Below are 57,671 nucleotides of genomic sequence, written 5' to 3'. Positions count from 1 at the left end.
ATTCCACAAAAAATTGACGAATCTCCTTCTCATTTCCATGGAACTGCATACTATCTGGTCGTAACTCAATGTCATACGAGATAAGAAGCGAATTGATTTTATGAATGGTGTTATACAATGTGGATCTACTGATATTCAGTATGTCCATCCATTCATAGAAAGACCTGTTTTGTTCAAAGAAAACGCCATCAATCAATCGAATTTCAATCGTATCTTTTAGAATTTCTTTGATATAGTAGTCGACTCGTATCGTCTGTGTATAACAAATGGATATGCCTTGTCTTGGCTTTATGTGGATTAACGGCTCTCCGTTCTCTGTTTGGAACGACTTCATTTGTTCTAAATCGCTTTGAATGGCACGAACCGAACCGATTTGTTCATTCGATATTTCTTGAAGGCTCCACCACTTATCTTTTGATACAAGCAGTTTTAAAATTTTTATCCATCTCTTTGATTTATTATCAATGAGCTCCATTAAACAACTAACTCCTTCCCTTGGCTTGCCTCTATATTATGAAGTTCACTTAAAGAACATTTGATTTTCTAAATAGGCATAAAATGATTTTAATGTTTAGGCTAAATCGTTTTGTCTTCACTTTTCATGATAAAAGAGAAAAAAATTAGACGAAAACAAATATTATTCGTTAATTCTCCATATTTTTCTTTTAAAAGGTGATAATTATGCCATGAATCCTATAAAAATGGATCATTTTAGATATTTTGTTTATTTTTTTGCTGTTGAAACGGTAAATGAAAGAATAAAATGCAGCAGATTTTTGATTACCATATGAAAGGGAGTAGAAAGGAATGCGGTCTATATGATGCTGAACTGTCTAACCATACATACCATATGATACATGCTTGTTTCATATGAACGAACTATATGTGAATACATGCTTATATATGCATGTACACATCGTTTATTGTTCATTCAAGTATCAATAGAAAAATTCATATTTATTCTTTCATGATCCCTCTCACTATTCCCCATTTCTATGGACCCCAATCCAGTTATTGAATCCACTATCATGATTGATCAACTCATTTTATTCATAGGGTCGTAAGGTGCAATTTTTTAGAAAATATTTGATCAGAAGAGGAGTGATTGATCTGACAGTATACAACTGATTTTTTTATCATTGCTGAAAATTAATTTTAGAAAAGGGTGGATGTATTGAAAAGAATATTGTCGCTGGCACTCATTACAGTGCTAGTCATACAGTCTAGTATATTAGGAGTCTTGCCTTTAGCAGGGGCACAAGCAAAAGAAATTCAAGAAAATATTTATGGGGATATTGAGTTTGCTGATAGCGAAGGCAATAAGTTATCAAGCATGGAAGACCAGCAAGTAAGAAAGGCCACTGTGCATTGGTCAATAAAAGGAATTGATCTAAAAAAACAATATCCGTATGTTTTCACTCTTCCTTCAGCCATCCAGGTAGAGAAGGAGCAGAAGGAACCCATTACTGTAGGTGACATACCTGTTGGCGAGTATACCGTTTCAAAACAAAATGAAGTGACGGTAAAATTTAAAGAAGATGTTGAGATCGATCCAAATTTAGAAGGATCAATTGACATCGATGTCACCAGTATAACTCAGCAAGAAGAGAAAACAAAGCAAAATGAGGGTGAAGAAAGCCTTCCAAAAGATGACTCAACCTCATCTGAGAAAGATAAAGCTTCTAACAATCAAGAAGCCGCTCAAACGAAACAAAACGAAGAAGATGAATTACTAAAAAACAAAGTGAGCGTGTCTAAGCGTGCAGGGCTGCAAAGTGTTACAAAACAAACGCTGATACAAGAAAATCTCCTCACTGATGCGAAATTAATATTTGAAGATCCGGAAGGAAATTCAATTGAGAAACCTGATATCAACTCGCTGATTTCCATTAACTATGAGTGGGCCATCCCGAATGGGCATAGCTATAATGGCGGAGATGAATTCCATTTCAAGGTTCCAGAGGAATTAGTGATTTACGAAAAAATCGATCGTCTTGAGATGAAATTTAATCAGGCAACCGTTGGTTATTTCTCTGTAGATGAGAGCGGAAATGCCTCCATCGAGTTCACCGATTTTATTAAACAATATTCAAATATCCATGGAACACTTCAAGTTTGGACGCAATTAGATCAACAAACAGTCATCACTGAAGAAAAAGAAGTCATCATTACCCCGATTGAAGGCAAGGATACGGTATCTATTCCGATTCAATACATTCCAAATGGTCCAAACGTCTCTAAAAAGGGAAAACCAAATCGATCTTACAATGCTGAAACCATTCAATGGACAGTAGATTTTAATATGGACTTAGACGATGTGAAACAAGCGAAGCTATTAGATCCGATTCAAGAAGGTCAGGCATTGAAAAAAGATTCAATCAAGCTTTATCGTATTGATACAAAGCTAAATGGAGAAACATCGATTGGACAGCTGCTTGACGAAAACCACTACACAATCGGTCAAACAGCAGATGGTCAAGATTTCACGATTGAATTTAAAGATGACGTGCATCTAGCTTACCGTTTAATGTATGAAACGGACATTACAAATCAAGATCAGTCTGCATTTCGTAATAAAGCGTCCCTAGTTTCCGGTGATAAAGTGATCAGTTCAGCAGAAGGCACAGTGAATGTGACAAGAGGCAGTCCTTTAAATAAAAAAGCCGCTCACTACGATCCAGTCACACAAACGATTACTTGGGAAATTCGATATAACTATAACGAAAAAAAGCTGGCTCAAAAGGATGCTTTGTTAGAAGACTACTTTAATGGCACACAGGCGCTGATTTCTGATTCATTTCAAGTCAAAGAAGTCACAATTGATCAAAATGGCAACGAAGCAGGGACAAAAGCGTTTGAAAATTATGTAGTTCAACCTCAAAAAAAGGATGAACAAAACGGGTTTACCTTGCAATTCAATCAAGATATTCAATCAGCTTATCTCATCACCTATCAAACAAAAGCAACCGAGCGGGTTTTTGAAGCTGAAGAGATCATCAATACGGTAACAGCTGGCAAAGAGAGCAAACAAGTGAAGCAAAGAATTGACCAGCAAATCCTAACGAAAAATCATGGAACACCGAATTACAAGACCAAGACTATTCCATGGCGTATCACCTTCAACAAAGATCAACAAACGATGAACAATTTGATATTAAAAGATACGTTTACAAACGAAGGATTGACGTTGCAAAAAGATAGTTTAAAAGTGACGACAGGCAATTCAGTGCTTGAAGAAGGCACAGATTACCTAATAATTGAACATGAAAATGGATTTGATATTCAATTTACGAAAGAGATTAAGACAGAACATATAATCACATATACAACGTCTTTTGATTATGAAAAAAGAGCAGATAAAGACCAAAAGAATCTGCGTAATCATGTAAAGCTTGAATGGATAAATGAAGATGGCAAGGATTTGACGAAGGAAAATCAATCTGTCTTCACGCCTGACACATACACGCAGTCAAATGGTTTTAAGAACGGAACTTATGATGCAAAGAAAAAAGAGATCACATGGAATATCGGTGTGAACTATAATTTGAAACATCTAGAAGAGGCGAGAATCGAGGATTTCATTCAAGGAAATCAGCGTTTGCTTAAAGATTCAATCACCGTCTATTCGCTTGATTTACAAGGCGGGGAAAATGGGGCAGAAGAAAAAGAGGTATTAGCGAAAGAACATTATGACATCAAATTCCTTGAAAATGAAAAGGGAGAAACAGGCTTCGAAGTCATCTTCAAAAAAGCCATTGATTCCCCATACAAAATCACGTATCAAACAAGTGTTGAAGGAATGGATTTAGTACAGAAAACCTACGAAAATAAAGCGACCCTTTATGATGGACAGACAAAAGAATCAGATGTGAATGCTGTGGTGTCCATCCCAAATGGAGGAAAATACACGAGCAAATCAGGAAATCAACAAGGGAAAGTTATTGATTGGAAAGTGAATATCAATTTTGGTCAATCAACAGTCCAAGATGCGACGATTATAGACCATCCAAGCAGTAACCAAGCCATAATAGAAAACTCATTTCATCTCTATTCGACGACAATAGATGAAAAGGGGCAAGTGACAAAAGCAGAAGAGCTGGAAAAAGGGAAGGATTATGAACTAGACCTTGAATTCGACCCAGATTCTTTTCAAATCAAATTTAAAGAAGAAATCACGAGACCATATATTTTGGAATACCAATCTCTCATTTTAGATAAGGTGGGAAGTACACTTCAAAACGAAGTAACGTTTAGAGGTGAAAATGTAAAAGAAATCAAAAAGGAATCCGAAGCCTCAATTGTGGTCAAACGCACCGCTGGCATGGGGGACGGCACAGGAGCGATTGGTGCTTTAACCGTTAAAAAGGTAGATGCGAGTACTGGAAAAGCGCTAAAAGGAGCAACCTTCTCACTTACAGATGCTGCGAGTGGCATCGTCATTGGTACAAAGACAACAGATGAAGAAGGATCTCTTCGATTTGATCGTCTTCTGTATGGTGACTATATCGTGACAGAAGAGAAAGCACCTGATGGTTATATTAAAACCAAGGATCCGATCCATGTAACGATTGATCAGCCTTACGAATCTGGAGATCAAGCGAAATCAGGAAATAGCATGACGGTGCAAAACCAAGAAATCCGCCAGCATGTCAAGTTAACGAAAAAAGACAAAGAGACGGGTGCAGCATTAGAGAATGCAGAATTTGAACTGAAAAATGAATCTGGAGATACCGTCCAAACCGATTTGAAAACGGACGAAAAAGGAGAAATCCTTTTCAAACATCTTGAGCCAGGTTCTTATTATTTTGTTGAGACAAACGCACCGAAAGGCTATCAATTAAATCAGCAAAAATGGCCGTTCACCATTAAAGAAAATCAAACAGAAACAACAATTGTAACTGCAGTAAATGACATTATCAAAGGCTCTGCAGAATTGAGCAAAATAGGTGAAGGCGGAGAGCGACTAGAAGGTGCACAGTTCAAGCTTTTAGATCAAGATGGGCATGAGCTAAAAGGTTCGCTTGTCACAGGAGAAAATGGCAAGATCACGATAAACGAACTAAGGCCGGGCACGTATCAGCTCATTGAAACAAAAGCACCCGATGGTTATGTATTAGATGAAACGCCAATCAAATTTGAAGTACCACTTGATCCAAAGGAACCAATCGTCATTTCGCAAAAGAACTTCTATGAAACAAGTGCATTACAAGTGATAAAAGAAGGGGAAGATGGCAAGAAGCTTCAAGGTGTTCGATTTGAAGTCTTGGATCAAAATGAGAAAGTCGTGCGTAAAGATTTGACAACAGATGAAGATGGGAAGCTTTTGGTTGATAACCTCAAACCGGGCAAATATCAGCTCGTGGAGACAGAGAGTATTGATGGTTACCAAAAGAAAAATAAATCTTATCCTTTTACCATCGAAATCGCACAAAAAACACCGGCAGAAATCAAAGTGATCAATGATCTCAAAACTGGATCTGTCCAGCTCACGAAGCTCGGTGAAAAGGATGATGTGCTTGAAGGAGCAGAATTCAAGCTTATAGATGCAAATGGAAAAGAGATGAAAACAGGTCTTGTCACTGATCAGAACGGGAAGATCATCGTCAACGATCTGAAGCCTGGAACCTATCAGTTTGTTGAAACGAAGGCGCCATTCGGTCACGAGCTTGACGAAACACCTGTCACTTTTGCTATTCCATTTAACCCTGAGAAGCTGGTCAGTGTGACAAAAGAAAATAGCCGCAAAACAGGCGGAGTGCTGCTCCACAAAAAAGGCGAAGATGGGAAATCATTAGAAGGGGTTGTCTTTGATCTATCTGATGATAAAGGAAAGATAGTGGCAGGAGGAGAAGGAATTACAACCAATCAGGATGGAAAGATCACCTTCACAGGGCTAAAACCTGGAACCTATCAATTTGTTGAAAGAAAGAGTCTTGAAGGCTATGAATTGAGTACGAAACCACTTGTCTTTGAAGTTGAATTAGGTCAAAAAGAATTGATTCAAGTGGAGGCAATCAATCAGCTCAAGAAAGGTTCTGTAGAACTCACAAAAATAGGGGAAGAAAAAGAAAGATTGAAAGGCGCAGAATTTACACTTTTCAATGACGATGGCAAAGAAATGATGTCAGGTTTAACAACAAACGAGAAAGGCATCATCACTGTCAACGATTTGAAACCAGGCGCTTACCAATTGGTTGAAACGAAGGCTCCGTTTGGACATAAACTAGATGCAGAACCAGTAGAATTTAAAATTGATTTCAACCCAAATCAACTGGTGAAAGTGACCAAAGAAAATATTCGGACGACAAGTGCTGTGAAGCTTCAGAAAAAAGGAGAGGATGGTCAGTTGCTCGCTGGGGTGACCTTCGATCTGATGGATGAGCATGATCAGCGTATTCAGAAAGACTTAAAGACAGACAAAAACGGTCAACTGACAGTCGATCAACTGAAGCCAGGAACCTATCGATTTGTCGAAACAGCAAGCATTGCCGGCTATGAATTGGATCAGACACCTGTCTCATTTACGATTCGTTTAGGTCAAGACAAACCAGCAAAAGTAGAAATGATCAACAAACTGACGCCGGGAGCAGTGGAACTGACCAAAATCGATGATGAGGGACATCCGCTGGAAAATGCAGAGTTTGCTCTTCTGAGTAAAGAAGGAAAAACGTTGAAGAAATCACTTGTAACGGACCAAAAAGGAAAGCTTCACATCAACGATCTAAAACCGGGAGAATATCAATTCGTTGAAACGAAAGCACCTCATGGTTATGAATTGGATAATAAGCCGATCCTGTTCACAATTGAGAAAAATCAGCAGAAGCCGCTTCAATTAACAGCGAAGAATCACTTGATCTTAGGAAGTCTGCGTATCATAAAGGTAGACCAGCAGACAGATAGAACCTTAAAAGGGGCAGCCTTTGACATTCGTACAAAAGCTGGGAAAACCATAAAATCTGTGACAACAGGAAAAGACGGAGAAGCCATTGTCAAAGGGCTTAAACCTGGAGAGTATCTACTCACAGAGACGAAAGCACCAGATGGTTATGTAGCTTTAAAGAAACCGCTCGCTTTTACAATTCAAATGGGCGAAGTGGAGATCAAGACAATGATTGTGAAAAATGCACCAGTGAAGAATGAAGAGGACCACACGAATCCTCCAGCTTCAGATAAAGGGGATCAACATCCGCCTCATGACTCAAACGGAGAGCTGCCAAAGACTGGAGAAGAATGGCTGCGTTACTTGATGTATGCAGGGATTTTACTAGTAGCTTCTGGAACTGTTCTTCTTGTTCTTAGAAGAAGAACCATTCAGTAAGAGGAAGGAACGAGTGTATTGATGAAAAAAAGAACCTTATTAGGCAGCTTTTTGGTGGTCACGGGGCTGATGCTCATCTCCGTTCCTTTTCTATATGAGTGGCGAACTTCTCAAGAGACAGCAGCAATGGAACAGGCATTAAAGATGATTGAAGAAAATGAAAGTGATGCCCTTTCTTCTATTCCACATTTAACTGTGTCAGAAGAAGACCTGCGAGATGTGATGGAGCTAGAGATCCCGTCAATTGATTTAAACGAAAAAGTGCTGCCTGTTACAACAAAAGAAAATTTAGGCATTGCATTGACTCAAATCAAATCTCATCAAATGCCAGGTGAAGGAAATTTCACGATTGCAGGCCATAGAGGGTATAGAGGCGACCGCCTTTTCCGGCAGCTGCCAGAGGTACCTAAAGGAGAAAAAGTCGTCTTACATCATCAAGCTGAAACATACGAATATAAAATTGTCAGCTCTGCTACGATAGAACCGACGGATGTGGATGTATTAAAGGATCGCGGGAAAAATGAACTGACATTGATCACTTGTACACTTGATGGTCAGAAACGCTTTGTCTTAAAAGGAATACGAATCAACGCTTCAAAGGGTGAACAGCTGTCGGATGTATAACACCAACATAATAAATGATGGATGCGATGGAAAAGCAGCGCTCACGACCGGCATGTTACACCAATTGTTATCAGAGCAATATCCAACTTTAAAAAACGAATGTTGGGATGTTGATGTAGATACAATTCGGGCTTCACCTATTCTTCACCCTTTATTAAAAAGAAAGCTGCCAGTTGGTATTGAAAAATTCACATGTGTTTTGTTCACGCAACAGACAGCAGCTTTTGGAGAACCTTTGATTGTGTACTTTCTGTTGGATGAGAAAGGCGAATCGATTTACGCAATGGATCTATTGCTTGAGCAGCAAGATACCCATTAAACGAGAAAGATTTTAAGGTAGAAAAATAAAATCAGTCATATCATGAGGACTCTAATTCGTATACGAATTAGAGTTCTTTTATTTGTTATATATAGGCGTTTTGCTAACTTTATTATCTACTAAAATTAGCATATCAATTGGTAGAAGTCCGCTGACTAGCAGATAGTCTCCAATGACTGCTTCATAAGAAATAGTAGAAAATGCTAAAGATCATAATGTGTTGACTCCTAAATACTGATAAAATTTATTTGGATATTCCTTGATTATAGGTGTGGAGGTAAAAGCATGCGAAAAGAAGACCCCCAATATATTTTTCATCATGACAAACGACCAGAAGTTGTTCATGATTTAGCCGATGTAGATGAAAATTCTACTGAGTTGTTAATTATAGGGAAAACAATAAACATTGAAAAATTGAAATCTTTTTCTAACCTGACGAAATTGTGGATTTACAAAGTGGACCAAAAGGAATTCAATACGATCTTGAGTTTAGTTAATCCAAAAATGCTCTTTGTGCATGAACTGAGAGTAGAAGATTTATCAATGATAAGTTCTCTTAAAGATGTAGAGGTATTGGCACTTGAATGGAATACAAAGGCACAAAATTTATGGGATTTATCAAAAAACACGTTTTTAAAATCTTTATCCATAAAAGATTTTTCAAAGTTGAATGACATAGCCCCTTTGCAAAAAAACACTGGTTTAGAATTGCTAGAATTGTCAGGCGGGGTTTGGAATTCATTAAATTTAAATACGCTTCAACCTTTAAGATACCTCAAGAATTTAAAATATCTGTGCTTATCAAATATAAAAGTGAAGGACGAGTCTTTAGAGCCAATATCGGAATTAGAGGGACTCAAGGAACTTGACATTTCGAACCAATTCCCGACAGAAGAATATGCCAGGTTATCCGTAACCCTCCCAAATACGAAGTGTGATCGTTTTGCACCATACATCTTTTTATCAAGTCCTATTGTAGATAAAGATGTGATGGTGATTGGAAAGCGAAAACCGAAATTAAATTCAAAAGTGGATGGGGCAAAGTTGCAAAAATACGAAAAACAATTTAAAGCGTACCAACAAAAGTATATAAATTAACTTAAAAAGCAATGGAAAATCAATTCCATTACTTTTTCTATTACGCAAACAACTTCAGCCCAACCACACCAATCACAATCAGCAGCAGGCTGAGTATACGAATCATGTTTTTCGGCTCTTTAAATAGAATCATATTAAACAAGACAGAGCCCGCCGTTCCAAGCCCGATCCAGACCGTATAAGCGACGGATACTTGAACGGACGAGAACGAGGCGTATAAAAACAAAAAGGATAACGCAAACCCGCCGACAAATAAAATGCCTGTCGTGATTTGCTTTTTCTTACTAAACATATTGAGGCCAATGGTCCCGCCGATTTCGCAGGCAGAGGCTAACAGTACAAAAAACCAGCCCATGTTATACCGCTTCTCCTTTCTGCTCATGTGCATCTCCATCAGACACTTTCAGTCCAATAATCCCGAGAATTAAAATGCCCATAAATAAGAGTTTTTCAAATGAAAACGAACCGCCAAACAGGGCATAATCCATCAAAGATGTCCCAATCGTTCCAACACCGGCAAACACGGCGTACACAGTCCCTGTCGGCAGCTTTTCGCAGGCCTTCATTAAAAAATAAAAATCAACCGGGATCAGGCAGATAATGATGGCCCACTCCCACAACGCATCTGCTCTATTTAAACCAAACACCCAAAGTAATTCGAATAAACAAGTGAGTGCAACATACATCCAGCTTTTTTTCATTGTATTTCCTCCTAAAACTCAAAACTGACGATTCGTCATTTTAAAGCCAAAAAAGAGCGTACAGCAAGTGCTGTACTAAGTTAAGGTGTCTCTATGCCAAGTGCGTAAAGAAGAAATTGCTTCACCTCTCGCTTTTGAATCAGAACCTCTTCTGTATCTGTTTCCGTAAATAAGTACATTTGCTCAGCAGACGATTCTAGTAAACCGATAATGAATTTCGCCGCGTATTGACAGTTCAAATTCGCACGGACTCGTTTGTCCTGCTTTGCTTTTTCTAGAAAAGCAGCGACCCATTTGTAAATCGGCTCATAAATATCTTCCCATTCCTTTAAATGCTCGGTGGCGGCTAAGCCTGAGTAGGTGAGGGCAAGGACATCACGGTATTGCCTTGTAAAAGCGAAAATGAATTCAACAAGCGCATCTGCTTGATCGAGGACATCTGCATGCTGAGTGAATTCCTTTTCGATCGCAGGCACCATCTGAGCGATCAGATGTTCAGCGATCGCAGGCATGACGGAAAGCTTTGAAGGAAAATATAAATAAAACGTTCCTTGCGCTACTCCTGCTGCTTTCACAATATCCGAAATGGTCGTCTTTTCAATGCCTTTTTCTTTAAACGCATCAATCGCAGCAAGCATAATCTTTTCTCGTTTCGACATATCATCACCGACCTTAAATGACTGAATGTCATTCAGTTTAGCGAGAAAATGACGATTTGTCAATATGGTTTTCTCTTCATTGAATGTGAGAATAAGTGATGAATAGATGCGGGCAACCCTGAATAAGCTGTAAATATGGTCAAGCATCATCATGTGAGAAAGGGGCAGCTTTCTGTATGACATCCAGTGCTATGTTTTCCATTGCTTATTTTCTCCTGCTCGTCCCGCTCTATTTACATATGAGATACAGACAGGCAAAGAAGCAACATCGTTTTATCTATTTACGAACAGAATTGGTCCTTGCCTGCCTGTTTATTTATACGAATGTTTTATTATATTTGACGGTCTTTCCAAATCGTTTTTCCGCCCCAAGGGATCAGGTGAGTGTGAATCTCATGCCTTTGCAGTCCATTTATCAAAATCTTCACGCCTACCATCACGGCTACCCAAATCTCGTCTTTTTAAATTTAGCAGGGAACATATTGTTATTTGTTCCACTCGGTTTTTTTCTTTATCAAGCCTTTCGAACGATGCGCTGGCAAAAGGCGGTTCTTGGCGGCTTTCTCCTGTCAACCATGATCGAAATGCTCCAATGGATGTTCTCGCAATCTGGTATCATTACAAGAAGCAGCGATATTGATGATATTCTTTTAAATACACTTGGCACAGCGCTAGGCTGTATCGTGTATCAGATCTATCGAATAAGGAAGGAGAAAACCTGAGTGAAGCGAGTTTGTATTATTCCATGTGGCGCGAAGAAAATTTGGGACGTTGATCCAGAGGCAGGGAGCCAGCCAGCGAACCTTGTTTATTTAAGTCCCCTGCATCAGCGTACGAAAAGCTATGCTCAAACGTTCTTTTCAGACTGGATGATCTTATCAGCGAAGCACGGATTCTTAAAGGCAGATGATATCATACATGAAAATTATGATGTGGCTTTTGGTATACCGCATGCTAAGCAGATCACACGAGAAGAACTGAGCCAGCAATTTCATCAAAAAAACCTTTTCGCATATGATGAACTGGTGGTACTAGGTGGGAAGAAATATCGAAAAGTGATCGACCCTTTAATACATCCTCATCAAAAAGCGAATTACCCGCTGGCTCCATATAAAGGAATTGGCTATATGCTTCAGGCGTTACATCAAGCAGTGGAATCAAAAATAGAACTTCCGCCGCATATTTAACACATTCACATCTACCGGTAAGCAGGGTTTTGATCATTAAAAAGAGAATAATTGAAATAGCGATGCTGATTGTTTCATATCTTTTCAGCAGCCACTAGGATGCCCGTATCGCTCGGGTGAAGTGGCTCAATGAAAAAGGGAGGCGTATGAACATGACAACCATCTATTTAGCTGGTGATTCGACCGTTTCATCTTATCCAGATCGTCCTGTTCAAGGAGGATGGGGAGAGTTTTTACACCGCTATACAGCGCACGGCGTTCACGTCGAGAATCGTGCCATTGGTGGAAGAAGCTCAAAAACATTCATTGAAGAAGGACGCCTTGATGACATATTGGCTGACATTCAGCCAGGAGACTGGCTTTTCACACAAATGGGGCACAATGATGCTTCCAAGGAGAAGCCTGAGCGCCATACAGATCCTTTCACGACGTATAAAAGCTACCTGTCTCAATATATTCATGGAGCAAGAGCAAAAGGGGCAACACCACTTTTACTCACCCCAGTCGGCCGTTTTCATGAAAAAGACGGAGAATATATCAATGATTTTCCTGATTACTGTGCCGCTATGAAAGAATTAGCCGATGAAGAAGAAGTTCTTCTCGTCGATTTAAATACCGCAAGTCTTCAGTTTTATCAAATTTCCGGCATAGAGAAAACGACCTCTTACTTTATGCTGTCAACAGGAATTGAGGATCGCACGCACTTTACAAAAGAAGGCGCAGATGCGATTGCAAGACTTGTTTCTCTTGAATTAAAAGACCTTGGTTTAACCATCGTGTGATGAATGACAGGACGAGTGAGCGCTCGTCCTGTTCTTTTTTGCAGAAAGCTATTGATTCCCTTCACTGGAGTAGACTACAATAGATACATATGATAATGAGAATCAATATCACTGATAAATAGATCATTCGATGGAAAACTGGAGGGACTCAAATGACAGATCAGCTTGAATTGTTTGACGTCACCATTATTGGCGGCGGGCCAGCAGGCATGTACACCGCCTTTTATAGTGGGATGCGGGACTTAAAGACGAAGGTACTTGAGTACAACGAAAGCCTTGGCGGGAAGATCCTTCTGTATCCTGAAAAGGTCATTTGGGATGTCGGCGGTTTGCCGCCAACAAGAGGAGAACAGCTGATACAGCAGCTAGAAACTCAGGCGAAAACATTTGAACCAGAGATTGCACTGAATCAAAAAATCACGTCATTCGAGCGAGATGAACATAATCATATCCTGCTGACGGCTGAAAATGGTGATCGTCATTTGACAAAGACCCTCATATTAGCGATGGGTCACGGCATTCCAGTTCAGCGGAAACTTGAAATCGAGCATGCGGACCGCTATGAAGTGACAAACCTTTATTACACTGTCCAGGAGCTCAAGACATTTGCAGGGAAGCGCGTTGTGATTTCTGGAGGCGGCGACTCAGCGGTTGACTGGGCCAATGCCCTTGCTCCAATTGCTGAAAGTGTCACCGTTGTGCATCGCCGTGACATGTTTGGCGGACATGAGAAAAACGTCGCCAATATGAAGGCAACTTGCAAACGAATTTTAACCCCGCATGAACTAACAGAGCTGCATGGTCAAGGTGACAAAATTGATGCCGTCACCATTCAAAACATAGAGACAGGTGAAAAAGAACGAATCGAAACAGATGCTGTGATCGTTAATCACGGGATGAAAGGCGATTTAAGCGTGCTATCAGAATGGGGTCTCAAGCAAGGTGAATGGGGACTGATCGAGGTTAATGAAAAAATGGAAACCAATTTACCGGGCGTCTATGCGGTAGGCGACTTGTGTACACATAAAAGCAAGGTCCGCTTAATTGCTGGTACGTTTGTTGATGGAGTCAATGCGCTGAATAGCGCAAAGCTTTACATCGAACCAGAAGCCGAAAAAGTGGCATACGTTTCCTCTCATAATGAACGCTTTAAGGAGAAAAACAAAGAATTACAAACAGCTGGAGCTCGCTGATGAATATCCAGTCAAACATTGAAGTGCTAAAATTTTAGCACTTTTTTTATATGGAAGGAGAAAGAGAAAATGACAACCCGTACTCATACCATTCTGCGCATGAAAGAAAGTAAAGAGCGATCTCTTTCTGTCAAACAAACAGTCTCCTGGCATACATCTTTCCCTATGTTCTTGACATGCGACGGATCTGTGAGAATTGAAATGGAAGGATTGCAATATCAGCTAAACGCAAAAGACAGTATGTTGATCCGCTCAGGTATCAACGTAATGCTCCAATCTTTATCCAACGAACAGGTGGCGATTTATACGATCACATTTGATCAGTTTATCCTGGCAAATGATGCGCAAAATGAATTGATTTTTAAGGTGAGTTATGATGATCTGCCGGATAATGGAGCAATGGTCAAAGGCTCTGCCGTGCTGTTTTCTTACATCAAACAAATGAAGGTGAGTCAGTGCATCCGAGAACAGGAGAAAAGGCTGGAGGACATCATGCACATTTTTCACCGTCAATCCAAGCCATACGCTGAGAAGGTGCATTATTCAATTGAAATGATTTTGCAGTATATGGCGCAGCATTATGAAAAAAAGCTTACGAGAAAAGACTTAGCCCATAAGATGGGTTTTCATGAGAGTTATTTTTCGACCTTTTTCAAACAAAGTATGGGACTGAGTGTGAGTGACTATATTGCACAAATTCGAATAGATGAAGCAAAAAAACGGCTTCTGCAAACAGATGATCAAATTCAAATGATTGCGCGGCAAGTGGGCTATACAGACAGTCTATATTTCAGCAGGAAATTCAGGCAGAAGACAGGAAGGTCCCCTAGTCAGTTCCGAAACAATCGAAGACCAGAGCGAATTGCTGCTTTTCAATTTGTCGGGTTATTGGGCGCGCTAGGCATTCGCCCTGTCTGCATTGACCAAGATACCTTTCTCCATTCAGATATACTCAAAGATCAGCTGGCCGGTACGCTGATCATAGATGAACATACGCCTGATGACGTATTCAAATCACTTCAACTAGATTTAATCATTATTCCTAACTATTTTTATTCGAAGCCTGCGTTGATCAAGCGGTTGGAGCGAATTGCCCCTGTCCTTGTTCTGCCATATGCCGGTGGTCATGTTGTAAAAGAGGTCTTATCTACAGGGCGCCTGTTGGGAAGAGAGAAAGAGGCAGTTGATTGGGTGAAACGCTTCGAACATCTGAGTCAAAAGGCAAGAAATGATCTATCTTCCTTTAGGGAAAAAGGAGAGACAGTCGCGATTTATGAAATGAGAGGACATGACAAAGTGTACATGTGGTCCTATGATGCTAGAGGTGCCTTCTACCTTTACGAAACGCTTGACTTAAAGCCTCCGAAGACGATTCTAGAAGAAGTTCTTCTCCCCAATCAACATACAGTCATTTCTTTAGAAAGGTTAAGAGAATACGAGGCGGATCACATGTTTTTTGTTGTAGGTGTTGAACATGGGTGGTATGAACAAATGGATCAGCGGATGGAGGAAAGCGATGTTCTTCGTCAATTGTCCGCTGTGAAAAATGGAAACTTCTACCCATTAAAACTAGAGGATTTTCGATTTGATGAAGGGGAGCGGGCTCTTCATTTGATTGACCGTTTTGTCTCCCGATTGACTGTGGCAGCCAATCCAACAATTGTCCATATGTAAGTTGCGAGAATCCTCCATAGACCACTTCGTATGATGTTGGTAGAATACATGAGACTAGTAATTGATAACTATTCTCATTTGTATCGGAGAAATGAAGGAGGAATACTCATATGAAAAAGACATATTGGATATGTGCTGTCATCTTCATGCTGGTATTGTCAGCCTGTGGAAAAAAAGAAGAAGCCAAAACGGCAGAAACAGAGCAGCAAACGAAAACCATTGAGACTGTTAAAGGAAAAATCGACATTCCAGCAAACCCAAAACGCGTTCTCATAGATGGATATTTAGGCAGTGCAATTGCATTGGATGTTCACCCTGTAGGTGCAACGACTCAAGATTTAAAGAATGTACACTTGAAGGACAAGATCAAAGGTATAGAGGACATTAGTGACGAGCGTTCAGCTGAAAAAGCACTCAGCTTAAAGCCTGATCTAATTATCACCGCAGTGCAGGATGAAAAAGTCTATGATGTGTATAAAAAAATAGCACCAACACTCGTATATCCTTACAATTCATTCAAAGACGCACATGAAGAAATCACAACCTTGGCCAAGGTGTTAAACAAAGAAGAGGAAGGAAAGGCGTTTCTCGCCTCTTTTGATCAACGCATTGAAGCAGCTCGAAAAAAAGTAAAATCTGTATTAAAAGAGAATGAAACAGTTTCCATCATGGGCGCATTTAAAAATGATGTGTTTGTGTATGGGAACGGAATTTACCGAGGTGGACAAGCACTATATCAACAATTGAAAGTGAATCCGCCAAAAGAGGTCAAAGATACAATTTTAAACAGTAAAACAGGCTATGAGGTACTCTCCTATGAAACCCTTCCGAAATATGCAGGGGATTATATATTCATTGATGAATCCAATGGCGGGACATTTGATAAAAATAATTCCATCTGGAAGAGTTTAAAAGCTGTCAAAAAGGAACAGACCTATCAACTGGATGCAGAATTCTTTTGGCCTTATGATCCCATTGCAGTCATGAATCAAGCTGAAAAGTTTGCTGATTTATTGACAGATTTATCTCATCATTAGGAGGTCTGTCAATTGTTCAAACGTTTTTTTTCATACTACAAACCCTATATGGGGCTGTTTATATTAGATTTTTCCTGTGCGGTACTAGCGGCCTTACTCGAACTATCCTTTCCGCTAGCCATCAGTAAAGTGATGGACGATTTACTGCCAAATGGTGATTGGGAAGCCATTTGGTTCTGGGGCAGTTTGCTGCTCATTTTATATGTCATCAGTTCCACCATGCATTACGTTGTGACTTATTTTGGCCATAAGCTGGGGATCAATATTGAGACCGATATGAGGAATCAACTATTCTCTCATGTACAGAGAATGTCCTTCCGTTTCTTTGACCAAAAGAAAACAGGCAAGCTCGTTTCCCGCATGACCAATGATTTAATGGATATTGGAGAGATGGCACATCACGGCCCAGAGGATTTATTTATCGCCATCATGACATTAACGGGCGCGTTTGGCCTCATGCTATCGATTAACTGGCAGCTTGCGGTTCTCACATTTATTGTCGTTCCATTCCTGATCGGATTATCTGTCTACTTTACGAAAAAAATGTCTGCTGCTTTTGATAAAATGTTTTCAAGCATTGGACAATTCCATTCACGTGTGGAAAACAATATTAGCGGCATTCGTGTGGTGAAAGCATTCGGGAATGAGTCACATGAAATGGATCGGTTTATCGAGCATAACGAGCAGTTTAGAAAAACAAAACTGACAACATATCAAATGATGGCGCTGCATACAGCAGTGAGTCATTTACTCATTAAAAGTGTCACCGTATTTGGCCTCGTGTGCGGTGCATGGTTTGTGCTGCAAAAAAATATGACATATGGTGAATTTGTTTCATTCGTCCTTTTAACAGGTATTTTCTTAGGACCCATTCAGCAAATCAATGCAGTCATTGAAATGTATCCAAAAGGTGCAGCTGGCTTTAAACGATTCGCATCACTGATCGATCAAACACCAGATGAAAAGGATGATGAGGATGCAATCGAAGTCCATCAGTTAAAAGGGAATATCACTTTTGAGCATGTATCATTTCAATATGAACCAAACAAACCTGTCCTGCATGACATCAATCTTGAGGTCAAGCAAGGAGAGAAAATTGCCATTGTCGGTCCATCTGGTGCCGGGAAATCGACCCTTTGCAATCTGCTTCCCCGTTTTTATGAATGGCAGGAGGGGAGCATTACAATTGATGGCATAGAAACGCGAAAGATGACACTTGCATCGCTGCGCGCACAAATTGGTGTCGTACAGCAGGACATTTATTTATTTCATGGGACGATACGCGAAAACATCCAATACGGAAAACTGAATGCATCTGAAGAAGAAATTTGGCAGGCAGTAGAGAAGGCTCAGCTTACGGACTTAGTCAAAAGTTTGCCAAAAGGACTTGATACGATGATCGGTGAGCGTGGGATGATGTTATCTGGAGGACAAAAACAGCGTATCTCGATAGCACGTATTTTCTTGAAAAATCCGCCCATTTTCATTTTAGATGAGGCGACCTCTTCGCTTGATACTGAGACAGAGTCATTTATCCAAGCATCATTAGAAGAGCTGGCTGAAGGACGAACGACCTTTATCATTGCTCATCGTTTAGCGACAATTCAGCATGCCGACCGCATTATTGTTCTCACAAAAGAAGGCGTAAAAGAGCAAGGAAAACATGAAGAGTTACTCAAAATAGATGGTCTGTACCGTCGTTTATACGAAACACAATTTAGAATGTAAGGTTCGAAAAGAAGACAAAGGGCTAAAATAAACATCATTTTAGCCCTTTTTGATGTTAGAAATTAACTGCGTGGCGCAAATAACATCACACTAACTCCAGCCAAACAGATCAAAGCACCCATCCAGTCATATAGATCAGGTGTTTTTCGATCGACCCACCAGCCCCAAAACACAGCAAGAATGACAAAAACACCGCCATAGGCAGCATAAACCCGTCCGAAAGTCGGAAACTGCTGAAAGGTCGGAATGACGCCATATGCGACTAGGATAAGGCTGCCGGCGATCCCGAAGCTGACAGGCTTTGCTTCACGGAGCCAAAGCCACACCAAATAGCCGCCGCCAATTTCTGCTAAACCTGCTAATAAAAAAAGAACTATCGTCACCATCATATATGGACACTCCAATTTCTCCAATTTACACCCTATTATGACATGCGGAAAGAATGCGTTCTACCTCAATTGAATGGAGAGATCAACTGATTAGAGAGTGGTCACACATGGATTCTTGACTTTTGTATCATGAGTGATCCAAATGGTCTGTTATGTCGTAAAGTAAGTACATTCTCATGAGGAGCACACTTCCTTTTTCAGCGCTCTTTTTTTCTCCTTGAAAAAAGAGTAAAGTACAAGGTAGGCTTATTTCAGTAAATCGAGTGATAAGCAATACGTGAAGGATTTCATGATGGATGCGCATGCTCTTTCTCATGAAAAAGGAAGGAGATGACCATGGACACACTGAAAGATTTTGAGCTGTATCACAAGATCAAATATGATCGTCACAAGCCCTCGCTTGAAGTGCTGTACGATCGCTATGAACGTGTATTATATTCGTTTATTTATAAAATGACTGGAAACCGTGAGCTCGCGGAGGAAGTGCTTCAAGAGGTCTTTATCAAGCTCTGGCGCGGCATAGGAGAATATCATACGGATAAAGGGAAATTCTCTTCGTGGTTATTCATGATGTCACGCAACACGGCCATTGATCTCTTAAGAAAGCACCGGAATGAAACGGCTTTGGAAGATGAGCATATTGAATATTTAGCCGATCATCAAGAAGATGTATCAAAAGAAGTGGAATGGAAAGAGGAAAAACAGATCATACGTGAAGCAGTATCTACATTGTCAAAAGAACAGCAAACCATCATAGAAGATGTCTATTTTAAAGGAATGACACAAAAGAGCATCGCTGAAAAGCTGGGCATCCCTATTGGTACGGTAAAGGGAAGGGTTCGATTGTCTTTGAAGCATTTGCGATCGAAACTGTCTCGCGGAGGAAAGGAGGAAGAGGCATGACTCAGTGTAAACATCAAGTGATTGATTATTTCAACGGGCATTTGCAAGGAGAAGAAAAAATGCAATTTGAAGAGCACATCAAGCACTGCCCAGCTTGCAAAGAAGAGCTTGAAGAATTGACAGCGCTCATGTCTGACATTCCACTTCTAGCCGAAGACCAAACACCTCCGGCAGGGATGAAAGACCGTATTTTATCCCAGGTGTTTGAAGAAGAGACAGTCGAAGAAAACAATAGCGATAGAAAAGAGCAAAAGGCTGCACCTGAGCCAAACGAAATCAAACCGCTGCAAAAGAAACGAAACCAATGGCTATTACCGCTCGTTGCCGCACTGCTTCTTATTTCATCAGCTGGAAATGTGTATTTCTTATCGAATGGAAAACAGCAGGCGGAAGAATCTGTCAGGGTTGTTGCCACAAAATCACTGGCTTCTGCCGCATCACCAAAAACGACAGGTGCTTTCTCAGTGATAGAGCATAACGGCAAAAAAGAACTTGTTGTGAGTGCAGACGGCTTAAAGGGTCAACTTGATTCATCTGCTGTTTATCAAGTGTGGCTCATTAAAGGAGATCAGCCAGTGCCAGCCGGTGCTTTTAAAACAGATAACAACGGGGAAGGAACCGTCACCTATGCGTTATCTGAAAAAGAAGCAAACGAATCATGGGATACTGTGGCTGTTACCCTTGAACCAAAAAAGGATAACAAGCTTCCGCAAGGTCCAGTTGTACTAAGCGCTACTTTTTAAGTTTGATTCATGAAAAGGATGCCTTCTTGAGGCATCCTTTATTGATAGCGAAGGGGAACATTTCGGCAAATGAAACGTAGTACATATGGAGGTGAAACAGATGAAAAGATCCATAGAAAAAGACCTATTTCTCTTATCAATCAGACACGCATTGATTGCCTGTTATTTTTTAGTCTTTCCGTTCGTTGCACAAGTCCTTTATACCCCATCACCTTTATTGCTCGTCCTCATCGCTCTTTTTATGATTCATAACCTAACAGAAAGTATTATTTTGTTCTACAAATCGAGAAGGATCAGAAAGCACCAGTCTGGTGATCTAACAAAACGCGGGCATGTCTTTAGCCAGCTCGTGCAAAGAGTTGAACAGCTCCTCATCGTCGGTTTTGTGATTCTTTTGATCAATGAATGGATACAGGGAAGAGTAGATCTAACTACTCTCTCATTCACTCTTTTTCTATTAATCATCGTTTTTCTGCAGCACATTCAGTTTTACTACGTTCAGCTATTTTTTAAATCCAACAGCTGGTTCACTTATGTTCCTTCTTTGCAAAAGGCACGTCCTTCATACATGGCGAGAGGGCGAAAGGCCCTGAAGAGGTCATAAATGTGCCATCACTCGTTTGACCCAGCCATAAACATCAGAAAATTATGATAAAATGTGGAAAGAAAGAATGGAGAAAGGGAGTGCGAGCGAGTGAAAGCAGTTGGACTATTGGAGTATTTACCGATTGAGCATGAGCAAAGCCTGATGGATCAAGAGGTTGAAAAGCCTAAAGCGTCTGGCAGGGATGTACTGGTGAAGATAGAGGCTGTGTCCGTGAATCCAGTTGATACAAAGGTGAGATCACCGAAGGATCAGAAGGAAGAAAAACTGAAAATTCTTGGCTATGATGCAAGCGGTACGGTTGTTGAAGTGGGCGAAGCGTGTACATTATTTCAGCCAGGCGATCACGTTTACTATGCGGGAGATATTACGCGTCAAGGCTCGAATAGTGAATACCAGCTTGTGGATGAGCGTATTGTGGCGAAAAAGCCAGCTAATCTATCCTTTGCAGAAGCAGCCGCGATGCCCCTTACAACAATTACGGCTTATGAGGCTTTATTTGACCGGATGCATATGAAGCGGAATGCAGAAGGCTCAACCTTGCTGATCATTGGTGGTGCAGGCGGGGTTGGTTCAATTGCCATTCAACTAGCCAAATTAGCGAAGGCAACTGTGATCGCAACCGCATCAAGACCAGAAACAAAAGAGTGGTGTCTGTCCTTAGGTGCCGATCATATCATTGATCATCATCAGCCGCTTCTCGAGCAGCTCAAGGAAAAAGGAATCGGTGAAGTGGATTTTATTTTATGCTTAAATGATACAGATGGACATTTCAAAGGCATGGCAGAAGCCATCAAACCGCAAGGCACGATCTGTACCATTGTCGAGAACAAGCACAACCTAGACATTCAGTTACTCAAAAATAAAAGTGCGGCATTTGTATGGGAATTCATGTTCACACGTCCTATGTATGAAACAGCGGACATGATCAAACAGCATGAGCTTTTGACAGAGGCGAGTGAGTTATTTGAGCAAGGAAAAATAACGCATACCTTAACAAAGGTTCTCAGTCCGATCAATGCTGCTAACTTGAAGCAGGCACATCAAACACTTGAGCAAGGAAAGATGATTGGAAAATTTGTTCTTGAAGGATTTGAGAGAGGAGAGAACGTATGACGTCATTACAATATCCGATTGGCTTATATGAACCAGTAGAAACAAAAACGAAAGCACAGCTGGAAGCATGGATTAATGAGCTGGCTGCAATCCCCGAAGAGTATGAAGCAGTGACTGCACCGTTGACAGATGCTCAGCTTGATACACCTTATCGGCCGGGAGGATGGACTGTTCGTCAGCTCATTCACCACGTAGCAGACAGCCATCTGAATGCATACTTACGATTCAAACTTGCTCTCACAGAAGATACACCGGACATACGTCCATATGATCAGGAGGGATTTGCCTCACTTCCTGACAGCAAGGCGCCCATCAGTTTATCCCTGCCTTTGATCAGCAGTCTGCATCGCAGGTGGGTCACTTTACTGCGGGGAATGTCAGAGAAAGACTTCAACGCTTCTTATTATCACCCTGCCGATCAACAAACGGTGTCCTTATATGATGCAACGGGAATGTACGTCTGGCATTCAAAGCATCACCTTGCCCATATCACGGAATTAATCAAAAGAAATCAGTGGAAGTAAAGGAGTAAACGCATGTCTGGAAGAAGAATTGTCGGCGCCATGTTTATCTGTATGGCGGCATTGTTTTATATAGCGAAATATGTTCTTTTTGAGATACGCTATAGTAACAGCTTAGGCTCAGAAAGAACGATTGAGGAACTTGAACAGCTGATTCCTGGCGGTACGTGGATCAGTATCCTTTTTCTCATTTTCGGCTTAGCCTATCTTTTATGGGATGACAGGGAAGTCATTCGTAAAAATCTTTTCACCCCAGATCGACAAATAGAAGAAACAAAAAAGACGGACCTCAAGTGACCGTCTTTTTTCTTTTTTACTTTTTTAGCCGCGTTCAGGACGCAGTGCTTTTTCTAAGATAGCAAGGCCTTCATTGACTTTTTCTTTTTCCTCGTCATTGAGCCGCTGCAGGGAATTTTTGATTTTTTCGTGTCCTTTTTGATAAATACTTCTGAAAATATTTTTCGCTTCCTCTGTCAGCTCTACGACAATGATTCTCCGGTCACGCTCAGAGTGCTTTCGCACGACAAAGTTAGACTGTTCTAACCGGTCAAGCAGACCTGTCATATTGGACAAAGAAGCGCCCATTTTTTCAGCGATTTCGGATACTTTGAGAGAGCCATGGTTATTGAGCAGCATGAGCACCTTCATTTGAGGCATACTCATATCAAGCTTCATCCATTCAGAAACATCTCCAAGACCTGCAGCTGTGAGCACTTTCATATAAAGAACCCATGTCTTTTTTTCCTCTGGAGATAGAATCTCTTCTTTTAATACGGTGGTGTCATGAATATTATATTCCACGCTTGTTCACTTCCTTTAAGCGGCTCTTTTTCTTTATATTACTGATTTTTACTTCTAATTGAAAGGTTCGTCAAGCTTTTGAATGTTAAACTGCATGAATCAAGTGGTATTTGTTGTATAATAATGTTCAGTTGAAATAATTGAAGCAACCTAGAAAGTTGGGAAAAACATGTGGAACAAAAAAACGGGTATGACGATCTTAAAAATGCTTTTTCCGATCGTGATTATCCTTGTATTGATCTTTGTCGCGAAGCAGGAGCTAAGCGGACTTTCCATTAAAAAGACGTTTTATATTATTGACAGCTTGAACCGAATGGATTTGTTTATTCTTGTCTTTCTTGGACTTGTTGCGGTTTTATCGATGTCCTTATATGATTTTATTTTACGAAAAAGCCTAAATATGCCGATCAGCGGTTGGAAAACGATTCGCATTTCCTGGATTGCAAACTCCTTTAACAGTGTTCTTGGATTCGGCGGTCTATCAGGAGCAGGGCTTAGAACGCTTCTCTATAAGGAGTACATAACAGATACGAAAAAACTGCTGAAAGGCATTGCCCTTTTGACTTCCTCTGTCCTTTTGGGCTTATCTATTTTCAGTGATCTGATCTTGGTCAGGGTGCTTCCTGTTGAAAGTATTATCAGCCAGGAGCCGTGGCTATGGGCATTTGTCATTATCTTTGCCTGTATTGTACCAATATATATCGTCATGGCATCTATTCGAAAAAGCTCGATTGAGAGCGGTGAAAATGGACTAAAGCATCCAATTTACGCTTATATCGGTGCATCATTTTTAGAATGGCTGGCAGCTGGACTTGTTATGTACATGGCTGTCGTCTCTATGGGAATGAATGTCGATGTCCGAATTGTATTAGGTGTATTTGCGATTGCATCAATTGGCGGTTTAATCAGTATGGTTCCGGGCGGATTTGGCTCGTTTGACCTCATCTTTTTACTGAGCATGCAGTACATTGGTTTTGATAAAGAGATGGTTCTGACGGCGCTCGTCTTGTATCGCTTCGTGTACTCAATCTTCCCGTTTATCCTAGGGCTTTGTCTAGCTGCTTACGATTTAACGGGCACGACGCTTAGACGTCTTGAAGGCAATCCGAAAATGGCACCTGCCATTGAAACAACGAACGTCTTAATTGTTTTGCACCGTGCTTTATTAATCCGGTTATTGTACGGATCTTTATCGATTTTAACCTTTGGAAGCGGCTTGCTTATCATGGCATCTGTTGTGCTTCCAGTCGATCGATTAGGTGTGATTACCAGCATTCCGCGCTTTCTTTTATCAGGATTTAATGGTCTTTCTTTAATGTTCGGAATCATTCTGATGATTTTGTCCATTGAAGTGTATAAAAGAACGAAAAGATCGTACGTGCTGACAATGATCTCCTTAGCAGGCGGTTTTGTGTTTACTTTGTTAAAGGGGTTTAACCTCAGTCTGATCTTTATTTTGCCAGTCATCATGGCTGTGTTTTTCTCTCTTCGAAATCAATTTGTGAAGCAGCAGGCACCTTATTCTTTGAATCAGTTTGTGGCGGCTGCCGCTGGATATTTATTCGTGCTCTTTAACTATAATGTCATTGGCAACTATATTTGGACAAAAATAGGGCATTTCTTGAGTAAGGATTATCTCGTTCACAATGAACGGCATATCACGATGACAAGCATGATTGCTCTCATCGGTGTCCCGCTTTTCTTCTTCATTAGTAAATTGATTTTTAATAAGAAAGCATTTCCGATTGGAGAAAAAGCAGATGAGGAAAAATTAAAAACGTTTTTAGAAGAAAAAGGCGGAAATGCCCTCAGTCATCTTGGCTTTTTAGGCGACAAAAAACTATTTTTCTCAAGTGATGGAGAAGCGATGCTTCAGTTTGGACGAATTGGCCGCTGCGTCATTGTGCTCGGAGATCCATCTGGACGTGAGGCGTCTTATCCGCTTGTACTTGAAGAGTTTTTACAGGAGACAGAAAAAGCCGGCTACCGCGTCGCTTTTTATCAAGTAGAACGAGAAGGGATGGCTCTTTATCATGACTTAGGTTTTCACTTCTTTAAGCTTGGGGAAGAAGCCATGGTCGATTTAGAAACGTTTACTCTGTCAGGTAAGAAAAAATCAAATTTACGAGCTGTGGCGAATAAATTTGAACGAGAAGGCTACACCTTTGAAATGCTGGAACCTCCCTTTTCAAATGAGTTGATCTCAACTTTAAAACAAATCTCTGACAGCTGGCTCGGAAAGAAAAAAGAAAAAGGGTTTTCGCTCGGTTATTTTCAAGAAGACTATCTTCAAAAAGCACCGATTGCGATTTTAAAGGATGAACAAGGGCAAATCATTTCCTTTGTATCATTAATGCCGATGTATCAAGAAGGGGAGATTTCCATCGATTTAATGCGTCATATGCATGATGCACCGAACGGGATGATGGATGCGCTGTTTATCCACCTGTTTCAATGGGCGAAAGAAAAAGGCTATAAATCGTTTAACATGGGAATGGCACCTTTATCGAATGTGGGGACGTTCCATCAGTCCTTTCTCACGGAGCGTTTGGCGAGTGTTATTTTCAACAATGTCAGATATATGTACAGCTTCAGCGGTTTACGGTCGTTTAAACAGAAGTATAAGCCTGAATGGCGTGGGAAATATTTAGCGTATAAAAAAAATACGTCACTGCCTGTCACAATGGTGCTTGTCACCAAGCTGATTGGGACGGACCCAAATCGAAATCGGCGTCGATAAACCAAAAGACCTTTACCTTTCACTAGGTGAAGGTTTTTTTAGACAAAAGAATAGCAAAAGTGGTAAAGTTGAAGGGTAAGGGGGATGTTCATATGACATTAAATGAATGGTTTACAAAGGGATTAGCTGAACGTACATATGTACACAACATGGAGAAAAACCGGGAAAATCTACTCACGGTGTACAACCAGTACGCAATTCATCAAAAAGAAAAAGAGCTGCTTCAAAAGCTGCAAAAGAAAAAGCTCAGAGCACTTGTCATCACAGCGGATTGGTGTGGGGATGCAATGGTCAATGTCCCGATTTTCATGCGTATTGCAAATGAAGCACTCATTGATGCGCGCTATTTCATTCGGGATGAGAATCTAGACCTGATGGATCAGTATTTAACGAACGGGACCGCAAGATCGATTCCGATTATCGTCATCATTGATCAGGACGGGAATGAAGTGGGGAAATGGGGACCTCGCTCAGCAGAAGCACAGCGCTTTGTGGACGAGAAAAAACCGGACAAAGATGCACCTGATTATGAAGAAGCTTTTCAAGTATTTGCGAAAGAAGCCGCACATCACTATACGACAGACCGCTACTTATGGAAAGATATTGAGAAAGAAATAGTAGAAGTTTTGGCAAAAATATAAACCAAAAGACTACTTCGCCGCAATGGGAAGTAGTCTTTTTTTATCTTGTTTTTGCGTTTTACCTACAAAACCACCGCATAAAGGTGTAGAAAACCGCAGAATTCTATCAAAAACCGCAGAAAACCGCAAAGCACCACGATTTTCCCAACCACTTTTAGTTGAAAAACCTCATATATGCCATGAAATCAATGATTTTGCCCTTATCCAAAGGCTCATATAACGCACAAGGGTTGGCTTTTTCCCAATACAAGAGGCCCAGCAACTATAGTAATCTAGTTGTAATCTCCTTTGAACGAACTAAAAAAATGACAGAAAAGGACAGGCGATTAATTTATGAAAAAAATCATTTATCTCGATCAAGAAAAAAAGAAGCTCGCTGAATCGAAAAAAAGAGAACAGCGTTCCATCAAATCACTGAGACTGCTTGTGTTTTATGATGGACAAAGTCCTTCATGTGCAAAAATGATTGATTTGTTAAAATCACTCGATTGGAAAAATCGGATTCACTTTGAATCCTTTAGACACTCGCAGCTGCTCAGGCTGAATAAAATCAGTGAAGAGAAGGCGGAAAAACGAATCGTGTCTATTTCCCTAGCCAAAAATCAAAAGAATTCAGGGATCTATACTTGGCTGCGTATGGCTTGCCATATCCCTGCATTATGGGGAACGGTCCCATTCATCATGCTCAGTATTTGGCTTGGCTTTGGACAGCATGCGTACGATTTTTTTGCAAAAAGACGGTATATTCATTCTGTCAAACGGATGAACCATCATGACACAGATCAGCAAAAGACCATTTAATAAATAGAAAAAGCATGACCTTCGATCGGCAGAAGGTCATGCTTTTTTGTAATAGGGAAGATATACTGTTAAATGATCTAGCAGCTTCTTTGTGTAGAACTTATAGGCCTGATCATCAAGCTCAGCACCTGCATAGGTAAGCAAGGTTCTAAGCGCAAACAAATATTCACTGTGCAGCTCATTGTGTTCAAAGTAAGGAAGGGCTGCTTCGATCAAATAGGTTTTCAAATCAAGAGGATTTTCCTCAATCATCAATTTATAGATTTTGATCATATATAAACAGTTTGGCTGAATACGAGGCTGTTTTAACAGCTCATGTATGTAGGGAAGTGCCTTTTTGCGGTCATATTCAGCATATAGTGTCGCAATTTCATATAGCGTTTCACAGTAACGGTCTTCTATCTGTTCTTGATTAAAGTAATTGAGTGAATCTAGTAAATAAGGCACAGCTGAAGAGAAATCACCTTCACGTTTTAAGAGCACCCCGTAATAAAAATATGCGGACATTTTAATATAGGCATCAGGGTAAAGGGAAGTGTGCAAAATCACTTCCTTTATATATTTCTTCGCAGTTTGATAGGCTTTTAGTTCAAGTGAGATCACGCCGTGAATAAGTGTACAGTGAATAATCCGCTTGAAATTGTTCTTTTGTCTATATAAATCCATCGCTTGATGTGTCGCTTCAAGCGCGTCACCGAGCTGTCCCATGTTTCCGAGTGCTTTTGCATAGTGATAATACAAATCACTTTGTTCAACTGAGGCGTAGGAAAAGCAGCTTTCAAGCTTTTTCAGCCCATCCTCAAGCTGACCAATTTTAATTTGATGAATACCGTCTAGATATTCAAAAATTTCTTTTTCCGTTTCAATAAACGTTTTTTCGAATTTTTTGAGCACGCGGTGTGTTTTTAAGGCAAGCGGCTGTTTTTCCGTTAATAAATAAAATTGAAATAAAGACAAATGATACTGTATGCCTAAATCCAGTGAAAAGAACTGCTCCTCGTGCTGAATGATCATTTCTGCATTTTGTTCAGCCTGATCGAGAGCATAGAAGTACATATTCATTTGAAACTCATCCAAAAGTGATAGCAGATGACGCGCCTTTTGTGACAGCTTTTCTTGGCTGATACCAAGCCGTTCAAGCAGCAGATTGATCGTATCTTGATTGGCCTCCTTTGAGCCATTTTCAATTTTACTTAAATGAGAGACAGAACAAATTCCTTCTGCCAATTCAGATTGGGTCATATTTTGTTTATAACGATAGAGTTTAATGATTTGTCCAATATTAATTTTCATTCCATCCAGAAGCCTCCCTTCCAATCATGGTTGAAAGCCTTTTGACAAAAAAACTGAATCAGACAAAATGGGAATACTTGAAAATCATTTCATCATCTTGGCTTTTTTCTCAAAATTTGTTTAAAACGTAATATGATTGTAACATTACTTGAAAAAGTCAAACAACTATTTAGCAGACGGGGAGGAGAGATACTTGATTTGCAACTGCACGCGATGATGTTTATAATGTGAATGAGAATCAATTTCAATTAAGGTTGATTGAGAGGATGACATATATGCCAGAAACGAAACAACAAACAGACGCGTTAACGGTTCGAGACGCTGTCAGATATAGACGATCGATTCGCAAATTCAAAGACACACCGGTGACGATTGAACAGCTTCAGCCGCTATTAGAGGATGCAGTCTATGCGCCGAACCATAAAATCACGGAGCCGTGGCGCTTTTTATATGCGGTGACGGATGAAGCCAAAGCCACATTTGTAGAGCGCTTCATTGCTTTCTTTCAGCGCAACAACCCAGATGCAAAAGAAGAAAAGATCAATCAATACAGAGATTACTTTTCTAAGGTCCCAGCGCTTTTACTTGTCGTACTAAAAGAAGACGAGAACCCTGTGGTGAGAAATGATGATTTTGCCGCCGTGAGCGCGCTTATTCAAAATCTCCAGCTGCTTGCATGGGATCAAGGAATCGGTATGGTATGGAAGAGCGGACGTATTTTATACGATAAAGGCTTTCAACAAGACATGGGATTAAAGGAAAACGAACGGTTTGCTGCGATCCTTCATATAGGTTATCCAGAAGAGGTGCCTGAGGAAAAATCACGCCAGAAAGCATCAAGTCTTCTTACTGAAATCAAATAAAAGAAAAGCAGACCGCTGAATAAGGTCTGCTTTTTTACTTATTGTTTTTTGGCGCGCTGATCGGCTGCTTTCATACGTGCCATTGCTTTTAAGTCATTCGGATCTGCAAGTTCTTTGGAAAATTCAACATATTCGCCATCCGTCTCTTGTGCTGCGAGCTCGTGGTTGGATTTTTTGTGTTGGTCTTTTTTCAAAGCCTTTCCCTCCTTTACAAGATCACTTTAGTTATGTGCTTGTTGGAGGGGAATATCCGTCTTATTTGTTTCTTTTTTCTGCTGCTCTTTCCGCTTTTTTGAATTCCTGCTGATACAGGACTTCCTGAGTTTTTTTCAGCTTTGAAGTTGGCTGGTGTTCTTTTTTCTTCATCAAAATCGCCCCCTCATATCATTTCTAATAGGATGGGTGTTTTTGACAACATTTATTCCTTAGAATGCAAAATCGCTTCTTTTAGTTCAGGGTGCAAAAAGTCATAAGAAGAGAGCAGTGCTTTTTTTGGCAGAGCACGCTGGCCTTCTAAAACAAGCAATGACATTTCACCGAGTGCCGTTTTGATCACAAACGATGGCACCTTCAGCCAATGGGGACGGTGAAGGGCAGAAGCAATGGTTTGTCCAAGCTGTTTCATTTGAACAGGATTCGGTGATGTCACATTGAGCGGGCCTGAGAGGTCGTCATTATGAATCGCATAGGCAATGAGATGTGCTACATCCTCAACATGCACCCATGAAACCCATTGCGAGCCAGCGCCAATTGTCCCGCCGGCAAACAGCTTGTAAGGAAGTGTCATCAGCGGCAGTGTGCCTTTTTCTCCTAACACGACGCCAAAGCGTGTGTAGACCGTACGAATGCCGAGGGCTTCAATCTTTTGCCCCTCAGCCTCCCAAAGTTTTGATGTATGACTTAAGAAATCAGTATCTGCAGGAGGTGACTCCTCCGTAAAATCTCCTGTTTGAGATGTGCCATAAATCCCGACAGCACTTGCTTGAATCAGCACAGATGGTTTTGATTCCTGCGCTTCTATAATGCGTCTTACCTCTTGTGTTGATTTGAGACGGCTGGAGAGGATGCCTTCTTTTGCCTTGTCTGTCCAGCGTGTGAAAATGGATTTTCCAGCAAGGTTAATCCATACATCGATGGCAGGCAATTCATGCTCAGGCGCAGCACCTTCGGTCAGCCACTGCACATAATGTAAATGATTTTGTTCGGATTCCTTTGGATTTCTTGTTAAAATATATAGATGATGTCCCTCAGCAGCGAGCACTTTTTTAACATGCTGGCCGATAAAACCGGTTCCTCCGGTAATGGCGATATTCAATTGACATCTCTCCTCTCATATACATACCTATATCTTTCACGATTTTGAATCAGAAGAAACATCCTGACTGTTTTGGAAAAGGAGTGATCACAGGATGCCCTATATTACAAAAATTTCTGCTCAGAAAAACAATACAGAGCGGGTCAACATCTTTCTTGATGAAAAGTACGCCTTTAGTGTTGATTTAGATGTGCTCGTCCAGCACGATTTGAAAAAAGGCAAAGAGCTGGACGAAGCAGATATCATTGAGATTCAATTCGGTGATTCGGTGAAAAAAGGATTTCAGCAGGCCGTTGATTATTTATCCTACCGTATGAGATCAGTGAAAGAAGTCACCGATTATTTAACGAAAAAAGAAATCCCGGCACCTGCTATTAGTGAAATTATACACAAATTAAAGCATTATAAGTATGTAAATGATCTTGAATTTGCAGAAGCCTATGTCAGCACCCATCGCAAAACGAACAGCAAAGGACCGTCCGTCCTAAAAAAAGAATTGAAGCTCAAAGGTATAGACGATGACACGATTGAACGGGCGCTATCGCAATACCCTGATGACTTACAGCTAGAGGAAGCTGTTAAGCAGGTTCTCAAGCTTGTTAAAAAAGAAAAAAATCGTTCTGCAAAAGAGATCGAGCAGCGCATTAAGCTGCAGCTGCAGCGAAAGGGTTTTTCGTTTGAGATCATTGATAAAGCCCTTCAAGAAGCCTATGATGGACAAGAAGAGGAAAAGGAAGAAGAGGCCCTCCTTTATATGCTGGAGAAGGCAAAACGCAAGGTAGGATATGACGGATCATTTGAAAAGAAGATGAAAGTGAAGCAATTTTTATTCAGAAAAGGCTTTGATCTCGATACAATTGATCACGTTTTAGACAAAGGGGAATGACAGATGGAAAAACGCTATAGTGAGATGACAGAATACGAATTGAAGCAGGAGATTGCCGCCCTTTCTGAAAAAGCACGAAAGGCTGAGCAGCTTGGCATTGTGAATGAATACGCAGTTTTAGAACGGAAAATCGATATGGCGAAAGCCTATTTATTAGATCCAGCCTTGATTCAAACGAAAACGACTTATCAAATCAAAGACACAGAAGAAGAGTTTTATGTGGAATATTTAAATGGCGTGTTTGCATGGGGATATAGAGTATCGGCTCCAAATAAGGAAGATGCCCTGCCGATTTCAATGCTGACGCAAAAGGACTGATCCAAAGAGATCAGTCCTTTTCTTTACTTCGAACGTTGTTTACGGACGTTGTTCTGAAGTACGATGTCGTGCTGCGTTTGCTGCGTTTCTCCGTTGACCTGAGAGGCAGAATGCTTTGCATTTGCCCATGGTTGAGGGTAAGCGGTTGTCCTTAATTGAACAAAGTCTGCCATATACGATTTCCCATTTGAACTCATATCTCAAGCACTCCCTTTGGAAAAATTAGCGTTTCCCTGATGCCCTCATACGTTCCTGTGGACGTGTATTCGTTTCACCATTCGGCCGTTTAGACGCATAAGCATCTGTAGCGCCTGGTTCGCCTTCAAACTTGTGATTTACCTGATTTGGAAAGCCTTTTGCTTTATTACGCATATCGATTCCCTCCAAACAATACAAATCATTTGCGTCTTTTGAAGACGTAAGGGTAGTATATGAAAAAAGAAGTTTTTTTAAAAAGGCACTTTCTGCTAGATGAAGGAGGAACAAGCATGGAACAATACTTTGAGCGACTAACAGAACAACTCATGGAAAAAAACAATATGCTGACATATGACGAAGCACGTACATGGGTAGAGCTGCTTTGGAGTGATTTTGAAACGACTTATGCAAAGGCTGGCCGCAAGTATAAAGGACAGGAAACAACAGAACGAATTGTCCAAGAGTGGATCGAGAGCTACGGCGCACAGCTGCATCTATTTCAAAATAAACAATCAAAGGCAAACGAGCATCTGCAACAAAACAATCGAGGGCTGCTTCATTAAAAGGTTGCCCTTTCACTTCATTCATCTTTTTCAATAAATAGGAAAATATACAAATGAACAAATAACTTTATGAAACAATACCCAGTCTGTGATCGAAATTACAGGCTTTTTACAATGATTAAACTTAAAATTACATTAAATTCATCCTGCTGAAAATCACTGGAAATAAAACTCTGATATAATGAAACGATTAAAGAGACATGTAATTTATGGATAATAAAAAAGGGTTTCGTTTTCTGACAAAAAAGGAATAATGAACATATCAGACTATGTGAAAAAAGTGAAGAGAAGGTGCGATATGGAACGGGAATTGCTCTCTGTGATAATTCCTTCTTACAATGAAGGTGAAAACATCAGACGAATCTTTGAGGCACTCGAGGAAGAGTTTCGCGATTTTCATTATGACTTTGAAATCATCTTTGTGAATGATGGAAGCAAAGACAATACGCTTCAATACATGAGAGAGCTCTCTCGCAAAAGTGCAAAGGTCAAATATATATCCTTTTCGCGTAACTTTGGAAAGGAAGCCGCTATTTTGGCAGGTCTTGAACATGCAAAAGGAGCAGCTGCGATTATTATGGACGCCGATCTGCAGCACCCGACGTATTTAATTCAGGACTTTGTCAGAGGGTATGAAGAAGGCTACCATCAAGTCATTGCCAAACGGAATCGTAAAGGTGACAGCAAGCTGCGCTCTTACCTGTCATCCATGTACTATAAGGTGATGAACAAGGTAGTAGAAGTGGACTTGCGTGATGGCGTCGGGGATTTCCGTTTAATTTCACGCCAAGCCATCGATGCACTGCTTCAGCTGAAAGAGGGAAATCGTTTTTCAAAAGGGCTTTTTTGCTGGATTGGGTTTGAAGAAAAGGTCATCTATTATGAAAATGTAGAAAGACAGCATGGTGATACAAAATGGTCACTGAAAAAATTATTTAACTATGGCATAGATGGCGTCATTTCTTTTAACAACCGCCCGCTGCGAATTTGTTTTTATACCGGCATACTGATCTTATTTCTCTCATTGATTTACATCGTGGCCACCTTTATTCAAATCGTCAGAACGGGCATTATGGTGCCGGGTTATTTTACTTTAATATCAGCTGTGCTGTTCCTCGGGGGTGTCCAGCTTTTGAGTCTAGGCGTGATTGGAGAATATATTGGCCGTATCTATTATGAAACGAAAAAGAGGCCGCATTATTTAATCCAGGAATCAAATGTGATGGAACAAGAGACAAGCTCAAAGGAACAAGACCGAGTGTTAACGCAGTTATTTAAATAACGTGGAGTCAAATAACCGGCAAGCACGAATCGCTTGCTGGGTTGTTTTGTTTCAAAGAACAGTGGATCTTTTGTGGAAAGGATTTAGATGATGAAACGTAGATGGATAATCATAGGAATGTGCCTCATTCTCGCTTTATTAGGACACTCCTTTTTCTTATATGAATATACGCAAGGCCGGTATATGACAGGAGATGGAGACGGGATCTCACAAATGCTCCCATTTAAAAAGCTGCTGTACGATGAATACGTCAAAGGGAACTTCTTTTATTCCTATCAATTCGGTCTAGGCGGCGGTACATATACGCAATTAGGTTATTATTTCACAACGTCGACTGTCTTTATGGTCACGGTCGCTGTCGTCTGGCTGATGAATGCACTTCATCTTATCCAGTCAACGGACATCCATTTCTGGGCAAATGCCGTCATTTGGCTGAGTGTGATCAAGCTGACACTTATTCTGTTCATCGCTTACCGTGTGCTTCTTTCAATGGTTCAGCATAGGCTGAGCGCATTAACAGGAGCCGCAATTTACGGATTGTCTATTGTGTATTTTCGGCATCAAACGTTTTGGGAGTTTTTCACCGACAGTATGATGTGGCTCCCGCTGCTTGTACTTGGGGTTGAACGGATTTTCAAAACGGGTAAGCCGGCTTGGTTTATTGCGAGTTGCAGCCTGATGCTCATCAACAATTTTTACTTTGCTTATATTCATTTTATCTTTTTAGCGATCTATCTTGTCTTCAGATATATCATCAAGCTGCGAAGTGAGGAGAACGGGTGGAAGGTATTCTGGACGCTGGCGGTCTCTACGCTGTTATCCTTTGGTATCAGTGCTGCCTTTTTTGTCCCGTCTGTCTATGGATTTCTTAATAATATAAGACCGCCATATGATCAATCTATACCTTGGTTTGATCTGCATGATCATCTGCTGTTTACAAGCAGGGTGTATTTATTACCTGTGATTTTTCTCATTTGTATGTTCCTCGTTCCGCTTTACCGGAACAGGTGGTTTTTTATGTTTACATCGATCAGCGTTCTGCTTATTGTTTTTCACTACAGTCCAAAGATGGCGAGCGTGTTTAATGGTTTTTCAGCACCGCAGTACAGATTTGAATACATTCTTGCCTTTACAGTTGGAGCGGTCGTAGCCATCACCATCAAGCATTTCTCGCAAATCGAGTGGAAGTGGAAAAAGCGTGCGGTCTTAGGCGCTTGGATCGTGTTTCTTCTCGCAGTCATCTTATCAGAACGAGCAAAGGGAAATATGGATGTTGTTGTATTTACAGGCATAGGGCTGCTTGTGATCAGCGTGTTTTTCCTTGTGATTCATGCGGAAAAACGCCAGCACCTTCGTCTCTTTTCAGCTGTGCTCATCGTTGTCAGCTTACTGACAGCAGGCGTGTATCAGCAGGGCTACTTATCTGAAAGAAGCAATATTAAGAGCGTATCAGATACGTATCTGAATAGTGAGGCATATGCTGGACATGAGCAAATGAAGCTCATTCAGCAGATTCAAAGCCGCTCTTCAAAAGATCCGCTTGCCCGGATTGATTGGATGAATGGCGTGCGCAACAATACCCCGTTATTTGAAGGCTTTCAAGGCATGAGTGCGTATTCAAGTATATTGAATCAGCAGTTGCTCAATTTCTACTGGAATGACCTGCAAATCGATATGGGACGTGAAAGTGTCAGCCGTTATGCAACAATGGGGGACAGGGTGAATTTATACAGCCTGACCTACGGAAAGTATTATATGAGAGACAATACGATGCCTTACTCACCACCAGCTTATTTTAAGCCAATATTGGAAAGCGAGCATTATAAAGTGTATGAAAATACACGGCCGCTGCCATTTGCAAGAACAACAAGCGCCGTTTATTCAGAAGAATCCTTAAAAAATGCCTCAGCGCTTGATAGAGAGCATGCAATGCTGCAAGGTGTGATTTTAGACAAAAAAGGAAACGCTGAAATTGAGCGCACGCCAAATCGAGTCAAGGATACAAATATTCATACCGAACAAGCTATATACGAACATGGTGTGCTTGATGTATACGGAGAAACAGGCGGCCTGAATATCACGCTGCCAGATGATATGGCCCGCGCTGGAGATGTGTATGTGAGCTTTTATGTGAAGCGGACAGACCGAAACGAAGGATTTCAGTTATCCGTTGACAACTACGTCACCTCACGAAAAAGCAATACATCCATCTACAAAACAGGCGTCAATGAAGTGACGATTCGAGTCCCTGCGGAAAAAATCCTTTCCATTCGAGTACCAAAAGGGACGTATGAACTCGATCAACTGAAGCTGTACCAAGAGCCTTACCGCATTCTAGAAAAAGCATATGAAAAAGAAAAACAGGATAATGGCAGCCAGCAAGTAAAGCTCGAAAACAACCGCTTTACGATTTCATATGATAACAAACGCGGCGATGATTATATGATCTTGCCAGTACCATATGAAAAAGGCTGGGAGCTCACGGTAAACGGAAAGCATACCGATATTGAACAAGCCAATTACGCCTTTATCGGTTTTCCAATAGAAAAAGGCAAAAATGAGATTGTGCTAACCTACTATCCGCCTTATATCAGAATTCTCGCGTTGATTTCACTCGTCAGTTTGATCGGTGCGATCCTATATGCACGAAGAAAACACAAGAAACACCACTTTTCATCATAAGTGGTGTTTTTTTATCTTCCAAGGGCTGATCGATTATATGAAGCAAATCACTAAGCTTCTTTCTCAAACGAAAACGTCGCATAATCAAACAAAAAATGAAACAACCAAAGGCTTAGGGCAAAGAGAACTTCCTCAGAAGTAGATAGTAAAATGCCCCCCACCATTTCATCTGATAAATAGACAGCCCCCCAAATAAACAAGAGATGAATGGATATGGCATAGAAAACGATGGAGCGTTTTTTGGAACGGCACTTTCTAACAACCCTCATGAGCATATGCTCCACATGCTCAAAGGATATCCCAAGTATCACATAGATGCCCATAAATAAAAGCATCGATAAAATCGATTGATAAAAAGCACCCGTTAAATGAAAGAACAGTACACAAAACAACAAAAATATGTAACAGACAGCCGACGCCGCCATGAACCATTTCAGCCCTTGCCATAAAGCGTGAACAGATTGCTGCATAGTTGAACAAACACTCCCTTACATGAAGATACCTGCAAAAAGGACAGCCTTTTTGCAGGAAGTCATACGTTAATCCTCTTTTTTAGGTGCAGCGATCACAGGATGTTTTTCAGCATCAAGCAGTTTTAAGAAATCTTCGCCTTGATCTAAATGATCAAGAACAAGCTGTTTCGGTGTGACCGCAAGCCACTGATTAAGTGAGATATCTGCATAATGATCGCTCTTAAAGATTTCTAAGAAATAAAGCGGTTCGTCGCCTGTATTTTCTACATAATGCCCCATCGCAAATGGGACATATCCAACGTCTCCCGCCTGATAGTTGAAGGTTCTCGCATGTCCATCAGAAGCGAATACCGTCATTCGTGCTTTTCCAGAAATGAAATATTGCCATTCATCCGTATTTGGATGCCAATGCAGCTCGCGAATGGCACCTGGATCAACTTTCACAAGAGCGGATGCAATCGTTTTAGACGCTTTGAAATTGGTAGAGTCCGCAATCCACACTTGTCCGCCACTTGACGTAATCGGCTCCTGTTTTAACAGCTCATATTTAAAGGAATTCGGGACTTCTCCTTGCTCTGTTTTCACCTTGTCACATTCAAGGGAACCAGGAATTCCTTTTTGGAAAATATATTTTTCTTTCTCTGGCAGCTTGTCAAACTGCTCTTTTGTCATACCGAAGTTCTTAAGCACGACTTCCTCTGGCGTATGGGCAAGCCAATCGGTTACTTGGAACGTACTATTTTCTGAGAATGACCCATCATCAAACACAAGCAAGAATTCAGCTCCCGGTTCAAGTGCTTGGATAGAGTGCGGCAGGCCAGAAGGGAAGTACCACAAATCACCCTCAGTCACATCCTCTGTAAAATTGCGCCCCTCTGCATCAACCGATGTAATCCGGGCTTCCCCATAAATCATGTACGCCCATTCCGCTTCCTTATGCCAGTGCAGCTCACGAATCGCACCAGGCTTTAGCCGCATATTGACAGATGCAAGACTTTTAGAGATCGGCAGTTCGCGGACTGTTACCTCACGGGCGTAGCCGCCTTTTTCTAAACGATTGTGTGTATCAGAAAAAGAATATTTCAGGTTGGAGACTGTTCCATGATCGGTTTCTGGCGGCGTGAGCATATCTGGATTTTGTCTGTCCCGCTCGAGATTACGTGGAATTTTGACCGTTGCTCCTTTTTCTCCTCGAATCGGCTGTGGTATTCCATTTTGCTTTTCACTCATGATAAAATCCCCTTTCAACATCGTATTGTGTGAGGTGACTAAAAGGCCTTTCATTTCGCCCTCGTTTTCATAAGGTGAAACGAATCAAGCAGATGTCAATCTGATTCATCATTTTTTTGAGCAGCGACTAATCGTTGGATGAGCTTGCTTAATTCATCAAACTTTCGTTCAAAGCGTGTCAGCAAGTAAACCGTCAAAATGGTAGGGAAGCCAGCCTGACCGAGCTGCTTCAACCATTCCTCTGAAAAAAAGGTCTCCATTTGTCTCACCCCCCAGCGGATACTCGTCTTCTATATAAGTGGTATGAAAGAAGAAAAAGGAAAGCAGAGGGGGATAAAATGAACCATTAGACCCGTTTCACCAAGTTTACTTTTTTTAACTTTTGTCCACTTAATGCTAGTAGAGGGAACAAAGGGGAGGATGCACATGGATTATCGGCTGTTATTGAAAGCAAAATGGAAGGAAATCATTGATCACCCGCTCATTCAGCAGTTTTTAAGCAACCCGAAAAACGAGCAGCTGCTCCGGCAAGTCATGGAAGAGCCAAACGAGGAAAATGCCAAAAAACTAGATTCCGAGTTCAAACAGTTCTATCAGAAAATCCGCATCATCAAGTATATCTCCACAATGATACGCATCTTTTCAGTCGACTTTGACAAACGAGTAAAAAAGAAACAGCAGCGTTTTCCGCTCATACTCGACCATCCTGATACGCAAGAAGTGAAAGACCCTGTTCAAACAGATACGTATGAAGCCGTGCTCTTCAATCAGCAAGACTTAGGAGAACATCTGCAAGATCAAACATTGTACAAGGCCTACCAGCAGCTCACAGAAAAACAAAAAATGGTTCTAACCCAAATCTATGTCGAAGGTCAAACAATGAAAGAAATAGCCGATCAGTTAGGCGAAACAAGACAAAACATCTCAAACATTCACAAAAAAGCACTCAACAAACTAAAAGAAGAAACAGGGGGAGATGTCCGTGCACGAAGACAAAATGACCAATGGAGAAATGGAAGAACTCATTGAAACCTTCACACCCATGATCAAAAAGAAACTACAAAACACGGCATATCAAGAAAGAGAAGACCTCGAACAAGAACTCTATATCAAACTTATCGAAAAAGTAGACCGGCTGATTTACCAAGAAGGACCTGGATTTTGGGAGTTTATTGTGGAATATATGACGAAGTTGTAAGAGTGAAGCACAAAAAAAGACTCGCTCACACAGAGCCGAGTCTTAATTTTTTTTGCAGTTTTTCTTCACTGAAAATCCAGCCGGTATAGGAATTTTTGATTTGGTGGTCCATGTCGATATGGCAGATTGCGACAAAAGGATAATGACCTTTGCTTCGGTAGCGCAAATCAATGAACCGCACCTCGTAATGATCCTTGTATTTATCCACTTCCCACCGATAGACAGGGGAGAAGGAGAGAAAGGCTGAAATGTTTTCATCTTGTTTGGCAATTTTCATAATCTCTGTGTCAGGGACCGGCACCCGGTTAAAGGTGTCTAAAATGACAACCTCTCCATTCATACTGCGCCCAACATGGAAAGAGGATTTACATTTCACAGCAATGCGCCATTGTCTGAACTTCATTGTAGGCGAAATAATAATCTCTTCAATTTCATCGAATCGTGCACGCAGCTGACGTTTAATTTGAAGCTGCATGATGACCCTCACGATATAGTAACAGGAAATCACGGCGTACAGCGTTATGAACGTATAGCCGGGATGTCCGCCAATCGCCCAAACGACTATGGCGACAAGGTGTGTAAAAAAGATAAACGGATCAAACGTATTAATGATCCCTAGCGCTACCCACTTTTTCGAAAATGGACGAATGGCCTGCGTGCCGTATGCATTGAAAATATCGACAAACACATGAAGCACAACGGCTAATAGTGTCCATAACCAAAGGTGAAGTAAATTCGCCCCCGGTACAAATGGGAAAATCACAGCCGGAATCAGCAATGACCAGAACAGTACAGCCGGAATGGAATGTGTAAATCCTCGGTGATTTCTTATATAAACCGCATTATTTTTTAGTTTTAGCACAGTATCAATGTCTGGTGCTTGGGAGCCGGCGATGGTCGCGATCATCACGGCGTGTGCCATGTGTGGATCTGCGCTGACGGCTGGATCTAAAAGTGCAAGTCCCCCAAGAGAAATGCCCATTACTACATGAGTACCAGTGTCCAATTGATTACCTCCTAGTTGTCATGCTTAGGAACAATCATACAAAGTATACGTCTCCAATCAAGACTATGTGCAAAATCACTTTTGCTTTATCCCGATTTAATGTAACATGTTAACGTATCTACAAACAGTATACAACAAATAAGGTTCTATTCAGAACGTTAGCCCTCGGTCCAATGAGAAGGAGTATAGATATGAAAGACATTCAAGAAAAGCTGGACCGCAAAGATATTGCGGGCTTTCAGCATGATTTAATTGATTGGTATGAAAAAGAACAACGAACATTGCCATGGCGTGAAAATCAAGATCCATACCGCGTCTGGGTATCAGAAGTGATGCTTCAGCAAACGAGAGTGGATACAGTCATTCCGTATTTCAACCGGTTTATGGAGCAATTTCCGACGGTGAAGGATCTCGCTTTAGCTGATGAAGAAAAGGTCATGAAAGCATGGGAAGGTCTTGGTTACTACTCAAGAGTGCGTAATTTACAGGCAGCTGTGAAAGAAGTATATGAATCCTACGATGGCATTGTCCCTGATACGAAAGAGCAATTTTCAAAGCTCAAAGGTGTAGGCCCATATACGAGCGGCGCAGTTCTAAGTATTGCTTATAACAAGCCGTATCCTGCGGTAGACGGCAACGTCATGAGGGTCATTTCTCGTATTTTGTCCATATGGGATGATATTGCAAAACCAAAAACGAGAAACATTTTCGAATTTGCGGTCGATCAGCTCATTTCCCGGGAAAAGCCGTCAGAATTTAATCAAGGGCTGATGGAGCTTGGTGCGCTCATTTGTACCCCAACATCCCCTGCCTGCCTCATTTGCCCTGTTAACATGCATTGCTCGGCATTCGAGGAAGGCGTTCAGCATGAGCTCCCAGTGAAAAGCAAAAAGAAAAAGCCGACTGCTAAATCAATGGCAGCAGCGGTGTTATTTGATGACGCAGGTAACCTATATATTCATAAGCGGCCAAGTACAGGCCTCCTTGCGAATTTATGGGAATTCCCTAACATGGAAACCATGAAGGGAAGAAAAACGGAAAAAGAGCAGCTCATTGATTTCTTAAAAGAGGAGGCAGGTGTACAAGCAGAGCTTGGTGATTTAGAAGGCACCATTCAGCATGTGTTTACCCACCTCATCTGGAATATTTCTGTTTTCTTTGGACGAGTTACCTCTGTATCTGATGACACGATGCTGAAAAAAGTCACAACAGAAGAATTTGAGGCGTATGCTTTGCCAGTCTCACACCAAAAAATTTGGAAGCTGGCACTTGAACAGCCTAGTCGTATTTAACCGTTGTCCCGTGGGTATAATCAGCTTCATTTCTGTGCAATCCCCCGCGGTTTTCGATTTCAGAAATGATTTCTCGATACTTAGATTGCCCTTCTTCGTTCAAATAAGGTAAAATTTGTTGGAAAGCATGATGAAAGTAAGCAAGCTCAGTATCTTTCCATTGATCCTTGGACATCATGCCAAGCTGGCTTAAATCGCGTCCGACATACATGAATGTAACCTCCTAATAGGAACTTTCCTATTAGTGTGAAGCGAATGAACGAAAACTATTCAAATCAGGAGATGAACCATAATGAGTCAACGTAAATGTGCATTAATTACAGGCAGCAGTAGAGGTGTTGGGAAAGAAGTAGCCCTTCGCCTCGCTGAAAAAGGATATGACATTGTCATTAACTATGCGAGAAGCAAAAAAGCCGCACTTGAAACAGCGGAAGAAATTGAAGCGATGGGTGTCAAAACATTGGTTGTCAAAGCCAATGTAGGCCAGCCTGAGAAAATCAAAGACATGTTTCAGCAAATTGACGAAACCTTTGGCCGTTTAGATGTATTTGTGAACAATGCGGCATCAGGTGTTCAGCGTCCCATTATGGACCTTGAAGAAAATCATTGGGACTGGACGATGAATATCAATGCGAAAGCTTTGTTATTCTGCGGACAAGAAGCGGCGAAACTAATGGAGAAAAACGGGGGCGGACATATCGTCAGTATTAGCTCTCTTGGCTCTATCCGCTACCTTGAAAATTACACAGTAGTCGGCGTATCAAAAGCAGCACTAGAAGCTTTGACACGTTATCTTTCTGTTGAGCTTTCACAAAAAAATATCGTCGTCAACGCTGTATCAGGCGGCGCGATCGATACCGATGCACTTAAGCACTTCCCGAACCGTGAAGAGCTTTTAGAAGATGCGAAGAAAAACACACCTGCCGGCCGAATGGTGGAAATTAAAGACATGGTCGACAGCGTGGAATTCCTTGTATCAGGTAAAGCAGACATGATTAGAGGCCAGACGATTATTGTGGATGGCGGACGTTCTTTGCTTGTTTAAAAAAATCATGAATAGGATGTACACCTTCTGCACAAATTAATGTGCGTGGAGGTGATAATGATGGATCAACAACAAAACAAAACAAACGCACAACAAGTGAAGAAACAAAACCAAGCTGCTGCACAAGGTGGTCAATACGGCACTGAATTTGCTAGCGAGACTGACGCACAGCACGTAAAAAAATACAACCAAAAAGCTGAGCAAAACAAACAACAAAACAGCTAATCACTGAAACAAAGGAAAGCACTTCATATACGAATGAAGTGCTTTTCTTTTTGCCTCGCACCACCATCCGACAAAACCTGTAAAACCTCTACATAAACAGTCAAAGGATTTCCTCCTTCTTTCAAGAAATGGTATACAGACAAAAAGTGGATTCGATGAAAAGGGAGGAGTTAGATGTCTGATTTCGATCAGCTTGTAAAAGAACAAATGCAGCTCATGGATCAGCTGCTCGACGTGCAGGGAGAACTCGATCTATGCTTAGAAACAGAAAAACAATTGCTGCAGGATGAAAAAAAAGAAGAGTGGCACAGGCTTTGTGTTCAGATCAAACAGAAACGTGAGGAACTGCAAAAAGTGCAAACCTTATTTACAAAACAGACAGAAGAGGTCATCAATTCATATAAACAGATGGAAAAGAGTTCTAGCGTGATGTAAATCAGTGTGCCGTTCAATTGGGTTGAATGGCTTTTTCATTTCATTTTTTAATGATGTAACGGTATAATATAATAGAGACATGTTTAGTTGGGAAATTAGGTCTTTGGACTGTTAGGTTTGTTTGTTATAGAAAGTAGGGGAGAAAATATGGGCTATCCCAAGGAAGGAGAAACCATCCAAATTCAAAGCTATAAACATAATGGCTTGATCCACAGGATTTGGAATGAAACTACCATTCTGAAAGCAACGGAATTGTGTATCATTGGTGCAAACGACCGTACAATGGTGACTGAATCCGACGGCCGTACTTGGATGACGAGAGAACCGGCTATTTGCTATTTCCATGCAAAACAATGGTTTAATGTAATTGGGATGCTTAGAGATGATGGGGTATATTACTACTGCAACATCAGCTCTCCTTTTGCGACAGATGATGAGGCAATTAAGTATATTGATTACGATTTAGACGTCAAAGTCTTTCCAGACATGACGTACAATATTTTGGATGAGGACGAATATGCAGATCATAAGAGGCAGATGAATTATCCAAAAGAAATCGATAGTATCTTAAGAGAGCATCTAAATACATTACTGCATTGGATTCATCAGCGGAAAGGTCCGTTTGCTCCTGAATTTGTGGATATGTGGTATGAACGTTTTTTACATTATACAAAATAAGCAAGAGCATCAAAAAACCTGTTTGGCTTTTTAGGCTAACAGGTTTTTGACTGCGTACGGATAAGAGGCACTGATAGATTGGGAAGGAGATTTACATGGGGGTCATTAAACGCTACATGGCTTTTGTAACACCGTATAAAAAACAGATTGCATTAACAATGGTCATCGGAATGATTAAATTCTCGATTCCGTTAACATTGCCTCTGCTTTTAAAGTATGTCATTGATGATGTCATTCAAGGCTCGGGGTCGCCTGAAGAAAAGACATCAACTCTACTGATCATAATGGGAATCATGCTCGTATTATTTTTAGTGATGAGGCCGCCTGTTGAATACTATAGACAATACTACGCACAGTGGACAGGCAGTAAGGTATTGTTTGATATTCGGGAGAAGCTGTTCTCGCATATTCAAAAGCTAAGTCTTCGTTATTATGCCAACACGAGAACAGGAGAAATTATTTCAAGAGTGATCAACGATGTGGAGCAAACAAAGGAATTTGTCATCACAGGTCTTATGAACATTTGGCTGGATATGATGACTGTACTGATCGTTATCGCCATTATGTGTACACTGGATCTGAAGCTCACCATTGTGTCTGTCATTATTTTTCCGCTATATGCGTTTGCAGTAAAGTATTTTTACGGACGGCTTCGTAAGCTGACAAAAGAGCGGTCACAGGCGCTGGCTGAAGTGCAAGGGCACCTGCATGAGCGGGTACAAGGAATGCCGGTCATTCGCAGCTTTGCGATTGAAGAATATGAACAAGAGAATTTTCATGATGAAAACAAAAATTTCTTAAACAAAGCAATCAACCATACGAATTGGAACGCCAAAACATTTGCTGTCGTCAATACCATCACCGACATTGCGCCGCTGTTAATCATTGCATTTGCGGGTTACACCGTGATTAACGGGTCGCTTTCAATTGGGACGATGATCGCCTTTGTCGGCTATATTGACCGGATGTATAATCCGATTCGCCGTCTCATTAACTCATCCACGACGTTAACCCAGTCCGTTGCGTCAATGGATCGGATCTTTGAGTTTATTGATGAGCCATATGAGGTCACAGACCGGCCGAATGCAAAAGAAGCCAATCATTTAAAAGGAGAGGTCGAGTTTAAACATGTGTCGTTTCGTTATGAACACACGCAGGAAGAGATTCTGCACAACATCTCCTTGAAAGTAGAAAAAGGACAAACGGTTGCGCTTGTAGGAATGAGCGGTGGAGGGAAGTCGACACTCGTCAGCTTAATTCCAAGGTTTTATGATGTCACAAACGGGTCACTTGAAATTGACGGCATTGATATAAAAGAGTACAAAGCAAGAAGTCTTCGAAATCAAGTCGGAATGGTGCTGCAGGATACATTCCTATTCAGTGACACGATTAAAGAAAATATTGCGGTTGGTGACCCTGAAGCACCTTTTGAAAAAATCGTGTCGGCTGCAAAAGCGGCAAATGCACATGATTTTATTATGTCTCTTCCTGAAGGATATGACACGAAAGTAGGAGAACGGGGCGTAAAGCTGTCAGGCGGACAAAAACAGCGGATTTCCATTGCAAGGGTATTTCTAAAAAATCCACCGCTGTTGATTTTAGACGAAGCGACGTCTGCACTTGATTTAGAAAGTGAGCATTACATTCAAGAAGCGATGCAAAAGCTGGCGAAGGACCGCACAACCTTTATTGTCGCACACCGCTTATCAACCATTACACATGCTGACCAAATTGTGGTCATGGAACAAGGCGAAATTGTGGAAAAAGGAACACACGAAGAATTAATGAACCGAGACAGCCACTATCGTCATTTATTTACCATTCAAACATTAAATTAGTAGAAGCCTATCCGATTCTAGCGGATAGGCTTTTTTATGCTTGTCAAAAACATGACATATTTCCCAGCTTGTCTCAATACAATTTTAAAAAGTATGACGGGGTGGTGAATATGTGAAAGAACAAGACGTGCTGCTAGATGTCAAACAGCTGTCCATTGCGTTTCAGCAGAAAAAGCAAAAAGTGCCCATCGTCCATCACATATCGTTCTCAATTCAAAAAGGAGAAACGTTAGGGATTGTGGGCGAATCTGGCTGCGGGAAAAGTATCACAAGCATGTCATTAATGGGATTGAATCAGCAAACCGATACAACGGGCGAGGTTCATTTCGAAGGGCAAAATCTGCTGTCACTTTCAGAGAAAGAGTGGCGAGAGATAAGAGGAAATGACATTTCGATGATTTTCCAAGAGCCCATGACTTCTCTGAACCCATTAATGACCATCGGCAAACAAATGACGGAAGCCCTTTTCACACATCAAGCAATCGGTCAAAAAGAAGCAAAAGCGAAGGCGGTTGATCTGCTTCAAACAGTTGGGTTGAAGCAAGCAGAATCGTTACTTAAAAAATATCCACACGAATTATCAGGCGGCATGCGCCAGCGTGTCATGATTGCGATGGCAATGCTTTGTCACCCAAAGCTCATGATCGCTGATGAACCGACAACTGCACTTGATGTCACCATCCAAGCGCAAATCCTTCGTCTGCTCAAAAAGCTGAACGAAGAGATGGACACTGCTATTTTATTTATTACTCACGATCTAGGCGTGGTGCGGCAAATATGCCAGCGAGTCTTGATTATGTATGCCGGTCGAATTGTAGAAGAAGGAACCGTTGACCGTATTTTTCAAAAACCTCTGCATCCCTACACGAAAGGTCTTTTCGCCTCAGTCCCATCGTTTAAAGAGAAAAAAGAAAAACTTATCTCTATTGCAGGTCATGTGCCTAAGCCAGGGGCCATCCGGTCCGGCTGTCAATTTGCACCACGCTGCCGATATCAAATGGCGCAATGTCTTGAAAAAGATCCAGCCTTACAATCCATTGAACAGAATCATCGCGTGGCATGTTTTCTAATGGGAGGAGGAGAAGACACTGAGTCACCCACTGTTGCAAGTGAATCAGCTGACAAAACGGTATGACACAGCCGCTTTTTTTTCTAAATATAAACAATCGACTTTGGCTTTAAATCAAGTGTCCTTTCACGTGAAGGAAGGAGAAACGCTTGGCATTGTTGGTGAATCAGGCTGCGGGAAATCAACACTCGGCAAAAGCCTAATGAGATTGACTGAACCGACGTCAGGCTCTATTCAATTAAAAGGGCAGGAGATCACGCTTCTGAAAGAACGAGACATGCGTTCCTTAAGAAAAGATATTCAAATGATCTTTCAAGATCCTTATGCTTCTTTAAATCCGAGAATGAAAATCAAAGATATTTTAGAGGAACCGCTGATTGTTCATCATCATGGGACGAAAGCAGAAAGACGGAAACGGGTTAAAGAGATGCTGCACATTGTTGGATTTGATCCTTCCTACGGGGAACGTTATGCGCACCAATTCAGCGGCGGACAAAGGCAGCGTATTGGCATTGCTAGAGCGCTTATTACGCACCCGAGTCTAGTTATTGCCGATGAACCAGTTTCGGCTTTAGATGTATCCGTTCAAGCGCAAATTTTGAATTTGATGCTTGAATTGCAAAAGACGCTTTCTCTGACGTATATATTTATTTCTCACGACCTTGGGGTTGTCAGATATATGAGCGACCGGATCGCCGTCATGTATGCTGGGCGCATTGTCGAGATGGGGCCTGCCGAAGAGGTGTTTCACAGCCCGCTTCATCCCTATACGTCGCTGCTTCTGAAATCCATTCCACATATGGATCACGTACTAGAGGCGCAAGATGTGGCAGCAGAAGAGATCACAATGACGGAACGCGGCGGCTGTCCTTTCTACAAAAGGTGTCCAAAAAGATGGGAGAAATGCCTGAAAGCAGTTCCTGCTTTGTATGAGAAGGAATCGGGACATGCGGCTGCATGTTATTTATATCAAAAGGAGGAACACAATGAAGAAGACATGGTTATTCAGTAGTTTCATTTTTGTGCTGGCACTGGCGCTCTTTTTAGGAGGATGCTCATCATCACCGACATCGGAAGAAAAAGCAACAAAAGACACCCTCGTATTTGGCAGGGGAGGAGACTCCACTTCACTAGATCCAATCACAACGACAGAAGGCGAAACCTTCAAGGTCACAGAGAATATATTTGAAAAGCTTTTGAATTACGGTGAGAAAGACACGACCATCCATCCTGGCCTCGCAACAGATTGGGATGTTGCAAAGGACGGAAAATCATACACGTTCTACTTAAGAGAAGGTGTGAAATTTCACGATGGCACAGACTTTAACGCAGAAGCAGTGAAATTCAACTTTGACCGCTGGATGAATGGAGACGCAGAAAAGTTCCCTTACTATGGCATGTTTGGCGGCTATAAAAAAGATAAAGGGCATGTCATTAAAGACATCATCGTCAAAGGCGAGCATGAAATTGAATTTCAGCTAAAGCGCCCGCAGGCGACATTCCTTAAAAACATCGCTATGTCACCATTTGGCATTGCCAGTCCAACGGCCGTTGAAAAAAGCGGTGATTCATTTAGAGAAAATCCGGTAGGGACAGGACCATTCAAGTTTAAAGAGTGGAAGCAAAACGACCGTATTGTGTTAGAAAAGAACGAGAATTATTGGCAGAAGGGTAAACCGAAACTGAATCAAATCATCTTCCGCTCCATCCCAGAAAACTCTGCTCGTTTAAATGCCTTGAAAACAGACGAGATCGACTTAATGGATGGCGTGAATCCCTCAGATCTAGATGGCATTAAAACCGACAAAGCACTCCAGCTCATTGAAAGACCATCGATGAACGTAGGCTATATCGGACTGACCGTCACAAGAAAGCCGCTCGATAACAAGCTGGTTCGTCAGGCACTCAATTATGCGGTCGATAAAGAATCGATTATTGAGTCATTTTATGGCGGACTTGCTGAGCCCGCAAAAAATCCATTGCCGCCAGCTTTAGAAGGCTACAATGATGACATTGAGCCATATCCGTATGATCCAGAAAAAGCGAAAGAACTATTAAAAGAAGCGGGCTTCCCTGATGGCTTTCGCATCAAACTTTGGGCGATGCCTGTACCACGTCCATACATGCCAGATGGGATGAAGGTAGCAGAAGTCATTCAGTCAAATTTTGAAAAAGTCGGTGTCAAAGCAGAAATTGTGACATATGACTGGGCGACCTATTTAGATAAAGCAAGTAAAGGGGAAGCGGATGTGTTCTTATTAGGCTGGACAGGGGACAATGGCGATCCTGATAATTTTATTTACACACTGCTGGACAAAGACAGCATTGGCGGTAACAACTATACATTCTTCGAAAACGATAAAATGCATGACATCCTCATTGAAGCGCAAACAGACACAGATCAAAAGAAACGAAATGAGCTGTATAAAAAAGCACAGGAAATCATTCATGACGAAGCACCTTGGATTCCATTGGTGCATTCAATTCCAATGCTTGCCGCATCTAATGATTTAAAAGGCTACCAGCCGCATCCAACTGGCTCAGAAGCTTTAACTGACGTGTATTTCGAATAAGCAAATAAGGGAGATCTTGTATCTCCCTTATACAAACAAAGAAAAAGGCGGTGAAAGCTGTTTGTTTGCTTATTGTATGAAGCGGGCAGGAATGCTCATCCCAGTACTGATCGGAATGACATTGGTCGTGTTTTCAATTATTCGTTTTATACCTGGAAATCCAGCGCAGGTCATCTTAGGACAGCGGGCAACGAAAGAGGCAGTAGAACAATTAACGATCCAGCTCGGTTTAGATCAGCCATGGTATGTTCAATACGGTCATTATATGCTTGGCCTTTTAAAAGGGGATTTAGGGACTTCTATTCGAACAGGAGCGGCTATTGCCCAGGAAATGAAGCCTTACTTATTTGCGACGTTAGAATTGACCTTTTTTGCCATGGTGCTGGCGATTGTCGTGGGAGTGAATGCCGGAATCATTAGTGCTTGGTTTAAGCATTCTTTCTTTGATTATGCCGCAATGTTTATTGCACTCATCGGAGTGTCCATGCCAATTTTCTGGTTAGGCTTAATGGGGCAGTGGCTGTTCTCGATCGAATTAGGTGTTTTGCCGACAACGGGTCGAGAAAACGTAAGGAATCCAGTCGAATCGATTACGTATATTCATACACTGGACACGCTTTTGCATGGCCGGTTTGATCAATTCGTTGACAGCATCAAGCATTTGATCTTACCAAGTACAGCACTCGCCACAATCCCTGCAGCGATTATTGCGAGAATTACAAGGGCAAGTATGCTGGAAGTGCTTCATTCAGACTTTATTCGAACAGCAAAAGCAAAAGGAGTACGTTCATTGTTCATCATTTATCAGCATGGTCTGAAAAATGCGCTCATTCCGATCTTGACGATTATTGGTCTTCAGACAGGCCTCTTGCTTGGTGGAGCGATTTTAACAGAAACCATTTTTGCTTGGCCGGGGATTGGCCGGTATATATATGACGCCATCAGTTATCGTGATTACCCAGTCATTCAAACAGGCATTCTCGTCGTTGCGCTTATATTTGTCCTAATCAATTTCATTGTGGACATCTTGTATGCGGTTATTGATCCAAGGATTAAATATTAGGGAGGGAGAGTGACAATATGGAAGCACAAAAAGAGCTTGACCCACCTCAGCCAAAAGATGAACGCCCTCAATCATTGATTCTTGAATCAATGAAACAGTTCTTTCAGCATAAGCTGGCGGTCATTGGCAGTGTGATTGTCTTTTTATTTCTCATCCTAGCGATCTTTGCACCGCTCATTGCTCCTTATGGAATCAATGAACAATCACTTGGTGAGCGATTTAGTGCCCCCTCAGCTGCACACTGGTTTGGTACAGATGATTTCGGTAGAGATATCTTTTCAAGAGTTGTGCATGGAGCACGGATATCCTTATGGGTCGGCTTCTTCTCGGTTCTCGGGTCTGTCATTTTAGGCACACTGCTTGGATTGATAGCTGGCTATGGCGGAAGAGTGCTAGATGCTGTGATCTCGAGATTGTTTGATATTTTACTTGCTTTTCCTAGCATTCTCTTAGCGATTGCTATTGTCTCCATCCTAGGCCCCTCCTTACAAAATGCCCTTATTGCCATTGCGATTATTAATGTCCCAACCTTTGGACGGCTCGTTCGTTCAAAAGTGCTGAGTATTAAACAAGAAGAATACGTGCTGGCAGCAAAGGCGGTAGGAATGTCACACCGCCGCATCGTGCTGCGCCACATTCTGCCAAATAGTATGGTGCCGGTCATCGTACAGGCGACGCTAGCGATCGGAACCGCAATTATTGAGGCAGCGGCTTTAGGCTTTTTAGGATTGGGTGCACAGGCGCCAAGTCCAGAATGGGGAAAAATGCTCGCCGACGCGAGACCTTATCTCGTTCAAGCCCCTTGGACATTATTCTTCCCAGGGATAGCGATCATGCTGACTGTTCTCGGATTTAACCTGATGGGGGATGGATTAAGAGATACACTAGATCCTAAAATGAAGAAAATAAAATAAGACCGATTCTCAGAATCGGTCTCAGCGCACTGACAAACCCTCGCATTCGGTGTCAGTCCTGCGTGCCGGTGCTCACGAATACTCAATTCGCTCCGCTCCGGTACTCGTTCTTCCTAGACTGCAAAGGTTTTCAGGTCACTCTGAAAAGAAGACAAAGAGCTTAAATCAGAATCATTTTAGCTCTTTGTCAACAATTTAAGACCGATTCTAGGAATCGGTCTTTTCTGTTTATGCTTCTTTTTCTTCTGTCTCAATTTCACTATCTTTTGGGTGATACGTCTGGAAGCTTGTAATCAATGTATCTAAATGTTCTAATTCATCACGGTATTCGATGATGCTGGACATGACATTCAGCATGTTGTAATCGAGCAGGTCGTTTTCTTGGTTTTGCTGATGCTGAATAAATGATTTCGTTAACGTTTCAAGGCGAAGAGAGCATTCATTTTGAAATTCATCGTCCTGCGGCTTCATTTTTCCGACGAATTTCATCAAGGTGCGCTCATGCCAATACAGTAAATAATCAATTTCATCCGTTAAGCTTTCCCTGAAATGCTCTGGCATCAAATGAATCTCATTTTCTAATTTATGAAGCTTTTTCAGCAAATATAGAGCACGATTTGATGCCATAATGGCCTGCCTGAATAAAACAAGCTTTCTTGATTTGACATAGGTGGTTTTCTTTAAATAGCTTCGTTCTTCTTTGTATAACAAGTAAATGTGATCTAATTTGATCATGCGTTCTTTTATTTGATCGATGTCATCCTTTAAAGTGGAATGATCAGTAGACTGTCTGGAGGTCAGACGGATCCATTTTAAAATCTCCTCCGTATTTTCCATAATGTGATGAACAAGCTTTGTTTCATACTTTGGCGGCAGGAAGATTAAATTCACTAGAAATGAAGAAAGAACTCCTAACACCACAGTAGCTGTTCGGATTAAGGCAAAGGAAAGGAAATGATCCCCTGCACTTTCTAAAATCGCGATGACGGTTACAAGTGCAATCGGAATCGTGTGTTCAATCTTCAGCTTTAAATTAATGGCGATGACCATGACGGCGGTTAAACCGATAATGACTGGTCCTGTGCCAAAAAGCAGACCGAACGTAATGGCAAGCGCTGCTCCAATAATATTGGCTTGCACTTGATCAACAATGGTTAAAAAAGATCGATAAATAGATGGCTGGATAGCAAATACAGCTGCAATTCCCGCGAAGACGGGCGTTGGCAACCCAAGCCATGTTGCCAGGTAAAGCGCGAGTACAATGGCAATACCAGTTTTTAAAATACGGGCTCCAAGTTTCATTGGTTTTGTCCCTGCATTCCTTTCTTTTCGATAATAGATGATCACTCGTCATTTATCATTCATATTTTGATGAAACAACTAAGTAATATACAGCGGTCTTCCGAAATATTCAAGTGATTTTTGAAAGTTCATGAAAACATCAAAAGAAGGTATTGAGAAGAAATGTAACAGATTCGCACGCTTTTGACAAACAAGAGCTGGTCAATAAAAAAACAGGCGCATGTTTTTACGCCTGTTTTGGACTTCATTATGATTGTTTCAGCTGTGCAAACGCATGATCTACAGCTTGCAGCGTCTCGGAAATATCTTTTTCAGTATGTGCAATTGTTAAGAACCAAGCTTCATATTTAGAAGGAGCGAGGTTAATGCCTTGCGCGAGCATTAATTTGAAGAAGCGGGCAAACATTTCGCCATCCGTATTTTCAGCCTGCTCGTAGTTCACAATCGTTTCTGTTGTGAAATAAATTGTGAGAGCGCCTTTTAAGCGATTCACTGTAATATCTACTTGATGCTTTTTGGCATGGGCTAAAATGCCTTCTTCTAACATAGCGCCAAGCTGATCAAGACGTTCGTAAACGCCGTCTTCTTTTAACACTTCCAAGCAGGCAATACCTGAAAGAATGGATGCAGGATTTCCTGCCATTGTGCCAGCTTGATAGGCTGGTCCAAGCGGAGCAACTTGTTCCATAATTTCTTTTCTACCGCCGTAAGCACCGATAGGAAGTCCGCCGCCAATAATTTTTCCTAATGCAGTAAGGTCAGGTTTTACTTGAAGCAAGTCCTGTGCACCGCCATACATAAAGCGGAAAGCGGTAATGACTTCATCATAAATCACCAGTGCGCCTTTTTCATGTGTGAGGTCATTGACCTGCTGCAGGAAACCGTCCTTAGGTTCCACGATGCCGAAGTTCCCGACAATTGGCTCGACAAGGACAGCAGCTACTTCATCGCCCCAGCGATCTAATGCTTCTTTATAGCTGTCAATATCATTAAATGGAACGGTAATGACTTCATTGGCGATACTCTTTGGTACACCCGCAGAATCAGGTGTTCCTAAAGTGGAAGGACCAGAGCCAGCTGCCACTAGCACAAGATCAGAGTGGCCATGATAGCATCCGGCAAACTTAATGATTTTTGTTCTGCCTGTATATGCGCGAGCCACTCGAATCGTTGTCATCACCGCTTCTGTACCTGAATTGACAAAACGAACTTTGTCCAAAGCAGGCATGGCTTCCTTCAGCATTTTAGCAAAAGTGACTTCATGCTTCGTTGGTGTTCCGTAAAGGACACCTGTTTCAGCCGCTTTCGTGATGGCTTTTGTAATATGCGGGTGGGCGTGTCCTGTAATAATTGGACCGTATGCTGCTAGATAGTCGATATAGCGGTTTCCGTCAACATCCCAAAAATAAGCGCCTTCTCCTCTTTCCATCGCAACGGGTGAACCGCCGCCTACTGCCTTATATGAACGAGACGGGCTGTTGACACCTCCAACAATGTGCTCCAGCGCCTCTTGATGTAATTTTTCTGATTCTGTGAATTTCATAAATAGCCTCCTATCTCAACGTATCACGTCGTCTATCATTATTTTAACATGCCGATGCAAGCGTCCTTAGTTGAATATCCTCTCAAAATTGGATAGGCTAATTAAAAAATAGGTTGGAGGGATTGTGTCATGACAATCGAAGTAGGGCAGCAAGTACCTGACATTGAATTAACCGGTGACAATGGGGAGAAAGTAAAGCTTTCTGATTTTAAAGGAAAACATATTGTTCTTTATTTCTATCCAAAAGATATGACACCAGGCTGTACAACAGAAGCATGTGATTTCCGCGACCGCCATCAAAGCTTTGCAGAACTAGATGCTGTCATTATCGGCGTAAGCCCAGACAGTCAGGACAAGCACCAAAAGTTTAAAGAAAAACATGATTTGCCGTTCCTGCTTCTTGTAGACGATGAACAAAAATTGTCTGAAGCCTTTGGCGTATGGAAGCTGAAAAAGAACTTTGGCAAAGAATATATGGGAATCGAGCGTTCAACGTTTCTTATTAATAAAGAAGGCACGCTTGTGAAAGAATGGCGAAAAGTAAAGGTAAAAGACCACGTAGAGGAAGCGCTTGAGGAATTGAAAGCTCACGCTTAATATCCTAACAGGATGAGATCGGCAGTCATGCCGGTCTTTTTTGTAAAGAAGAATAGGTAAAAAAGAGGATTGTAATTGACAAAGTTTCGGCTCTGGGGGTACACTATTTATAAAGATTACAATATAAGAATATTTTTGAAGAGAGGTGCATGATGAAATGGCTGCTCACGAACTAAAAGACGCTTTAGATGCTCTAAAAGAAACCGGTGTTCGAATTACTCCGCAGCGCCATGCCATCTTGGAGTTTCTCGTAAATTCTATGACTCACCCAACCGCAGACGATATATATAAAGCACTTGAAGGAAAATTTCCAAATATGAGTGTCGCAACGGTTTACAACAATTTACGAGTCTTCCGGGAATCTGGATTAGTAAAGGAATTAACGTATGGTGATTCCTCAAGCCGATTTGATTTTGCGACATCTGACCACTACCATGCGATTTGTGAAAACTGCGGAAAAATCGTGGACTTTCACTATCCTGGCCTTGATGAAGTTGAACAGCTTGCATCCCATGTGACGGGCTTTACAGTTAGTCATCATCGCTTGGAGATCTATGGAACTTGTCAAGAATGTGCGAAAAAAGAAAATCATTAATGAAAAAAGCTGACCGGTTAAATGGTCAGCTTATTTTTATGACTTTTTTCGATTGTAGGATTCATCAAACTCTTTACCTTCTAATGTTGGATCAAGTGTAAGCGGCTCCCTGCAATGCATGCACATGTCCACACGCCCAAGCACTTTTGTTTCCTTCTCACAGCCTGGACAAACGACACGTACTGCCTTCGTAGAAAGCATACCAATCCAAAAGTAAACGGCTGTACTTAATCCAATCGATAAGACGCCGAGCAGCATAAAGAAAGTAGACAGCCAGATCGATTCCTTGAAGAACACACCGATATACATGATCAGAAAGCCAACAAAAACCAAACTAAGTGCAAATGTTCTGATTTTATTAATCTTACTGGAGTATTTCGCCATCCCTAGTCCCCCTTATCTCCAATATAGCACATTTTACCTTTCCGTTTGAATTAGTTATAGAGTTTTGTGAATAAATTGCTTATAATGATTCAATGATCTTTTTTCATGTATTGAAGGAATTTTGATTCTATGAGGAGAAATACATAGCATTAGAGAAGAACTTTACACCCGAGTATTGGAGGAATCACTATGGAAAATCTTCTCCGTCCTATTTATCAAGAGAGAGCAAGCCATCCAGATACATTAGCTGTGATTATAGTAGAAAGAAGACATAAAGTATCTTCTGAGACGGATAACTTTGATGCAGCACTTTTAGTCATCGTAAAAGAAGCGGAAGAGCCGGTATTTATCAAACACTATGAATCCGATCACCAAACAGCTTCTTTAAACGTTGTCACAGATGATCAACTGAAGGAATGGATTACCCTCGGTACTAACCGCCGAATCATCGATTGGATTTTGAATGGCAAAGTCCTGTTTGATCGAAATGAATATATCTTCAACTTAATTGATGAATTAAGTACTTTCCCGTTTTCAAACCGCAAGCTCAAAATCGGTTTAGAATATGGCAAGCTCATTCGCAGATATATAGAAGGAAAAGCATTTTTTGAGTCAAATCAATTCCTTGATGCATATAATTCCATTGTGCATGCCCTGCATCACTTAGCACGTATTGAAGTAATTGATAAAGGCTTCCACCCAGAAGTGACCGTTTGGAACCAAGTGCGTCATATGGAGCCGGAAGTATACAAACTTTATTCAGAACTGATTGAAAGCCATGAAAGTCTGCATAAGCGTTTGGAACTTTTATTTTTAGCAAATGATTTTTTGATCCATTCAAAAGCAGAAATTGGTGCCGCTCATTTACGTCATGTCATGGAACAGAAGGATATATGGCTTTTTGGTGAGCTTCTTGCACACCCTGATCTAAAGTATTTCACGCCTGACCTTAGCGTGATGATTGATTTCTTTGTGGAAAAAGGAATTGTTCAAGTGGATCCGATTGAGACAAAAGGACAAAAAATCTATCATCGAGGATATTTTGTGAAAAAAGATATTGACGCATGAATATTATGATGGTATATTATTAAACGTCGCTAACGAGCAACTGAGTTGCTTTGAAAGAAAAGCTGACAAAAAGAAATTCTAAAAAACACTTGACGCACACGGCGCTCAAATGTTATATTAAGAAAGTCGCCTCTGAGCGATAACGAACATGATCTTTGAAAACT

61 protein-coding genes and 1 pseudogene (1 of these 62 running past the window's edge) are annotated in these 57,671 nt (G+C 41.2%); 42 read left to right on the top strand and 20 right to left on the bottom strand.

The features are described from left to right. Window positions 1-475, bottom strand: partial view of a helix-turn-helix domain-containing protein gene (locus AMR95_RS02265; RefSeq protein ID WP_058837459.1) — the beginning only. It extends 1,034 nt beyond the left edge of the window; the window shows 475 of its 1,509 coding nt (coding positions 1-475); the start codon lies at window positions 473-475; its stop codon lies off the left edge, out of view. A gap of 699 nt (window positions 476-1,174) precedes the next feature. Between AMR95_RS02265 and AMR95_RS02260 the strand changes: the two genes are divergently transcribed. The 4 genes from AMR95_RS02260 (at window position 1,175) to AMR95_RS02245 (ending at window position 9,359) form a co-directional block, all read left to right on the top strand. Continuing rightward, window positions 1,175-7,318, top strand: a complete 6,144-nt coding sequence (locus AMR95_RS02260) for a SpaA isopeptide-forming pilin-related protein (protein ID WP_058837458.1) — start codon at window positions 1,175-1,177, stop codon at window positions 7,316-7,318. A gap of 21 nt (window positions 7,319-7,339) precedes the next feature. After that, window positions 7,340-7,942 (top strand): class D sortase, encoded by a 603-nt coding sequence (locus AMR95_RS02255; RefSeq protein ID WP_058837499.1) that lies wholly within the window; start codon window positions 7,340-7,342, stop codon window positions 7,940-7,942. Beyond that, the gene (locus AMR95_RS02250) at window positions 7,935-8,261 is read left to right on the top strand and encodes a hypothetical protein (protein WP_039177201.1); all 327 of its coding nucleotides are present in this window, start codon (window positions 7,935-7,937) and stop codon (window positions 8,259-8,261) included. The genes AMR95_RS02255 and AMR95_RS02250 overlap by 8 nt, the downstream gene beginning before the upstream one ends. A 285-nt stretch (window positions 8,262-8,546) precedes the next feature. Beyond that, on the top strand, window positions 8,547-9,359 hold the full coding sequence (locus AMR95_RS02245) for a leucine-rich repeat domain-containing protein (protein WP_058837457.1): 813 nt from the start codon (window positions 8,547-8,549) through the stop codon (window positions 9,357-9,359). A 40-nt stretch (window positions 9,360-9,399) separates the two neighbouring features. On the opposite strand, the gene AMR95_RS02240 is transcribed toward AMR95_RS02245, so the two are convergent. From AMR95_RS02240 to AMR95_RS02230, 3 genes are all read right to left on the bottom strand, one after another. After that, window positions 9,400-9,714: a DMT family transporter gene (locus tag AMR95_RS02240; RefSeq protein WP_003217878.1), complete on the bottom strand. Its 315-nt coding sequence runs from the start codon at window positions 9,712-9,714 to the stop codon at window positions 9,400-9,402. 1 nt (window position 9,715) lies between these two features. Further along, window positions 9,716-10,060 carry a DMT family transporter gene (locus tag AMR95_RS02235; RefSeq protein ID WP_047202046.1) on the bottom strand — a complete coding sequence of 115 codons (345 nt, stop codon included), beginning with the start codon at window positions 10,058-10,060 and terminating at the stop codon, window positions 9,716-9,718. 80 nt (window positions 10,061-10,140) lie between these two features. Beyond that, window positions 10,141-10,719 carry a TetR family transcriptional regulator gene (locus AMR95_RS02230; RefSeq protein ID WP_025093485.1) on the bottom strand — a complete coding sequence of 193 codons (579 nt, stop codon included), beginning with the start codon at window positions 10,717-10,719 and terminating at the stop codon, window positions 10,141-10,143. 176 nt (window positions 10,720-10,895) lie between these two features. Here AMR95_RS02230 and AMR95_RS02225 point away from each other — a divergent pair, with 176 nt between their 5' ends. The 7 genes from AMR95_RS02225 (at window position 10,896) to AMR95_RS02195 (ending at window position 18,320) form a co-directional block, all read left to right on the top strand. Continuing rightward, complete coding sequence (locus AMR95_RS02225) at window positions 10,896-11,441, top strand: VanZ family protein (RefSeq protein ID WP_058837456.1); 546 nt, start codon at window positions 10,896-10,898, stop codon at window positions 11,439-11,441. Then, window positions 11,442-11,906 carry a DUF6884 domain-containing protein gene (locus tag AMR95_RS02220; protein WP_058837455.1) on the top strand — a complete coding sequence of 155 codons (465 nt, stop codon included), beginning with the start codon at window positions 11,442-11,444 and terminating at the stop codon, window positions 11,904-11,906. A 152-nt stretch (window positions 11,907-12,058) separates the two neighbouring features. Continuing rightward, on the top strand, window positions 12,059-12,688 hold the full coding sequence (locus AMR95_RS02215) for a rhamnogalacturonan acetylesterase (protein ID WP_041087393.1): 630 nt from the start codon (window positions 12,059-12,061) through the stop codon (window positions 12,686-12,688). Window positions 12,689-12,840: 152 nt separating this feature from the next. Then, a complete protein-coding gene (locus tag AMR95_RS02210; protein WP_024425818.1) occupies window positions 12,841-13,881 on the top strand; it encodes an NAD(P)/FAD-dependent oxidoreductase in 1,041 nt (346 codons plus the stop codon). Between the two features lie 69 nt (window positions 13,882-13,950). Next, window positions 13,951-15,555, top strand: a complete 1,605-nt coding sequence (locus AMR95_RS02205) for a helix-turn-helix domain-containing protein (protein ID WP_058837454.1) — start codon at window positions 13,951-13,953, stop codon at window positions 15,553-15,555. 110 nt (window positions 15,556-15,665) lie between these two features. Continuing rightward, window positions 15,666-16,592 (top strand): ABC transporter substrate-binding protein, encoded by a 927-nt coding sequence (locus AMR95_RS02200; RefSeq protein ID WP_048240082.1) that lies wholly within the window; start codon window positions 15,666-15,668, stop codon window positions 16,590-16,592. 12 nt (window positions 16,593-16,604) lie between these two features. Then, complete coding sequence (locus AMR95_RS02195) at window positions 16,605-18,320, top strand: ABC transporter ATP-binding protein (protein ID WP_058837453.1); 1,716 nt, start codon at window positions 16,605-16,607, stop codon at window positions 18,318-18,320. Window positions 18,321-18,382: 62 nt separating this feature from the next. Here the strand turns inward: AMR95_RS02195 and AMR95_RS02190 are convergent, their stop codons facing one another. Next, window positions 18,383-18,709, bottom strand: a complete 327-nt coding sequence (locus AMR95_RS02190) for a YnfA family protein (protein WP_024425817.1) — start codon at window positions 18,707-18,709, stop codon at window positions 18,383-18,385. Window positions 18,710-19,045: 336 nt separating this feature from the next. Here AMR95_RS02190 and AMR95_RS02185 point away from each other — a divergent pair, with 336 nt between their 5' ends. From AMR95_RS02185 to AMR95_RS02160, 6 genes are all read left to right on the top strand, one after another. Next, entirely contained in the window at window positions 19,046-19,612 is a 567-nt protein-coding gene (locus AMR95_RS02185; protein WP_039177235.1) for an RNA polymerase sigma factor, read from the top strand. Beyond that, a complete protein-coding gene (locus tag AMR95_RS02180) occupies window positions 19,609-20,355 on the top strand; it encodes an anti-sigma factor (protein ID WP_058837452.1) in 747 nt (248 codons plus the stop codon). The genes AMR95_RS02185 and AMR95_RS02180 overlap by 4 nt, the downstream gene beginning before the upstream one ends. A 100-nt stretch (window positions 20,356-20,455) precedes the next feature. Continuing rightward, entirely contained in the window at window positions 20,456-20,959 is a 504-nt protein-coding gene (locus AMR95_RS02175; protein ID WP_058837451.1) for a hypothetical protein, read from the top strand. Between the two features lie 90 nt (window positions 20,960-21,049). After that, window positions 21,050-22,075 (top strand): zinc-binding alcohol dehydrogenase family protein, encoded by a 1,026-nt coding sequence (locus AMR95_RS02170; protein ID WP_058837450.1) that lies wholly within the window; start codon window positions 21,050-21,052, stop codon window positions 22,073-22,075. Further along, window positions 22,072-22,599 carry a YfiT family bacillithiol transferase gene (locus AMR95_RS02165; RefSeq protein ID WP_058837449.1) on the top strand — a complete coding sequence of 176 codons (528 nt, stop codon included), beginning with the start codon at window positions 22,072-22,074 and terminating at the stop codon, window positions 22,597-22,599. The genes AMR95_RS02170 and AMR95_RS02165 overlap by 4 nt, the downstream gene beginning before the upstream one ends. Window positions 22,600-22,611: 12 nt before the next feature. Next, window positions 22,612-22,893 (top strand): hypothetical protein, encoded by a 282-nt coding sequence (locus AMR95_RS02160; RefSeq protein ID WP_058837448.1) that lies wholly within the window; start codon window positions 22,612-22,614, stop codon window positions 22,891-22,893. A 24-nt stretch (window positions 22,894-22,917) separates the two neighbouring features. Here AMR95_RS02160 and AMR95_RS02155 read toward each other — a convergent pair whose 3' ends face one another. Continuing rightward, window positions 22,918-23,397 (bottom strand): MarR family transcriptional regulator, encoded by a 480-nt coding sequence (locus AMR95_RS02155; protein ID WP_024425228.1) that lies wholly within the window; start codon window positions 23,395-23,397, stop codon window positions 22,918-22,920. A 169-nt stretch (window positions 23,398-23,566) separates the two neighbouring features. Here AMR95_RS02155 and mprF point away from each other — a divergent pair, with 169 nt between their 5' ends. The 3 genes from mprF to AMR95_RS02140 all read left to right on the top strand — a co-directional run bounded on the left by mprF (window position 23,567) and on the right by AMR95_RS02140 (window position 27,579). Next, window positions 23,567-26,137: a bifunctional lysylphosphatidylglycerol flippase/synthetase MprF gene (mprF, locus tag AMR95_RS02150; RefSeq protein ID WP_039177250.1), complete on the top strand. Its 2,571-nt coding sequence runs from the start codon at window positions 23,567-23,569 to the stop codon at window positions 26,135-26,137. Window positions 26,138-26,229: 92 nt separating this feature from the next. Then, window positions 26,230-26,778: a thioredoxin family protein gene (locus tag AMR95_RS02145; RefSeq protein ID WP_039177253.1), complete on the top strand. Its 549-nt coding sequence runs from the start codon at window positions 26,230-26,232 to the stop codon at window positions 26,776-26,778. A 333-nt stretch (window positions 26,779-27,111) separates the two neighbouring features. Beyond that, window positions 27,112-27,579 (top strand): thiol-disulfide oxidoreductase DCC family protein, encoded by a 468-nt coding sequence (locus AMR95_RS02140; RefSeq protein ID WP_039177256.1) that lies wholly within the window; start codon window positions 27,112-27,114, stop codon window positions 27,577-27,579. Window positions 27,580-27,615: 36 nt separating this feature from the next. Here the strand turns inward: AMR95_RS02140 and AMR95_RS02135 are convergent, their stop codons facing one another. After that, a complete protein-coding gene (locus tag AMR95_RS02135; RefSeq protein WP_039177258.1) occupies window positions 27,616-28,872 on the bottom strand; it encodes a transcriptional regulator in 1,257 nt (418 codons plus the stop codon). Window positions 28,873-29,147: 275 nt separating this feature from the next. Here AMR95_RS02135 and AMR95_RS02130 point away from each other — a divergent pair, with 275 nt between their 5' ends. Further along, window positions 29,148-29,735, top strand: a complete 588-nt coding sequence (locus tag AMR95_RS02130) for a nitroreductase family protein (RefSeq protein ID WP_058837447.1) — start codon at window positions 29,148-29,150, stop codon at window positions 29,733-29,735. Window positions 29,736-29,773: 38 nt separating this feature from the next. Here the strand turns inward: AMR95_RS02130 and AMR95_RS02125 are convergent, their stop codons facing one another. From AMR95_RS02125 to AMR95_RS02120, 3 genes are all read right to left on the bottom strand, one after another. Next, on the bottom strand, window positions 29,774-29,929 hold the full coding sequence (locus tag AMR95_RS02125) for a YfhD family protein (protein ID WP_041087330.1): 156 nt from the start codon (window positions 29,927-29,929) through the stop codon (window positions 29,774-29,776). Window positions 29,930-29,990: 61 nt separating this feature from the next. After that, on the bottom strand, window positions 29,991-30,101 hold the full coding sequence (locus AMR95_RS18710) for a YfhE family protein (RefSeq protein WP_017358836.1): 111 nt from the start codon (window positions 30,099-30,101) through the stop codon (window positions 29,991-29,993). A gap of 52 nt (window positions 30,102-30,153) precedes the next feature. Beyond that, window positions 30,154-31,050 (bottom strand): TIGR01777 family oxidoreductase, encoded by an 897-nt coding sequence (locus tag AMR95_RS02120; protein WP_058837446.1) that lies wholly within the window; start codon window positions 31,048-31,050, stop codon window positions 30,154-30,156. A 94-nt stretch (window positions 31,051-31,144) separates the two neighbouring features. On the opposite strand from AMR95_RS02120, the gene recX reads away from it, so the two are divergent. After that, a complete protein-coding gene (recX, locus tag AMR95_RS02115; protein WP_058837445.1) occupies window positions 31,145-31,936 on the top strand; it encodes a recombination regulator RecX in 792 nt (263 codons plus the stop codon). A 3-nt stretch (window positions 31,937-31,939) separates the two neighbouring features. Further along, window positions 31,940-32,254, top strand: a complete 315-nt coding sequence (locus tag AMR95_RS02110; protein ID WP_047202061.1) for a YfhH family protein — start codon at window positions 31,940-31,942, stop codon at window positions 32,252-32,254. Window positions 32,255-32,277: 23 nt separating this feature from the next. Here AMR95_RS02110 and AMR95_RS18705 read toward each other — a convergent pair whose 3' ends face one another. Next, complete coding sequence (locus AMR95_RS18705) at window positions 32,278-32,451, bottom strand: YpzG family protein (protein ID WP_008360604.1); 174 nt, start codon at window positions 32,449-32,451, stop codon at window positions 32,278-32,280. 25 nt (window positions 32,452-32,476) lie between these two features. Continuing rightward, a complete protein-coding gene (locus AMR95_RS02105) occupies window positions 32,477-32,626 on the bottom strand; it encodes a small, acid-soluble spore protein K (RefSeq protein ID WP_003217849.1) in 150 nt (49 codons plus the stop codon). Between the two features lie 116 nt (window positions 32,627-32,742). Between AMR95_RS02105 and AMR95_RS02100 the strand changes: the two genes are divergently transcribed. The 3 genes from AMR95_RS02100 to AMR95_RS02090 all read left to right on the top strand — a co-directional run bounded on the left by AMR95_RS02100 (window position 32,743) and on the right by AMR95_RS02090 (window position 36,979). Beyond that, complete coding sequence (locus AMR95_RS02100; protein ID WP_024425219.1) at window positions 32,743-33,015, top strand: YfhJ family protein; 273 nt, start codon at window positions 32,743-32,745, stop codon at window positions 33,013-33,015. A gap of 298 nt (window positions 33,016-33,313) precedes the next feature. Beyond that, window positions 33,314-34,297, top strand: a complete 984-nt coding sequence (locus AMR95_RS02095) for a glycosyltransferase family 2 protein (protein ID WP_024425218.1) — start codon at window positions 33,314-33,316, stop codon at window positions 34,295-34,297. 87 nt (window positions 34,298-34,384) lie between these two features. After that, window positions 34,385-36,979 (top strand): YfhO family protein, encoded by a 2,595-nt coding sequence (locus AMR95_RS02090; protein ID WP_058837444.1) that lies wholly within the window; start codon window positions 34,385-34,387, stop codon window positions 36,977-36,979. Window positions 36,980-37,029: 50 nt separating this feature from the next. Here the strand turns inward: AMR95_RS02090 and AMR95_RS02085 are convergent, their stop codons facing one another. The 3 genes from AMR95_RS02085 to AMR95_RS18700 form a co-directional block, all read right to left on the bottom strand. Then, a complete protein-coding gene (locus AMR95_RS02085; RefSeq protein ID WP_058837443.1) occupies window positions 37,030-37,449 on the bottom strand; it encodes a regulatory YrvL family protein in 420 nt (139 codons plus the stop codon). A gap of 69 nt (window positions 37,450-37,518) precedes the next feature. Continuing rightward, complete coding sequence (locus AMR95_RS02080) at window positions 37,519-38,682, bottom strand: oxalate decarboxylase family bicupin (protein ID WP_058837442.1); 1,164 nt, start codon at window positions 38,680-38,682, stop codon at window positions 37,519-37,521. A gap of 95 nt (window positions 38,683-38,777) precedes the next feature. Then, a complete protein-coding gene (locus AMR95_RS18700; protein ID WP_077233742.1) occupies window positions 38,778-38,942 on the bottom strand; it encodes a YvrJ family protein in 165 nt (54 codons plus the stop codon). Window positions 38,943-39,108: 166 nt separating this feature from the next. On the opposite strand from AMR95_RS18700, the gene AMR95_RS02075 reads away from it, so the two are divergent. Together AMR95_RS02075 and rsoA are read left to right on the top strand one after the other, a co-directional pair. Further along, window positions 39,109-39,711 (top strand): sigma-70 family RNA polymerase sigma factor, encoded by a 603-nt coding sequence (locus AMR95_RS02075; RefSeq protein WP_039177282.1) that lies wholly within the window; start codon window positions 39,109-39,111, stop codon window positions 39,709-39,711. Beyond that, window positions 39,659-39,880, top strand: coding sequence for a sigma-O factor regulator RsoA (gene rsoA / locus AMR95_RS02070; protein WP_039177285.1), 222 nt, complete (start codon window positions 39,659-39,661; stop codon window positions 39,878-39,880). The genes AMR95_RS02075 and rsoA overlap by 53 nt, the downstream gene beginning before the upstream one ends. Before the next feature lie 25 nt (window positions 39,881-39,905). Here the strand turns inward: rsoA and AMR95_RS02065 are convergent, their stop codons facing one another. Further along, window positions 39,906-40,886 (bottom strand): metal-dependent hydrolase, encoded by a 981-nt coding sequence (locus AMR95_RS02065; RefSeq protein WP_058837441.1) that lies wholly within the window; start codon window positions 40,884-40,886, stop codon window positions 39,906-39,908. A gap of 191 nt (window positions 40,887-41,077) precedes the next feature. On the opposite strand from AMR95_RS02065, the gene mutY reads away from it, so the two are divergent. Further along, entirely contained in the window at window positions 41,078-42,178 is a 1,101-nt protein-coding gene (gene mutY / locus AMR95_RS02060) for an A/G-specific adenine glycosylase (protein WP_048240064.1), read from the top strand. Here mutY and AMR95_RS02055 read toward each other — a convergent pair. After that, complete coding sequence (locus tag AMR95_RS02055; RefSeq protein ID WP_044139672.1) at window positions 42,165-42,389, bottom strand: hypothetical protein; 225 nt, start codon at window positions 42,387-42,389, stop codon at window positions 42,165-42,167. The genes mutY and AMR95_RS02055 overlap by 14 nt on opposite strands. Window positions 42,390-42,470: 81 nt before the next feature. On the opposite strand from AMR95_RS02055, the gene fabL reads away from it, so the two are divergent. From fabL to AMR95_RS02005, 10 genes and pseudogenes are all read left to right on the top strand, one after another. Continuing rightward, the gene (fabL, locus tag AMR95_RS02050; RefSeq protein WP_024425211.1) at window positions 42,471-43,223 is read left to right on the top strand and encodes an enoyl-[acyl-carrier-protein] reductase FabL; all 753 of its coding nucleotides are present in this window, start codon (window positions 42,471-42,473) and stop codon (window positions 43,221-43,223) included. Window positions 43,224-43,298: 75 nt separating this feature from the next. Then, a pseudogene (locus tag AMR95_RS02045) lies at window positions 43,299-43,448 on the top strand (gamma-type small acid-soluble spore protein); the annotation flags it as partial. Between the two features lie 174 nt (window positions 43,449-43,622). After that, window positions 43,623-43,883 (top strand): YgaB family protein, encoded by a 261-nt coding sequence (locus AMR95_RS02040; protein ID WP_047204195.1) that lies wholly within the window; start codon window positions 43,623-43,625, stop codon window positions 43,881-43,883. Window positions 43,884-44,030: 147 nt separating this feature from the next. Continuing rightward, a complete protein-coding gene (gene ntdP, locus AMR95_RS02035; protein WP_024425209.1) occupies window positions 44,031-44,561 on the top strand; it encodes a nucleoside tri-diphosphate phosphatase in 531 nt (176 codons plus the stop codon). 95 nt (window positions 44,562-44,656) lie between these two features. Then, window positions 44,657-46,399 carry an ABC transporter ATP-binding protein gene (locus AMR95_RS02030; RefSeq protein ID WP_041087357.1) on the top strand — a complete coding sequence of 581 codons (1,743 nt, stop codon included), beginning with the start codon at window positions 44,657-44,659 and terminating at the stop codon, window positions 46,397-46,399. A 112-nt stretch (window positions 46,400-46,511) separates the two neighbouring features. Further along, the gene (locus tag AMR95_RS02025; protein ID WP_058837440.1) at window positions 46,512-47,534 is read left to right on the top strand and encodes an ABC transporter ATP-binding protein; all 1,023 of its coding nucleotides are present in this window, start codon (window positions 46,512-46,514) and stop codon (window positions 47,532-47,534) included. Beyond that, the gene (locus AMR95_RS02020) at window positions 47,503-48,480 is read left to right on the top strand and encodes an ABC transporter ATP-binding protein (RefSeq protein WP_082672191.1); all 978 of its coding nucleotides are present in this window, start codon (window positions 47,503-47,505) and stop codon (window positions 48,478-48,480) included. The genes AMR95_RS02025 and AMR95_RS02020 overlap by 32 nt, the downstream gene beginning before the upstream one ends. Beyond that, entirely contained in the window at window positions 48,455-50,041 is a 1,587-nt protein-coding gene (locus tag AMR95_RS02015) for an ABC transporter substrate-binding protein (RefSeq protein ID WP_058837438.1), read from the top strand. Before AMR95_RS02020 ends, AMR95_RS02015 begins: the two co-directional genes overlap by 26 nt. Window positions 50,042-50,102: 61 nt before the next feature. Next, a complete protein-coding gene (locus AMR95_RS02010; protein ID WP_058837498.1) occupies window positions 50,103-51,104 on the top strand; it encodes an ABC transporter permease in 1,002 nt (333 codons plus the stop codon). 17 nt (window positions 51,105-51,121) lie between these two features. Then, on the top strand, window positions 51,122-52,018 hold the full coding sequence (locus AMR95_RS02005) for an ABC transporter permease (RefSeq protein ID WP_048240058.1): 897 nt from the start codon (window positions 51,122-51,124) through the stop codon (window positions 52,016-52,018). Between the two features lie 228 nt (window positions 52,019-52,246). On the opposite strand, the gene AMR95_RS02000 is transcribed toward AMR95_RS02005, so the two are convergent. Beyond that, a complete protein-coding gene (locus AMR95_RS02000; RefSeq protein WP_039177329.1) occupies window positions 52,247-53,320 on the bottom strand; it encodes an FUSC family protein in 1,074 nt (357 codons plus the stop codon). A gap of 247 nt (window positions 53,321-53,567) precedes the next feature. After that, window positions 53,568-54,863 (bottom strand): glutamate-1-semialdehyde 2,1-aminomutase, encoded by a 1,296-nt coding sequence (locus AMR95_RS01995; RefSeq protein WP_058837437.1) that lies wholly within the window; start codon window positions 54,861-54,863, stop codon window positions 53,568-53,570. Between the two features lie 129 nt (window positions 54,864-54,992). Between AMR95_RS01995 and bcp the strand changes: the two genes are divergently transcribed. Beyond that, window positions 54,993-55,460, top strand: a complete 468-nt coding sequence (gene bcp, locus AMR95_RS01990; protein WP_024425791.1) for a thioredoxin-dependent thiol peroxidase — start codon at window positions 54,993-54,995, stop codon at window positions 55,458-55,460. 157 nt (window positions 55,461-55,617) lie between these two features. Then, window positions 55,618-56,055, top strand: coding sequence for a peroxide-responsive transcriptional repressor PerR (gene perR / locus AMR95_RS01985; RefSeq protein WP_003217782.1), 438 nt, complete (start codon window positions 55,618-55,620; stop codon window positions 56,053-56,055). Window positions 56,056-56,091: 36 nt separating this feature from the next. Here perR and AMR95_RS01980 read toward each other — a convergent pair whose 3' ends face one another. Continuing rightward, entirely contained in the window at window positions 56,092-56,439 is a 348-nt protein-coding gene (locus AMR95_RS01980; protein ID WP_047203845.1) for a YgzB family protein, read from the bottom strand. Window positions 56,440-56,628: 189 nt separating this feature from the next. Between AMR95_RS01980 and AMR95_RS01975 the strand changes: the two genes are divergently transcribed. Then, window positions 56,629-57,507: a nucleotidyltransferase-like protein gene (locus tag AMR95_RS01975; RefSeq protein WP_047203844.1), complete on the top strand. Its 879-nt coding sequence runs from the start codon at window positions 56,629-56,631 to the stop codon at window positions 57,505-57,507. The last annotated feature ends 164 nt before the right edge of the window (window positions 57,508-57,671 follow it).

It is taken from the genome of Bacillus sp. G1(2015b) (assembly GCF_001482475.1).
Taxonomy (GTDB): Bacteria; Bacillota; Bacilli; order Bacillales; family Bacillaceae; genus Bacillus; species Bacillus safensis.
Note: the sequence above shows the minus strand (reverse complement) of the source record. Positions and strands in the feature narration are given on the sequence as shown.

Excerpts from the sequence above, each read along its gene's own strand:
- AMR95_RS02255 (WP_058837499.1), top strand. The coding sequence starts at position 7,340 with ATGAAAAAAAGAACCTTATTAGGCAGCTTTTTGGTGGTCACGGGGCTG.
- AMR95_RS02250 (WP_039177201.1), top strand. The coding sequence starts at position 7,935 with ATGTATAACACCAACATAATAAATGATGGATGCGATGGAAAAGCAGCG.
- AMR95_RS02245 (WP_058837457.1), top strand. The coding sequence starts at position 8,547 with ATGCGAAAAGAAGACCCCCAATATATTTTTCATCATGACAAACGACCA.
- AMR95_RS02240 (WP_003217878.1), bottom strand. The coding sequence starts at position 9,714 with ATGGGCTGGTTTTTTGTACTGTTAGCCTCTGCCTGCGAAATCGGCGGG.
- AMR95_RS02235 (WP_047202046.1), bottom strand. The coding sequence starts at position 10,060 with ATGAAAAAAAGCTGGATGTATGTTGCACTCACTTGTTTATTCGAATTA.
- AMR95_RS02230 (WP_025093485.1), bottom strand. The coding sequence starts at position 10,719 with ATGTCGAAACGAGAAAAGATTATGCTTGCTGCGATTGATGCGTTTAAA.
- AMR95_RS02225 (WP_058837456.1), top strand. The coding sequence starts at position 10,896 with ATGACATCCAGTGCTATGTTTTCCATTGCTTATTTTCTCCTGCTCGTC.
- AMR95_RS02215 (WP_041087393.1), top strand. The coding sequence starts at position 12,059 with ATGACAACCATCTATTTAGCTGGTGATTCGACCGTTTCATCTTATCCA.
- AMR95_RS02210 (WP_024425818.1), top strand. The coding sequence starts at position 12,841 with ATGACAGATCAGCTTGAATTGTTTGACGTCACCATTATTGGCGGCGGG.
- AMR95_RS02205 (WP_058837454.1), top strand. The coding sequence starts at position 13,951 with ATGACAACCCGTACTCATACCATTCTGCGCATGAAAGAAAGTAAAGAG.
- AMR95_RS02200 (WP_048240082.1), top strand. The coding sequence starts at position 15,666 with ATGAAAAAGACATATTGGATATGTGCTGTCATCTTCATGCTGGTATTG.
- AMR95_RS02190 (WP_024425817.1), bottom strand. The coding sequence starts at position 18,709 with ATGATGGTGACGATAGTTCTTTTTTTATTAGCAGGTTTAGCAGAAATT.
- AMR95_RS02185 (WP_039177235.1), top strand. The coding sequence starts at position 19,046 with ATGGACACACTGAAAGATTTTGAGCTGTATCACAAGATCAAATATGAT.
- AMR95_RS02180 (WP_058837452.1), top strand. The coding sequence starts at position 19,609 with ATGACTCAGTGTAAACATCAAGTGATTGATTATTTCAACGGGCATTTG.
- AMR95_RS02175 (WP_058837451.1), top strand. The coding sequence starts at position 20,456 with ATGAAAAGATCCATAGAAAAAGACCTATTTCTCTTATCAATCAGACAC.
- AMR95_RS02165 (WP_058837449.1), top strand. The coding sequence starts at position 22,072 with ATGACGTCATTACAATATCCGATTGGCTTATATGAACCAGTAGAAACA.
- AMR95_RS02160 (WP_058837448.1), top strand. The coding sequence starts at position 22,612 with ATGTCTGGAAGAAGAATTGTCGGCGCCATGTTTATCTGTATGGCGGCA.
- mprF (WP_039177250.1), top strand. The coding sequence starts at position 23,567 with ATGTGGAACAAAAAAACGGGTATGACGATCTTAAAAATGCTTTTTCCG.
- AMR95_RS02145 (WP_039177253.1), top strand. The coding sequence starts at position 26,230 with ATGACATTAAATGAATGGTTTACAAAGGGATTAGCTGAACGTACATAT.
- AMR95_RS02140 (WP_039177256.1), top strand. The coding sequence starts at position 27,112 with ATGAAAAAAATCATTTATCTCGATCAAGAAAAAAAGAAGCTCGCTGAA.
- AMR95_RS02135 (WP_039177258.1), bottom strand. The coding sequence starts at position 28,872 with ATGAAAATTAATATTGGACAAATCATTAAACTCTATCGTTATAAACAA.
- AMR95_RS02130 (WP_058837447.1), top strand. The coding sequence starts at position 29,148 with ATGCCAGAAACGAAACAACAAACAGACGCGTTAACGGTTCGAGACGCT.
- AMR95_RS18710 (WP_017358836.1), bottom strand. The coding sequence starts at position 30,101 with ATGAAGAAAAAAGAACACCAGCCAACTTCAAAGCTGAAAAAAACTCAG.
- recX (WP_058837445.1), top strand. The coding sequence starts at position 31,145 with ATGCCCTATATTACAAAAATTTCTGCTCAGAAAAACAATACAGAGCGG.
- AMR95_RS02110 (WP_047202061.1), top strand. The coding sequence starts at position 31,940 with ATGGAAAAACGCTATAGTGAGATGACAGAATACGAATTGAAGCAGGAG.
- AMR95_RS18705 (WP_008360604.1), bottom strand. The coding sequence starts at position 32,451 with ATGAGTTCAAATGGGAAATCGTATATGGCAGACTTTGTTCAATTAAGG.
- AMR95_RS02105 (WP_003217849.1), bottom strand. The coding sequence starts at position 32,626 with ATGCGTAATAAAGCAAAAGGCTTTCCAAATCAGGTAAATCACAAGTTT.
- AMR95_RS02100 (WP_024425219.1), top strand. The coding sequence starts at position 32,743 with ATGGAACAATACTTTGAGCGACTAACAGAACAACTCATGGAAAAAAAC.
- AMR95_RS02095 (WP_024425218.1), top strand. The coding sequence starts at position 33,314 with ATGGAACGGGAATTGCTCTCTGTGATAATTCCTTCTTACAATGAAGGT.
- AMR95_RS02090 (WP_058837444.1), top strand. The coding sequence starts at position 34,385 with ATGATGAAACGTAGATGGATAATCATAGGAATGTGCCTCATTCTCGCT.
- AMR95_RS02085 (WP_058837443.1), bottom strand. The coding sequence starts at position 37,449 with ATGCAGCAATCTGTTCACGCTTTATGGCAAGGGCTGAAATGGTTCATG.
- AMR95_RS02080 (WP_058837442.1), bottom strand. The coding sequence starts at position 38,682 with ATGAGTGAAAAGCAAAATGGAATACCACAGCCGATTCGAGGAGAAAAA.
- AMR95_RS18700 (WP_077233742.1), bottom strand. The coding sequence starts at position 38,942 with ATGGAGACCTTTTTTTCAGAGGAATGGTTGAAGCAGCTCGGTCAGGCT.
- AMR95_RS02075 (WP_039177282.1), top strand. The coding sequence starts at position 39,109 with ATGGATTATCGGCTGTTATTGAAAGCAAAATGGAAGGAAATCATTGAT.
- rsoA (WP_039177285.1), top strand. The coding sequence starts at position 39,659 with ATGTCCGTGCACGAAGACAAAATGACCAATGGAGAAATGGAAGAACTC.
- mutY (WP_048240064.1), top strand. The coding sequence starts at position 41,078 with ATGAAAGACATTCAAGAAAAGCTGGACCGCAAAGATATTGCGGGCTTT.
- AMR95_RS02055 (WP_044139672.1), bottom strand. The coding sequence starts at position 42,389 with ATGTATGTCGGACGCGATTTAAGCCAGCTTGGCATGATGTCCAAGGAT.
- fabL (WP_024425211.1), top strand. The coding sequence starts at position 42,471 with ATGAGTCAACGTAAATGTGCATTAATTACAGGCAGCAGTAGAGGTGTT.
- AMR95_RS02040 (WP_047204195.1), top strand. The coding sequence starts at position 43,623 with ATGTCTGATTTCGATCAGCTTGTAAAAGAACAAATGCAGCTCATGGAT.
- ntdP (WP_024425209.1), top strand. The coding sequence starts at position 44,031 with ATGGGCTATCCCAAGGAAGGAGAAACCATCCAAATTCAAAGCTATAAA.
- AMR95_RS02030 (WP_041087357.1), top strand. The coding sequence starts at position 44,657 with ATGGGGGTCATTAAACGCTACATGGCTTTTGTAACACCGTATAAAAAA.
- AMR95_RS02015 (WP_058837438.1), top strand. The coding sequence starts at position 48,455 with ATGAAGAAGACATGGTTATTCAGTAGTTTCATTTTTGTGCTGGCACTG.
- AMR95_RS02005 (WP_048240058.1), top strand. The coding sequence starts at position 51,122 with ATGGAAGCACAAAAAGAGCTTGACCCACCTCAGCCAAAAGATGAACGC.
- AMR95_RS02000 (WP_039177329.1), bottom strand. The coding sequence starts at position 53,320 with ATGAAACTTGGAGCCCGTATTTTAAAAACTGGTATTGCCATTGTACTC.
- AMR95_RS01995 (WP_058837437.1), bottom strand. The coding sequence starts at position 54,863 with ATGAAATTCACAGAATCAGAAAAATTACATCAAGAGGCGCTGGAGCAC.
- bcp (WP_024425791.1), top strand. The coding sequence starts at position 54,993 with ATGACAATCGAAGTAGGGCAGCAAGTACCTGACATTGAATTAACCGGT.
- perR (WP_003217782.1), top strand. The coding sequence starts at position 55,618 with ATGGCTGCTCACGAACTAAAAGACGCTTTAGATGCTCTAAAAGAAACC.
- AMR95_RS01980 (WP_047203845.1), bottom strand. The coding sequence starts at position 56,439 with ATGGCGAAATACTCCAGTAAGATTAATAAAATCAGAACATTTGCACTT.
- AMR95_RS01975 (WP_047203844.1), top strand. The coding sequence starts at position 56,629 with ATGGAAAATCTTCTCCGTCCTATTTATCAAGAGAGAGCAAGCCATCCA.